54 protein-coding genes (2 of these 54 cut by a window edge) are annotated in these 55,782 nt (G+C 66.7%); 33 read left to right on the top strand and 21 right to left on the bottom strand.

The window, feature by feature from the left end; all coding sequences use genetic code 11:
- The 3 genes from ASC92_RS02510 to ppc all read right to left on the bottom strand — a co-directional run.
- Positions 1-1,987 carry the start of a GH36-type glycosyl hydrolase domain-containing protein gene (locus ASC92_RS02510; RefSeq protein ID WP_056509988.1) on the bottom strand. 6,221 nt of this gene lie to the left of the window's left edge, so the window shows 1,987 of its 8,208 coding nt (coding positions 1-1,987); the start codon lies at positions 1,985-1,987; its stop codon lies off the left edge, out of view.
- Positions 1,984-2,202 carry a hypothetical protein gene (locus ASC92_RS02515; RefSeq protein WP_056509990.1) on the bottom strand — a complete coding sequence of 73 codons (219 nt, stop codon included), beginning with the start codon at positions 2,200-2,202 and terminating at the stop codon, positions 1,984-1,986. Before ASC92_RS02515 ends, ASC92_RS02510 begins: the two co-directional genes overlap by 4 nt.
- A gap of 163 nt (positions 2,203-2,365) precedes the next feature.
- Positions 2,366-5,209, bottom strand: coding sequence for a phosphoenolpyruvate carboxylase (gene ppc, locus ASC92_RS02520; RefSeq protein ID WP_056509992.1), 2,844 nt, complete (start codon positions 5,207-5,209; stop codon positions 2,366-2,368).
- A 104-nt stretch (positions 5,210-5,313) separates the two neighbouring features.
- Here ppc and hemC point away from each other — a divergent pair, with 104 nt between their 5' ends.
- The 4 genes from hemC to ASC92_RS02540 are packed head-to-tail and all read left to right on the top strand — an operon-like array spanning position 5,314 to position 9,396.
- Positions 5,314-6,219 carry a hydroxymethylbilane synthase gene (hemC, locus tag ASC92_RS02525; protein WP_235505647.1) on the top strand — a complete coding sequence of 302 codons (906 nt, stop codon included), beginning with the start codon at positions 5,314-5,316 and terminating at the stop codon, positions 6,217-6,219.
- Positions 6,220-6,235: 16 nt separating this feature from the next.
- Positions 6,236-7,009 carry a uroporphyrinogen-III synthase gene (locus ASC92_RS02530; RefSeq protein WP_056511797.1) on the top strand — a complete coding sequence of 258 codons (774 nt, stop codon included), beginning with the start codon at positions 6,236-6,238 and terminating at the stop codon, positions 7,007-7,009.
- On the top strand, positions 7,006-8,106 hold the full coding sequence (locus ASC92_RS02535; protein WP_056509996.1) for a uroporphyrinogen-III C-methyltransferase: 1,101 nt from the start codon (positions 7,006-7,008) through the stop codon (positions 8,104-8,106). The genes ASC92_RS02530 and ASC92_RS02535 overlap by 4 nt, the downstream gene beginning before the upstream one ends.
- A 6-nt stretch (positions 8,107-8,112) precedes the next feature.
- A complete protein-coding gene (locus ASC92_RS02540) occupies positions 8,113-9,396 on the top strand; it encodes a heme biosynthesis protein HemY (protein WP_056509998.1) in 1,284 nt (427 codons plus the stop codon).
- Positions 9,397-9,604: 208 nt separating this feature from the next.
- Here ASC92_RS02540 and ASC92_RS02545 read toward each other — a convergent pair whose 3' ends face one another.
- On the bottom strand, positions 9,605-12,817 hold the full coding sequence (locus ASC92_RS02545) for an Rne/Rng family ribonuclease (RefSeq protein ID WP_056510000.1): 3,213 nt from the start codon (positions 12,815-12,817) through the stop codon (positions 9,605-9,607).
- A 562-nt stretch (positions 12,818-13,379) separates the two neighbouring features.
- Here ASC92_RS02545 and ASC92_RS02550 point away from each other — a divergent pair.
- From ASC92_RS02550 to ASC92_RS02565, 4 genes are read left to right on the top strand one after another with little or no spacing between them, the layout of a single operon-like run.
- Positions 13,380-14,480, top strand: a complete 1,101-nt coding sequence (locus tag ASC92_RS02550) for an RluA family pseudouridine synthase (protein WP_056511800.1) — start codon at positions 13,380-13,382, stop codon at positions 14,478-14,480.
- On the top strand, positions 14,473-15,144 hold the full coding sequence (locus tag ASC92_RS02555) for an HAD family hydrolase (protein WP_056510002.1): 672 nt from the start codon (positions 14,473-14,475) through the stop codon (positions 15,142-15,144). Before ASC92_RS02550 ends, ASC92_RS02555 begins: the two co-directional genes overlap by 8 nt.
- A 10-nt stretch (positions 15,145-15,154) precedes the next feature.
- The gene (locus ASC92_RS02560; protein ID WP_056510003.1) at positions 15,155-15,526 is read left to right on the top strand and encodes a Rieske (2Fe-2S) protein; all 372 of its coding nucleotides are present in this window, start codon (positions 15,155-15,157) and stop codon (positions 15,524-15,526) included.
- A gap of 1 nt (position 15,527) precedes the next feature.
- Positions 15,528-16,544 (top strand): S49 family peptidase, encoded by a 1,017-nt coding sequence (locus tag ASC92_RS02565; RefSeq protein WP_056510005.1) that lies wholly within the window; start codon positions 15,528-15,530, stop codon positions 16,542-16,544.
- 4 nt (positions 16,545-16,548) lie between these two features.
- Here the strand turns inward: ASC92_RS02565 and ASC92_RS02570 are convergent, their stop codons facing one another.
- From ASC92_RS02570 to ASC92_RS02580, 3 genes are read right to left on the bottom strand one after another with little or no spacing between them, the layout of a single operon-like run.
- Positions 16,549-17,703, bottom strand: coding sequence for an MFS transporter (locus tag ASC92_RS02570; protein ID WP_056510007.1), 1,155 nt, complete (start codon positions 17,701-17,703; stop codon positions 16,549-16,551).
- A 2-nt stretch (positions 17,704-17,705) separates the two neighbouring features.
- On the bottom strand, positions 17,706-18,476 hold the full coding sequence (locus ASC92_RS02575) for an SAM-dependent methyltransferase (protein ID WP_056510009.1): 771 nt from the start codon (positions 18,474-18,476) through the stop codon (positions 17,706-17,708).
- Positions 18,473-19,054: a Maf family nucleotide pyrophosphatase gene (locus ASC92_RS02580; protein ID WP_056510010.1), complete on the bottom strand. Its 582-nt coding sequence runs from the start codon at positions 19,052-19,054 to the stop codon at positions 18,473-18,475. The genes ASC92_RS02575 and ASC92_RS02580 overlap by 4 nt, the downstream gene beginning before the upstream one ends.
- A gap of 81 nt (positions 19,055-19,135) precedes the next feature.
- Between ASC92_RS02580 and ASC92_RS02585 the strand changes: the two genes are divergently transcribed.
- From ASC92_RS02585 to ASC92_RS02700, 24 genes are all read left to right on the top strand, one after another.
- Entirely contained in the window at positions 19,136-19,693 is a 558-nt protein-coding gene (locus tag ASC92_RS02585) for a YceD family protein (protein ID WP_056510012.1), read from the top strand.
- A gap of 164 nt (positions 19,694-19,857) precedes the next feature.
- On the top strand, positions 19,858-20,040 hold the full coding sequence (rpmF, locus tag ASC92_RS02590; RefSeq protein WP_007830466.1) for a 50S ribosomal protein L32: 183 nt from the start codon (positions 19,858-19,860) through the stop codon (positions 20,038-20,040).
- 61 nt (positions 20,041-20,101) lie between these two features.
- Positions 20,102-21,199, top strand: a complete 1,098-nt coding sequence (gene plsX, locus ASC92_RS02595) for a phosphate acyltransferase PlsX (RefSeq protein ID WP_082519450.1) — start codon at positions 20,102-20,104, stop codon at positions 21,197-21,199.
- Positions 21,199-22,179, top strand: a complete 981-nt coding sequence (locus ASC92_RS02600) for a beta-ketoacyl-ACP synthase III (RefSeq protein ID WP_056510013.1) — start codon at positions 21,199-21,201, stop codon at positions 22,177-22,179. The genes plsX and ASC92_RS02600 overlap by 1 nt, the downstream gene beginning before the upstream one ends.
- A 53-nt stretch (positions 22,180-22,232) precedes the next feature.
- Complete coding sequence (fabD, locus tag ASC92_RS02605) at positions 22,233-23,186, top strand: ACP S-malonyltransferase (RefSeq protein WP_056510016.1); 954 nt, start codon at positions 22,233-22,235, stop codon at positions 23,184-23,186.
- 29 nt (positions 23,187-23,215) lie between these two features.
- Positions 23,216-23,959: a 3-oxoacyl-ACP reductase FabG gene (gene fabG, locus ASC92_RS02610; RefSeq protein ID WP_056510018.1), complete on the top strand. Its 744-nt coding sequence runs from the start codon at positions 23,216-23,218 to the stop codon at positions 23,957-23,959.
- Positions 23,960-24,058: 99 nt separating this feature from the next.
- Entirely contained in the window at positions 24,059-24,298 is a 240-nt protein-coding gene (gene acpP / locus ASC92_RS02615; RefSeq protein ID WP_007830471.1) for an acyl carrier protein, read from the top strand.
- Between the two features lie 99 nt (positions 24,299-24,397).
- Positions 24,398-25,642 carry a beta-ketoacyl-ACP synthase II gene (gene fabF / locus ASC92_RS02620; RefSeq protein WP_056510020.1) on the top strand — a complete coding sequence of 415 codons (1,245 nt, stop codon included), beginning with the start codon at positions 24,398-24,400 and terminating at the stop codon, positions 25,640-25,642.
- Between the two features lie 16 nt (positions 25,643-25,658).
- A complete protein-coding gene (locus ASC92_RS02625; RefSeq protein ID WP_056510022.1) occupies positions 25,659-26,141 on the top strand; it encodes a hypothetical protein in 483 nt (160 codons plus the stop codon).
- Between the two features lie 10 nt (positions 26,142-26,151).
- Positions 26,152-26,826, top strand: coding sequence for an RNA polymerase sigma factor RpoE (rpoE, locus tag ASC92_RS02630; protein ID WP_082519451.1), 675 nt, complete (start codon positions 26,152-26,154; stop codon positions 26,824-26,826).
- Positions 26,827-26,843: 17 nt separating this feature from the next.
- Positions 26,844-27,518, top strand: coding sequence for a sigma-E factor negative regulatory protein (locus ASC92_RS02635; protein WP_056510024.1), 675 nt, complete (start codon positions 26,844-26,846; stop codon positions 27,516-27,518).
- A 29-nt stretch (positions 27,519-27,547) separates the two neighbouring features.
- Complete coding sequence (locus tag ASC92_RS02640) at positions 27,548-28,630, top strand: MucB/RseB C-terminal domain-containing protein (RefSeq protein ID WP_056510026.1); 1,083 nt, start codon at positions 27,548-27,550, stop codon at positions 28,628-28,630.
- Between the two features lie 97 nt (positions 28,631-28,727).
- Entirely contained in the window at positions 28,728-30,209 is a 1,482-nt protein-coding gene (locus tag ASC92_RS02645) for a DegQ family serine endoprotease (RefSeq protein ID WP_056510027.1), read from the top strand.
- A gap of 522 nt (positions 30,210-30,731) precedes the next feature.
- Positions 30,732-32,543: a translation elongation factor 4 gene (gene lepA, locus ASC92_RS02650; protein ID WP_056510029.1), complete on the top strand. Its 1,812-nt coding sequence runs from the start codon at positions 30,732-30,734 to the stop codon at positions 32,541-32,543.
- Between the two features lie 9 nt (positions 32,544-32,552).
- Positions 32,553-33,518 (top strand): signal peptidase I, encoded by a 966-nt coding sequence (gene lepB, locus ASC92_RS02655; RefSeq protein ID WP_056510030.1) that lies wholly within the window; start codon positions 32,553-32,555, stop codon positions 33,516-33,518.
- A gap of 34 nt (positions 33,519-33,552) precedes the next feature.
- Positions 33,553-33,921, top strand: coding sequence for a DUF4845 domain-containing protein (locus ASC92_RS02660; protein WP_056510031.1), 369 nt, complete (start codon positions 33,553-33,555; stop codon positions 33,919-33,921).
- 17 nt (positions 33,922-33,938) lie between these two features.
- Complete coding sequence (gene rnc, locus ASC92_RS02665; RefSeq protein ID WP_056510032.1) at positions 33,939-34,625, top strand: ribonuclease III; 687 nt, start codon at positions 33,939-33,941, stop codon at positions 34,623-34,625.
- Positions 34,626-34,632: 7 nt separating this feature from the next.
- On the top strand, positions 34,633-35,598 hold the full coding sequence (gene era / locus ASC92_RS02670) for a GTPase Era (RefSeq protein ID WP_056510033.1): 966 nt from the start codon (positions 34,633-34,635) through the stop codon (positions 35,596-35,598).
- Position 35,599: 1 nt separating this feature from the next.
- Positions 35,600-36,373, top strand: coding sequence for a DNA repair protein RecO (gene recO, locus ASC92_RS02675; RefSeq protein ID WP_056510035.1), 774 nt, complete (start codon positions 35,600-35,602; stop codon positions 36,371-36,373).
- Entirely contained in the window at positions 36,370-37,122 is a 753-nt protein-coding gene (locus tag ASC92_RS02680; protein WP_056510037.1) for a pyridoxine 5'-phosphate synthase, read from the top strand. Before recO ends, ASC92_RS02680 begins: the two co-directional genes overlap by 4 nt.
- A 13-nt stretch (positions 37,123-37,135) precedes the next feature.
- Entirely contained in the window at positions 37,136-37,528 is a 393-nt protein-coding gene (acpS, locus tag ASC92_RS02685; protein ID WP_056510038.1) for a holo-ACP synthase, read from the top strand.
- Positions 37,525-38,604, top strand: a complete 1,080-nt coding sequence (nagZ, locus tag ASC92_RS02690) for a beta-N-acetylhexosaminidase (protein ID WP_056510039.1) — start codon at positions 37,525-37,527, stop codon at positions 38,602-38,604. Before acpS ends, nagZ begins: the two co-directional genes overlap by 4 nt.
- Before the next feature lie 31 nt (positions 38,605-38,635).
- Positions 38,636-39,985: a galactosyl transferase GMA12/MNN10 family protein gene (locus ASC92_RS02695; protein WP_056510041.1), complete on the top strand. Its 1,350-nt coding sequence runs from the start codon at positions 38,636-38,638 to the stop codon at positions 39,983-39,985.
- Between the two features lie 21 nt (positions 39,986-40,006).
- Positions 40,007-40,873, top strand: coding sequence for a hypothetical protein (locus ASC92_RS02700; protein ID WP_056510043.1), 867 nt, complete (start codon positions 40,007-40,009; stop codon positions 40,871-40,873).
- A gap of 15 nt (positions 40,874-40,888) precedes the next feature.
- On the opposite strand, the gene ASC92_RS29550 is transcribed toward ASC92_RS02700, so the two are convergent.
- From ASC92_RS29550 to ASC92_RS02720, 6 genes are all read right to left on the bottom strand, one after another.
- Positions 40,889-41,014, bottom strand: coding sequence for a hypothetical protein (locus ASC92_RS29550; RefSeq protein WP_268810459.1), 126 nt, complete (start codon positions 41,012-41,014; stop codon positions 40,889-40,891).
- 13 nt (positions 41,015-41,027) lie between these two features.
- Positions 41,028-41,204, bottom strand: a complete 177-nt coding sequence (locus ASC92_RS28475; RefSeq protein WP_157608966.1) for a hypothetical protein — start codon at positions 41,202-41,204, stop codon at positions 41,028-41,030.
- A gap of 44 nt (positions 41,205-41,248) precedes the next feature.
- Complete coding sequence (locus ASC92_RS02705) at positions 41,249-41,770, bottom strand: M48 family metallopeptidase (RefSeq protein WP_056510044.1); 522 nt, start codon at positions 41,768-41,770, stop codon at positions 41,249-41,251.
- A complete protein-coding gene (locus tag ASC92_RS02710) occupies positions 41,767-43,038 on the bottom strand; it encodes an Hsp70 family protein (RefSeq protein WP_056510046.1) in 1,272 nt (423 codons plus the stop codon). Before ASC92_RS02710 ends, ASC92_RS02705 begins: the two co-directional genes overlap by 4 nt.
- A 2-nt stretch (positions 43,039-43,040) precedes the next feature.
- On the bottom strand, positions 43,041-44,603 hold the full coding sequence (gene lysS, locus ASC92_RS02715) for a lysine--tRNA ligase (RefSeq protein WP_056510048.1): 1,563 nt from the start codon (positions 44,601-44,603) through the stop codon (positions 43,041-43,043).
- A 123-nt stretch (positions 44,604-44,726) separates the two neighbouring features.
- Positions 44,727-45,371 (bottom strand): LON peptidase substrate-binding domain-containing protein, encoded by a 645-nt coding sequence (locus ASC92_RS02720; RefSeq protein ID WP_056510050.1) that lies wholly within the window; start codon positions 45,369-45,371, stop codon positions 44,727-44,729.
- 51 nt (positions 45,372-45,422) lie between these two features.
- On the opposite strand from ASC92_RS02720, the gene ASC92_RS02725 reads away from it, so the two are divergent.
- Positions 45,423-45,983, top strand: a complete 561-nt coding sequence (locus ASC92_RS02725) for a YggT family protein (RefSeq protein WP_056510052.1) — start codon at positions 45,423-45,425, stop codon at positions 45,981-45,983.
- 73 nt (positions 45,984-46,056) lie between these two features.
- Here the strand turns inward: ASC92_RS02725 and accD are convergent, their stop codons facing one another.
- The 8 genes from accD to leuB form a co-directional block, all read right to left on the bottom strand.
- Positions 46,057-46,929 (bottom strand): acetyl-CoA carboxylase, carboxyltransferase subunit beta, encoded by an 873-nt coding sequence (gene accD / locus ASC92_RS02730; RefSeq protein WP_007830494.1) that lies wholly within the window; start codon positions 46,927-46,929, stop codon positions 46,057-46,059.
- A gap of 66 nt (positions 46,930-46,995) precedes the next feature.
- Positions 46,996-47,841 (bottom strand): tryptophan synthase subunit alpha, encoded by an 846-nt coding sequence (trpA, locus tag ASC92_RS02735; protein ID WP_056510055.1) that lies wholly within the window; start codon positions 47,839-47,841, stop codon positions 46,996-46,998.
- Positions 47,841-49,118, bottom strand: coding sequence for a tryptophan synthase subunit beta (trpB, locus tag ASC92_RS02740; protein ID WP_056510057.1), 1,278 nt, complete (start codon positions 49,116-49,118; stop codon positions 47,841-47,843). Before trpB ends, trpA begins: the two co-directional genes overlap by 1 nt.
- A gap of 48 nt (positions 49,119-49,166) precedes the next feature.
- Complete coding sequence (locus ASC92_RS02745) at positions 49,167-49,862, bottom strand: phosphoribosylanthranilate isomerase (protein WP_056510059.1); 696 nt, start codon at positions 49,860-49,862, stop codon at positions 49,167-49,169.
- Positions 49,859-50,680 carry a tRNA pseudouridine(38-40) synthase TruA gene (truA, locus tag ASC92_RS02750; RefSeq protein WP_056510061.1) on the bottom strand — a complete coding sequence of 274 codons (822 nt, stop codon included), beginning with the start codon at positions 50,678-50,680 and terminating at the stop codon, positions 49,859-49,861. Before truA ends, ASC92_RS02745 begins: the two co-directional genes overlap by 4 nt.
- Before the next feature lie 30 nt (positions 50,681-50,710).
- The gene (locus ASC92_RS02755) at positions 50,711-53,509 is read right to left on the bottom strand and encodes a FimV/HubP family polar landmark protein (protein ID WP_056510065.1); all 2,799 of its coding nucleotides are present in this window, start codon (positions 53,507-53,509) and stop codon (positions 50,711-50,713) included.
- A 169-nt stretch (positions 53,510-53,678) separates the two neighbouring features.
- Positions 53,679-54,824 carry an aspartate-semialdehyde dehydrogenase gene (asd, locus tag ASC92_RS02760; protein WP_056510067.1) on the bottom strand — a complete coding sequence of 382 codons (1,146 nt, stop codon included), beginning with the start codon at positions 54,822-54,824 and terminating at the stop codon, positions 53,679-53,681.
- Positions 54,825-54,913: 89 nt separating this feature from the next.
- Positions 54,914-55,782 carry the 3' portion of a 3-isopropylmalate dehydrogenase gene (gene leuB / locus ASC92_RS02765; protein ID WP_056510068.1) on the bottom strand. The gene runs 220 nt beyond the window's last position, so 869 of the gene's 1,089 nt are visible here — the last part of the coding sequence; the start codon falls outside the window, past its right edge — the gene reads right to left on this strand; it ends in the stop codon at positions 54,914-54,916.

The following is a 55,782-nucleotide window of genomic DNA, read 5'->3' on the forward strand; positions in this document are numbered from 1 at the left end:
GCGCGGCAATCGACACCAGGTCGCGCAATGCGCCCGGCGGCAGGCCGGTGTCGCTGTCGAGGGTCAGCACGTAGGGCGTGCGGCCCGCGGCCAGCCGCTGGCCCGGCGCGAGCGGCAGGAACCCGCTGCCGTCGCCGGTCGCCAGCAGGCGCATCAGCATTTCGAGCTTGCCGCGCTTGCGCTCCCAGCCCATCCAGCGTTCCTCGGTGTCGCTCCAGCTGCGCGGGCGGTGCAGCAGCAGGAAGCGCGGCGCCGCACCGTCGGGCGCGGGGTATTTTGCATTGAGCGCGGCAAGGCGCTGCACGGCGTCGTCCAGCAGCGGTGCGTCTTCGGGCAGCGAGGCCTGCCGGGCATCGGCCCAGTCGGTCAGCAGCGCGAACTGTGCATGCGCTTCGCGGTTGGCGAGCCAGTGCAGTTCGAGCTGGTGGGCGAGCTGCGCATTGCTTGCGGCCGAGGTCAGCAGGGACGGAATGACGACGAGCGCGCGATGCCGCTCGGGAATGCCGTTGGCGAAATCGAGGCGCGGCAGCGCCTGCACGCGTACCGACTCCGCCATGATCCGCTGCGCCAGCGCGACCAGCGCTTCGGAGAGCGGCCACGCCAGCAGCGCCAGCGCGACCGCGCTGGTCCAGTCGCCGCCGTGCGGCAGGCCGCGCGCCACGGCCGCCAGCAGCAAGGCGGTGCCCACGGCGCCGGACAGCAGGTACGCAGGCAGGCGCCAACTGCGTTGGCTGCGCGCGGGCCGAATCGGCGCGGCGCGGCCATTGCGGTCCGCGGGTCCGCCGGATTGCAGCGCGGCGATCAGCGCCGGGCGGCCCTGCCCGAAAAGGTAATAGCCGGCGGTGCCGTCGGCGCGGTCGGTCTCCGCACCGGCGTCGTCGGCCGGTGCGCCCGCGGCCAGGCGCACGACGGCCTGCGCCACTTCGCGCTCGGGCTGTTCGGTGTCGCGCGCCACCCGCTCCATCGCGTGCGTGATCTGCTGGCGCGTGAGTTCGCTCTCGCTCGCGAAGCTCGGCAGCTCGCGCAGCACGCGCAGCGAACGGCTCACGGGCTCGATCAGGTCGCTCCATTCGACCTGGCCGATCATGCGCAGCGTGGTGATGATGTTGCCCACCGTGAGGTTGGCCGCCGCCTGCGCGTTTTGCGCGTCGTTGATCAGCACCGGGCCGTTGGGGCAGTGCTGCTCGGTCCACTGCACCAGCGCGGGCATGCTCTCGCCGTGCTCGACCGGCAGGCGCTGCCAGAGTTGCGTGAGGTAGTTGTCCTGCAGGCCGTGGCTTTGCAGCGCGCGGTACAGCACGTCGAGGTCTTGCGCCGAGAGATGCCGCGCCGCGTCCCAGGCCGCGTGTGCGATCTCTCGCGCGACCTTGTTCTCGGCGATGCTCTCCGCCACGCGGCGCAGGTTCTCGAGCAGCACCACGCGCAGGGTGGTGGGCAGCGCCCAGAGCTCGCCGAGCGTGAGTTCGTCGATGTCCTGGTAAGCGTTGAGGAATGCGGTGAACAGCGTCTTGTTGAGCACGCTGTCGGTGTGGGCCACGTAGGCCCATGCAATGCCGTAGACGCGCGGCAGTCCCGCGAGTGGCGGCGTGGCGAGCTTGGGCAGGCGCGCGTAGTAGCTGCGCGGCACGCCGTCGTGGATCTGCTGCAGCTGCGCCTCGACCAGGTGGAAGTTGTCGAGCAGCCATTCGGCCGCCGGAGACACATAGCGCCCGCTCTGCGAGATCAGCGCGATGTAGTCGAAGGCATTGCGCAGCGACTCGAGGTTCTCGTCCACGCGCGGAAAGAAGGGCGCACCTTCGCGCGCGCGGCGCCGATCGTCTTCCACCACCTGCGCGCGGGCGAGGCTGTGGCCGTGCTGCTCGAAGCGCTGGGCGCCGAAGAGTTCGGCGCGGATCGGAGGTGGTACAGGGTCATGCGGACCCAGCAGAAGGGTCCGGGCGTAATCGCTGAGCCCTTCGAGGCGGTCGACGACGGCTGCGGCGCTCAAGCGATCGCGAAGACGCCGACGCCGAAGACCACGGCCATGCAGGCCATCGTGACGATGCGGCCAGCAGCGAGTGCGCGCACCCGTTCCATGTGGCTTCGCACCGAGAACCATCGCCCATGTGCGCGCGCGCAATGGCGCATGTGGGAAGCCAGGGCTTCGAAATCATCGCCGACGAAATCGACTTGCGAATGGGTAAGAGTCTGCGGGACGGACATTGCAACGAGCTCCTGTAACGACTTCGAGCTGCCGCGCGATTGCGAGAACTGTGACGTACCCGACCGTACTCCTTTAAATGACCTTACTGGGGGCTGATTGGCGATTGCGGATGTAGGAAAGGGCGCACAAGGCGCCCTCCGTCCCAGGTGGCCCAAGCCTGGATCAACCGGTGTTGCGCAGCCCCGCCGCCACCCCGTTGATCGAGATGTGAATGCCGCGCTGCAGCCGCTCGCCGCCGTCGCCCGCGCGGTAGCGCCGCATCAGCTCGACCTGCAGGTGGTGCAGCGGGTCGATGTAGGGGAAACGGTGGCGCACCGAGCGCTGCATCTCGGCGTTGCCTTCGAGCCGCTGCTTCGCGCCGGTGATGAGCGTGAGCGCATCCGAGGTGCGGTGCCATTCGGCGTCGATCATCGAGAACACTTTCTGGCGCAGCTTGCGGTCTGTCACCAGTTCGGCGTAGCGCGAGGCCAGTGCGAGGTCGCTCTTGGCCAGCACCATGTCCATGTTCGACAGCAGCGTGCGGAAGAACGGCCACTGCGCGTACATCCGCTGCAGCAGGGCCACGCGTTCCTTCTTGCCCGCGGCGGTGCCGGCGGCGGCCAGGAACTGCTCCACGCCCGAACCGAAACCGAACCAGCCTGGAATGGTCAGGCGGCACTGGCCCCAGCTGAAGCTCCACGGCACTGCGCGCAGGTCGTCGATCTTGTGGCTTGGGTTGCGCGACGCGGGGCGCGAGCCGATGTTGAGTTCGGCGATCTCGCGGATCGGCGTGGAGTCGAAGAAGTAGTCGCCGAAGCCCGGGGTCTCGTACACCAGCTTGCGGTACGCCGCCATGCTCGCGGTCGAGAGTTCACCGGCCGTCGAGAGGAAGGTGGCGGGCGCCAGCTTGCCCTGCGGCAGCAGCGTGGCTTCGAGCGTGGCGGCCACCAGCGTCTCGAGGTTGCGCCGGCCGATCTCGCGGTTGGCGTACTTCGAACCGATGACTTCGCCCTGCTCGGTCAGGCGGATCTGGCCGCGCACCGTGCCGGGCGGCTGCGCGAGGATGGCTTGGTAGCTCGGGCCGCCGCCGCGTCCCACTGTGCCGCCGCGGCCGTGGAACATGCGCAGACGGATGGGGTTGGCTTTTTTCTTGTTCAGCTCGTCGAACAGCGACACCAGCGCGATGCCCGCGCGGTACAGCTCCCAGTTGCTGGTGAAGATGCCGCCGTCCTTGTTGCTGTCGCTGTAGCCGAGCATCACGTCCTGCTCGGCGCCCGAGCGCTCGATGAGCGCCTGGATGTTCGGCAGCGCGTAGAAGGCGCGCACGATGGGTGCGGCGTTGCGCAGGTCTTCGATGGTCTCGAACAGCGGCACGACGATCAGGTCGCACACCGCATTGGTGGCCATCGCGCCGCGCAGCAGGCCCACTTCCTTCTGCAGCAGCAGCGCCTCGAGCAGGTCGCTCACGGTTTCGGTGTGGCTGATGATGTAGTGGCGGATGGCCGCTGCGCCATAGCGCGCACGCGCGGTGCGGGCGGCGGCGAAGATGGCCAGCTCGCTCTTCGCCAGCGGCGAGTAGTCGGCGTCGGGCACGCGCAGCGGACGCGCGTCGTCGAGCAGCTTGAGCAGCAGCGTCTGCTTGGCCTCTTCGGCGAGCGACGCATACGAAGGCTCGATGCGCGCGGTGGCCAGCAGTTCGGCGATCACGGCCTCGTGCTTGTCAGAGCTCTGGCGCAGGTCGACCGTGGCGAGGTGGAAACCGAATACTTCGACCGCGCGGATCAGTGGCAGCAGGCGCGGCGCGGCGAGCACATTGCCGTGCTTTTCCTCGAGCGACTCGGCCACGGTGCGCAGGTCGGCCAGGAACTCTTCGGCCGTGGCGTACGGGTTCTGCGGCAAGACGGCATGGCGCGCGGCCTCGCCGCCGGTGAGCTCGCGCAGCGTGGCCGCAAGGCGCGCATACACGCCGGTGAGTGCGCGGCGGTAGGGCTCGTCCTTGCGATGCTCGCTGGTGTCGGGCGAGCTCTCGGCCAGCGCCTGCATCTCGACCGACACGTCGACCAGCGTGGCCGACAGCGACAGCTCGCCGCCGAGATAGTGCACTTCGGTGAGGTAGTAGCGCAGCGCCAGTTCGCACTGGCGGCGCAGCGCGTAGTCGAGCGTTTCGGCGGTGACATTGGGGTTGCCGTCGCGGTCGCCGCCGATCCACTGGCCCATGCGCAGGAAGGGCGCGACCGAGGGCGTGTGGCCGCCCTGGGCCAGTGCCTTTTCGAGGTCGGCGTACACGCGCGGGATCTCGCGCAGGAAGGTGGCTTCGTAGTAGCTCAGCGCGTTCTCGATCTCGTCGGCCACGGTGAGCTTGGAGAAGCGCAGCAGGCGCGTCTGCCAGATCTGCGTGACGCGGATGCGCATCTGCGTTTCGTTCTCGGCGAACTCGAGCGGCGTGAGCGCGTCCTTTCCCCCGGCGTAGGCGCTCTGGCGCAGCTTGATCTCGTCGCGCGTGGTGAGCAGCAGGGCGATGGCGCGCTCGGCGTCGAGGATGCTCTTGCGCTGCACTTCGGTCGGGTGTGCGGTGAGCACCGGCGAGACGTAGCTGTGGGCCAGCGAGGCAACGATTTCGTCGGGCTTCACGCCGGCCTTGCGGATGCGGGCGAGTGCGGTCTGCAGGTCGCCATCGACGCTTTCGCCGGCGCGCTCGGTTTCGGTGCGGCGGCGGATCTGGTGGCGGTCCTCAGCGAGGTTGGCCAGGTGGCTGAAGTAGGTGAAGGCGCGGATCACGCGCACCGTCTCGGCCGCGCTCAGGCCCTTTAGCAGGTTCTTCAGCGCGCGGTCGGCAGCGTGATCGGCATCGCGGCGAAAAGCCACGGACAAGGTGCGGATCTTCTCGACCAGCGCGTAGGTCTCGTCGCCCTCCTGCTCCCGGATCACGTCGCCGAGGATGCGGCCCAGAAGCCGGATGTCGTCGATCAACGGCTGGTCTTCGGCCTGTCGGCGCTTGGGGGGAGCAGGGGTCTTGCTGGCTTTCATTCGATGTGGGTCCTGGACTGCTTGAATGGATGCGCCGTCTGCGTTGCTGCGGCGCAACATGCTAGCATTCCAAGGGTTTGAAACACGTACTTTTGGAACAGGTCTTGAGCAATATCGTGATCGCCACGCGCGAAAGCCGCCTGGCACTCTGGCAAGCCGAACACGTGCAGGCGCTTTTGCAAGAAAAGGGCCACACGGTCAGCCTGCTCGGCCTGACCACCACCGGCGACCAGATCCTCGATCGCTCGCTCAGCAAGGTGGGCGGCAAGGGGCTCTTCGTGAAAGAGCTCGAACTCGCGCTCGAAGAAGGGCGCGCCGACATCGCGGTCCATTCGCTGAAAGACGTGCCGATGGACCTGCCCGAAGGCTTCGCGCTCGCCTGCGTGCTGGAGCGCGAAGACCCGCGCGATGCACTCGTTTCCCCCCGCTACGACTCGCTCGACGCACTGCCACAGGGCGCGGTGGTCGGCACCTCGAGCCTGCGCCGCGTGGTACTGCTGCGTGCACTGCGGCCCGACCTGCGCATCGAACCGCTGCGCGGCAACCTCGACACCCGCCTGCGCAAGCTCGACGAAGGACAGTACGACGCCATCGTGCTGGCTGCAGCCGGGCTCAAGCGGCTGGGGCTCGAGAGCCGCATCCGCGTGGCCTTCGATCCCGACACCATGCTGCCGGCCGCGGGGCAGGGTGCATTGGGCATCGAGGTGCGCGCAGACCGCAGCGACCTCGTCGAACTGCTGGGCTCGCTGGCCTGCCAGGGCGACTGGCTGTCCACCACCGCCGAGCGCGCGGTGAGCCGCGCGATGGGCGGCAGCTGCTCGATGCCGCTCGCGGCCTACGCGCGATGGCAGGCCGACGGCGCGCTGCGCATCGATGCCGCGTGGGGCGACCCGGAAGGCAACGCGCCGCTGGTGAAGGTGCATGCGCTGGCGCCCGCCGCCGGCTTCGCCGAGGCCGACGCGCTCGGCCAGCGCGCCGCGGCGCTGCTGCGCGACGCCGGGGCCCACTGACATCCGTGGTCATCGCATGACCGCTCGTCCCGTCATCGTCACGCGGCCGGCGCGCGAAGCAGCGCAATGGGTGAGCGACCTGCGCGCAGCGGGGCTGGACGCAGTTGCGCTGCCGCTGATAGTGATCGAGCCCGCGGTCGATGCCGAGCCCTTGCGCACGGCGTGGCGGCAACTCGCGGACTACTCGGCGCTGATGTTCGTGAGCGCCACGGCCGTCGAGCATTTCTTCCAGCACAGGGATGCTGCCCACGCATTGGCAGGGTGCCGCTTCTGGGCCACGGGGCCGGGCACCACGCGCGCCCTGCTGCGCGCCGGCGTGCCGCCCGGGTCCATCGACGCACCGCTGCCCGAAGTCACGCGCTTCGACTCCGAAGCGCTGTGGGAGCGCGTGCAGGCTCAGGTATCGGCCGGCGTGCGCGTGCTGATCGTGCGTGGCGGCGATGAGGCCGGACAACCGGCGGGGCGCGACTGGCTCGCCAACGAGATCGATGCCGCGGGCGGCCATCGCGACACCGTGGTGGCATACCGCCGGCTGTCGCCATCGCTGGACGTCGTACAACGCCAGTTGGCCATCGATGGTGCCGAGGGCCGCGCGATCTGGCTTTTCAGCAGTTCCGAGGCCATCGGCAATCTCCAGCGGGCGATGCCTGGCGTCGACTGGCATGCGGCGAGCGCGGTCGCCACGCATGCACGCATCGGCGAAGCCGCGCGGGCCGCGGGTTTCGGGGCGTTGCGTGTATGCACGCCGCTGCTGGATGCGCTGATCGCGTCTATAGAATCCCTGGCATGAGTGCCGCGTCCCCGTCAGACGATCTTTCCTCTCCTTCCCCAACCGCTGCCACCGCGCCGGTGCCTGCCACGCTGGCACCACACCAGACGCCGGCCGCGCAGGCCGCGGGCGCGCTGCTCCTCTCCCGCATGGCATTCGGCCTGGTGGCCCTCGTTGCGCTGGCCGCATTGCTGATGGCGATCGCGCTGTGGCAAAAGGTCAGCGGCATGAAGGAGCAACTGGCGCGCCAGAGCGCCGACGCCATCGCGCAATCGATGGAGGCGCGCACGCTGGCGCGTCAGGCGAGCGATACCGTGCGTGACGCTTCGGCCCGTGTAGCCCTGATCGAAACCCGCGTGGCCGAAGTCGCGCTGCAGCGCTCGCAGCTCGAAGAACTGATTCAAAGCCTCTCGCGTTCGCGCGACGAGAACCTCGTGGTCGACATCGACTCGGCCGTGCGCCTTGCCCTGCAGCAGGCACAGGTCACCGGCAGCGTCGAGCCGCTGCTGGCCGCGCTCAAGGCCGGCGACGTGCGCATCGCGCGCGCAGCGCAGCCGCGGCTGACCCCGCTGCAGCGGGCGATGCAGCGCGATGCCGACCGCCTGCGCAGCAGCGCCAGCACCGACAGCGCCGAAGCGCTGCAGAAGCTCGACGAACTGATGCGCGGCGTGGACGACCTGCCCACGCTCAACGCAGTTGCCGTGCGCGGCACCGGCACCAATGCCTGGCAGGCCGAACCGATTCCCGCCGATGCACCGTGGTGGCAGCGCGCGCTGCTCACGGTGCGCGGCGAAGCCCGCTCGCTGGTGCGCGTCGGCCGCATCCAGAGCCCGGAGGCGATCCTGCTGGCGCCCGAGCAGTCCTATTTCCTGCGCGAGAACCTCAAGCTCAAGCTGCTCAACGCGCGCCTGTCGCTGCTGTCGCGGCAGATGGAAGCCACCCGCAGCGAGCTGTCGCAGGTGACGGCGTCGCTCAACCGCTATTTCGATCCCGCATCGCGCCGCACCCAGGCTGCCGCCACGCTGCTGCAGCAGTTGCAGGCCCAGATGAAGACGACCGAGCCGGTCCGCATCGACGACACGCTGGCGGCACTCGCCACCGCGGCCGCAGGACGCTGACCGGGAATGCGCGCTGCAATCTGGCTCCTCGCCCTGTTCGCCGTCGCCGCGGCGGTCGCCCTGTTCGCGGGCAACAACCAGGGCACGATCACCGTGTTCTGGCCGCCCTGGCGCGTCGACCTGTCGCTGAACCTCGTGCTCGCGATCCTGCTGGTTGCCTTCGTGCTGCTGCATGCCGCGCTGCGCGCGCTGGCCGCGTTGTTCTCGCTGCCGACGCAGGCGCGCCAATGGCGGCTGCAGCAGAAGGAGCGCACGCTGCATGCGGCGCTGCTCGATGCGATGGTGCAATTGATCGCAGGCCGTTTCTCGCGCGCACGCAAGGCCGCGCAGGCTGCGCTCACGCAGGAGAAGACGCTGGCGGCACTCGGGGCCAGCCTGCCGCAGGCGCAGCAGGTGCGCGTGCTGTCGCACCTGCTGGCCGCCGAGAGCGCGCAGGCCCTGCAGGACAAGCCGGCGCGCGACGCGCATCTGCAGCAGGCCCTCAACGAAAGCGCGGACCGTGCCGTGCTCGCCAGCCCGGAGACGCGCGAAGGCGTGCAGCTGCGCGCGGCGCGCTGGGCGCTCGAAGACCGCGATGCAGCGGCGGCGCTCGCCCGGCTCGAAGAGCTGCCGCAAGGCGCGCAGCGCCGTACGCTGGCCCTGCGGCTGCGGCTCAAGGCGGCGCGGCAGGATCGCCGCACGCTCGAGGCGCTCGAAACCGCGCGCCTGCTGGCCAAGCATCGGGCGTTCTCGGAAGCCGCGGCGCAGAGCATCGTGCGCGGCCTCGCGACCGAACTGCTGTCGGGCGCGCACGATCCGGCGCAGTTGCTTCGCGCCTGGACCGAACTCGATGCCAACGAACGCGGAATGCCCGAGGTGGCAATCCATGCCGCGCAACGCATGGTTGCGTTGCGCGGCGACCTTGCACTGGCGCGTGGCTGGCTGCTGCCCGCCTGGGAGCGCATGGTGGCCAATCCGCGCGGGTTGGGCGACGCGTTGCGCGTCAAGCTCGCGCGCGCGCTCGAAGCCGGGCTCGATTCGGTGGACGCCGACTGGCTGGCGCGCATCGAAAGTGCACAGCGCAACAACCCGCGCGACCCGAACCTGCAATACCTCGCGGGCATGGCCTGCATGAAGCGCCAGCTGTGGGGCAAGGCCCAGCAGTTGCTGATGCAGGCCGGCCTGGGACTGCAGGACACCGAGCTGTACCGCCGCGCCTGGCTCGCACTGGCCAGGCTGGCCGAAGACCGCAACGACACCGAGCAGGCCGCCGAGGCGTGGAAGCGCGCGGCGCAGGTCGAGAACAGCTGAGCGTCTGCAGCGGCAGGCGGAATGAGCGCGGGTGGGGCGCACACCCGGAGTCCCGAGTGGGCCATGACCGCCTCGTAGCCCCAAGCGCTCTGAAGATATCCCGGCGAGCCAGCGTGGCATTCGCGCGGCGATTCGAGCTACCGGCTCAATACAAGGCATAAAAAAACGGCGCCAATTGGCGCCGTTTTGGGTTGTGGGCGTGTGTCGCTCAGAGCGTGCGTTGCTGCTGCTCGAACGGCAGCGACATCGAACCGAGGTCGCGGCGGGTTTCGACCAGCACCAGCGGACCTTCGTCGAGCACGACCACCGGCGGGCGTTCGCGCGGCACATGCACCGGCTTCGGCTCGGCCTCGATGGCGGCGCGGGCCTGGGCGATGCGCTCGGCATCCGAGTTGACCCACTGCAGGCCCGAGCTCTCGGCGATCTGCGCGAGTTCGCTCAGCGGCAGCTCGAAGGACTGGACCTTAGGCAGTGCGCGGCCGTTGGCGGCTGCGGGCGCCTTGGCGCTTTCGACCACGATCGGTGCGGACACCGGTGCCGGGCGCTCGGTACGGACCTGCTGCGGTGCGGCGGGTTGGCGCGCTTCCGGTGCGGCAGCTTCTTGAGCTGCTTCGGCACGTTCCGACACCAGCGGAAGTTGCTGCTGCGGACGGGACTCCGGGGCTTCCGCCGCGGCGCCTTCGGCGACCGGGGCGCCGGCCGTGCTGCCGGCTTCGGCTTCATCGCGCGGGCCGCGTTCGCGGCGGTCACGGCCGTAGCGGTCGCGCGAACGGCCGCGACGCTCGTCGCCTTCGCGGCGAGGCATCTGCTCGTTGTTGCCGTTGATGGCTTCATTGCCTTGCGCTGCATCGGAAGCCGCGGCTTCGGCGCCGCGTGCATCCGCTTCGGCTTGCGGCGCATCGTTGCGGCGTTCGCGGCGGCCGTCGTTGCGGTCGCCACCACGGTCACCACGCGGAGCGCGCTGTTCGTCGCGGCCGCTGCGGGGCTGGCGCTCGCCTTGGGCGGCTTCGTCGCCAGCGGGTGCTGCGTCGCCGCGCGGCTGGCCGTTGTCGCCGTTGCGCTCGGCGCGTTCGCCGCCACGGTCGTTGCCGCGTTCAGCACGTTCGCCACGCTCATTGCGCTCGCCACGTTCACGGCGTTCGCCGCGGGCGCGGGGTGCGCGTTCAGCTGCGTTGCCTTCGTCGCCTGCGACAGCGCCGGATGCCAGTTGCTGGGCTTCCAGGCTGATGTTGCCGTCGAGAGCCTCAGCCGGCGCGTTGTTGCGGCCTTCACGGCCTTCGCCTTCGCGGCGTTCGCCACGGCCGCTGCGGCGTTGTTCGCCGTCGCGCGGTGCGCGCGCTTCACGCGGCTCGCGGGGCTCGCGGGGCTCACGCTGCTCGCGTTGCTCACGCGGCACGTTGATGCCGTCGTTGCGCTGTTCGCTGCTGCGGCCTTCACGGCCTTCGCGGCGCTCGCCGCCACGGCCACCACGACGTTCACCGTCGCGGCCACCGGAGCGTCCGCCGCTCTCGCCACGGCCTTCACCGCGACCTTCGCCACCACGGCCGCCGCGGCGCTGTTCGCCGTCGCGTGCGCCGCCACGTTGTTCGCCATCGCGGCCCGAACGGCCGTCGCGACGGGGCTTCGGCGCCTCGACCGGAATCGCAGCCGGCGCAGGTGCCGCGGCGGGTGCCGGCGTGCCTCCGAACAGGTTCTTGATCCAGCCGAAGAAGCCGGTCTGTGCCGGGACTGGCGCGCTCACCACGGGCGGAGCGACCGGCGCGGATGCGGCGACAGGCGCGCGCACCGCTTCGGGCTTGGGTGGCACCACCGGCGCAGGCGCGTCGGGCAGCACGCCCTTGATGACGGGCGTCTGCTTGTTGGTGGGCTCCTGCGAACGGCGCGTGACCGAGGTCGGGTCTTCGATCTCGTCGGCCATCTTGTAGCTGGCTTCGATGTGGTCGAGACGCGGATCGTCGTGCTTCAGGCGCTCGAGCTTGTAGTTCGGCGTTTCGAGCGTCTTGTTGGGCACCATCAGCACGGTGACGCGCTGCTTGAGTTCGATCTTGGCGATTTCGGGGCGCTTTTCGTTCAGCAGGAACGAGGCGACTTCCACGGGCACCTGCACGTGCACGGCGGCCGTGTTGTCCTTCAGGCACTCTTCCTGAATGATGCGCAGGATCTGCAGCGCGCTCGACTCGGTGTCGCGGATGTGGCCCGAGCCGCCGCAGCGGGGGCAGGGGATCGACGAGCCTTCGGAGAGCGCGGGCTTCAGGCGCTGGCGGCTCATTTCCATCAGGCCGAACTTGCTGATCGAGCCGAACTGCACGCGGGCGCGGTCCTGGCGCAGCGCGTCGCGCAGGCGGCTTTCGACTTCGCGGCGGTTCTTTGACTCGTCCATGTCGATGAAGTCGATGACGATCAGGCCGCCCAGGTCGCGCAGGCGCATCTGGCGGGCCACTTCGTCTGCGGCTTCGAGGTTGGTGCGGGTGGCGGTTTCTTCGATGTCGCCGCCCTTGATGGCGCGGGCCGAGTTCACGTCGACGGACACCAGTGCTTCGGTGTGGTCGATCACGATGGCGCCGCCCGAGGGCAGCTGCACGGTGCGTGCGTAGGCCGATTCGATCTGGTGCTCGATCTGGAAGCGGCTGAACAGTGCCGCGTCGTCGCGGTAGCGCTTCACGCGGGCGGCATGCTCGGGCATGACGTGCGCCATGAACTGCTGCGCCTGGTCGTAGATGTCGTCGGTGTCGATCAGGATGTCGCCGATGTCGTGATTGAAGTAGTCACGGATGGCGCGGATGACGAGCGACGATTCCTGATAGATCAGGAAGGCGCCCTTGCCGCCCTTGGCCGCGCCGTCGATGGCGCTCCAGAGCTTGAGCAGGTAGTTCAGGTCCCATTGGAGTTCGGACGCGATGCGGCCGATGCCAGCGGTGCGCGCGATGATGCTCATGCCCTTCGGGTACTCGAGCTGGTCCATCGCCTCCTTGAGCTCGGCGCGGTCGTCACCCTCGATGCGGCGCGAAACGCCACCGCCACGCGGGTTGTTGGGCATCAGCACGACGTAGCGGCCGGCCAGCGAGATGAAGGTGGTGAGGGCCGCGCCCTTGTTGCCGCGTTCTTCCTTCTCGACCTGGACGGTGAGTTCCTGGCCTTCGCGGATCGCGTCCTGGATGCGGGCCTGGCTGGCCGACACGCCTTCGGCGAAGTACTGCTTGGAGATTTCCTTGAACGGCAGGAAGCCGTGGCGGTCTTCGCCGTAGTCGACGAAACAGGCTTCGAGCGAGGGCTCGACGCGGGTCACGACCGCCTTGTAGATGTTGCCCTTGCGCTGTTCGCGCCCTTCGATTTCGATTTCGTAGTCGAGCAGTTTCTGCCCGTCGACGATGGCCAGGCGGCGTTCTTCGGCCTGCGTGGCATTGATCAGCATCCGCTTCATGATGCGTTGTCCTTATATGTATCGTTCTACCGGCTCTTGACGAGCCAACGATGCACGGACGACGCCCGCGAAACCAGGGGAATTGCCGCTTGGGCCCCGGATGCTGTAACTGCCGCGCCAGGCGCGAGCAGGCCTCTCGAGCTTTAGCTCAAGAAGACAGCCGGGGTGGGGGCGCGTGGATGGGCGCGAGCCAGATTCGGTGTTGAGTGGCTATCTTTTTGACAGCCGGGTGCGCAAGGATGGCGCGCGCCGCGGACGATTCAATGCCTGAGGCCGCTGGTCGAAACCAGGTCGGCCAGCGCAGGCACATTTGAATCAGCAGCATCAACACAACAAGGGACTCGCTTCGATCCGCCGGCAGCTTGGAAGCTGCAGGCTGGGTATTCCGTATCGGTGTTTCGTGGGTGTCGGCTTGACTTGGGTGCCTGGTCTGCCACTTTGCGCCATTGCGCGGGGTTTGCAGCTCGGCGCCAAAGCGGCATCGACCTCGCAGCGCTGTCCTGGGTATTTGATGGCAGTGGACTAAACTTCTGTCTAATCAAGCACTTACATGACCGCGCTGGTGAAAAACATTATAGGTGCGAAGCAGGGCCCGGCGGCTGCTCCAAATCCCGCAGACCCAAAAGCCCCAACCGAAACCGGGGCGCCGCATTCGGCCATCAAATTCCTCACGGTCGACGCCGAATCTGCCGGGCAGCGGCTCGACAACTTCCTGTTCCGCCACCTGAAAGGCGTCCCGAAGACGCACGTCTACCGGATCATCCGGTCCGGCGAGGTGCGCATCAACAAAGGCCGGGCGCAGGCGGAAACCCGCATCGAGGCGGGCGACGTGCTGCGGCTGCCGCCGATCCGCATCTCGCCCCGCGCGGAAGAGGGTGCGGCCCCGCCTGCGCCCGCGCGCGAGTTCCCGGTGCTGCTGGAAGACGATGCCGTGCTGGCCATCGACAAGCCGGCCGGCGTGGCCGTCCATGGCGGCAGCGGCGTGAGCTTTGGCGTGATCGAGCAATTGCGCACGGCGCGGCCCGCCGCCAAATTCCTGGAACTGGTGCATCGGCTGGACCGCGAAACCTCCGGCATCCTGCTGGTCGCCAAGAAGCGCAGCGCGCTGGTCGCGCTGCAGGACCAGTTCCGCGAACGCGAAACCGGCAAGACCTACCTGGCGCTGGTCGAGGGGGCCTGGCCCGCCAACAAGAAGGTGCTCGATGCGCCGCTCGCCAAATATCTGCTGCCCGACGGCTCCGGTGCGGGCGCGGGCGAGCGCCGTGTGCGCGTGGTCGCCAAGGACCATCCGGACGCCATGCGCGCCGTCACGCTGGTGCGGGTACTGGCACGGTTGTCGCTGCCGGGGGATGCCACGCCGCTGTCACTCCTGGCAGTGACGATCAAGACCGGCCGCACGCACCAGATCCGCGTCCACCTCGCGTCGGCCGGGCATCCGATTGCCGGCGACGACAAGTACGGCGAGTCCGAACGCCAGCGTGCGCTGCAGAAACTCGGCCTCAAGCGCATGTTCCTGCATGCCTGGCGGCTGCAATTCAACCACCCCGCCAGCGGCGACCGCGTGGCGCTGCAGGCCGATCTGCCGCCCGAGCTGCACGTGCTCATGCCGCCCGCCGCCCTCGAGGCGCTGGCCCAACACCCCGTTCCCACGACCCATGACTGATTTCCCCCGCCCCCTTCGCTTCGACTTGATCGCCTTCGACTGGGACGGCACGCTCTACGACTCCACGCGCCTGATCGTGCGCTGCATCCAGGCGGCGGTGATCGACGTCGGTGGTGCCAAGCCGAGCGAGAACGACGCCGCCTGGGTGATCGGCCTGGGCCTGGCCGAGGCGCTCGCCCGCGCGGCGCCCGACGTGCCAAAGGAAAAATACCCCGAGCTCGGCGCGCGCTATCGCTATCACTACCTCCAGCACCAGGACGACCTCGTGCTGTTCGACGGCGTGCTGCAGATGCTCGATGCGCTGCGCGCGCGCGGCCACAAGCTGGCCGTGGCCACGGGCAAGTCGCGCCGCGGCCTCAACGAGGCGCTCAAGTCGGTGGCGCTGCGTGAACGCTTCGATGCCTCGCGCACCGCCGACGAAACCTTCGGCAAGCCGCATCCGCGCATGCTGCTGGAGCTGATGGAAGAACTCGACGTGCCGGCGGAACGCACGCTGATGATCGGCGATACCACGCACGACCTGCAGCTCGCGCAGAACGCGGGCGCCGCCAGCGTGGGCGTGAGCTACGGTGCGCACGAATCCGCCAGCTTCGACGAATTCAAGCCGCTGCACGTCGCGCACTCGGTGGCCGACCTCGAGGCGTGGCTTCTCGGCAACGCCTGAAAATCCCGCCATGAGTGACGAAGAACGCATCCCGCTGTGCAATGCCTCGGAGCTGGTCGAAGGCGGCCTGGCCGTGCCCTTCGACGTGATTCATGGCGGGCAGACCTGCCGCGCCTTCGCGGTGCGTTTCGAGGGGCAGCCGCATGCGTTTCTCAACCGCTGCAGCCATGTCGCGATGGAGATGGACTTCCAGCCCGACCGCTTCTTCGACGACTCCGGCCAATGGCTGCTGTGCGCGACACACGGCGCGGTCTACAAGCCCGACACCGGTGAATGCATGGGCGGTCCGTGCCGCGGCGGCCTCGTGAAGATCGCCCTGAGCGAGCATGACGGCGTGGTGCACTGGCATACTGACTGGAACCTTCACCCCCTGACCTTCTGACATGACCGACCCGAACCGAACGGAACCCGAGGGGTTCGAACCATTTGAGCCGGCACCCTCCAAGAACATGGCCAAAGATCCCACGCAGCGCCCCGGATGGGAGCGCAGCACGCTCGAAAAGCTCGCCTTCGCTTCGCTGAACGAACAGAAGGCCACGCGCCGCTGGAAGACCTTCGTGCGCCTGTCGTGGCTTGCGTTCTTCGTCTTCCTGGCCTGGTTCGCGCTCTCGCGCGGTGCTCCGAGCACGGCCAAGACCACGGCCCACACGGCGGTGGTCGAGATCAAGGGCGAAATCGCCAATGGCGGGGACGCGAGCGCGGAGTTCGTGGTCGCCGCGATGAAGACGGCCTTCGAGGACGAGGGCGCCAAGGGCGTGGTCTTGCTGATCAACTCACCCGGCGGCAGTCCGGTGCAGGCCGGCATCATCAACGACGAGATCAAGCGCCTGAAGGCCAAGTACAAGAAGCCGGTCTATGCCGTGGTCGAGGAAACCTGCGCTTCGGCTGCCTATTACATCGCAGCAGCCACCGACAAGATCTTCGTCGACAAGGCCAGCATCGTCGGCAGCATCGGCGTGCTGATGGACGGCTTCGGCTTCACGGGCGTGATGGAGAAGGTTGGCGTCGAGCGCCGCTTGCTGACCGCCGGCGAGAACAAGGGCTTCCTCGATCCCTTCAGCCCGATGACCGATGCGCAGCGCGCCCATGCACAGACCATGCTGAACCAGATCCACACGCAGTTCATCAACGTGGTCAAGGCTGGCCGCGGCGACCGCCTGAAGCTCGACACCCCGGGCCTGTTCAGCGGCCTGTTCTGGAGCGGCGAGCAGGCGGTCGAATTCGGCCTTGCCGACCAGCTGGGCAACGTCGACTTCGTGGCGCGCGAAGTCATCAAGGCCGAAGAGGTGATCGACTACACGCGGCGCGACAACGTGGCCGAGAAGCTGGCCAAGAAATTCGGCGCCGCGATGGCCGAAACCACGGTGCGCCTGATGCACACCGCTCCGGCCCTGCGCTGATCTCTTATTTGTTGTTCGCGCCGCCGGCGGTGTAGCGCGCCGACGCCGCCAGCGCCGCGGCGAAGGCCACGACCACATAGAGCGCGGCGGTCAGCGAGGTCGCCCGCGCCAGCAGCCCGATCACCGCCGGGCCTGCCATGAATCCCAGGTACGCCAGGGCCGAGACCGATGCAATGCCACGCGCGGGCTCGATGCCCGGCACCTTCGCCGAGGCCGAGAACAGGATCGGCACCACGTTCGCAAAGCCGACGCCCACGCCCGCGAAGCCGATCAGCGCCAGCCACGGCAGGTCGGTGACCAGCACCAGCGTCATCGCTAGCGCTGCCAGGAGGCCGCTGCCGAGCAGCAGCGTGGTCGGGGCGAAGCGGGCGCGCATCGCGTCGCCGCCGAAACGCGCCGCCGCCATTGCGGCCGAGAAGCTCGCATAGGCGAGCGCGGCCTGTTGCTGCGGGCTGCCGATTTCCTGCTGCATGTAGAGCACGCTCCAGTCGTAGATGGCGCCCTCGGCGATCAGTCCCAGCGCGGCCAGCACGCCCAGTACCGCGAGCGCGCCACGGGGCAGCAGGAAACCATGGTCAGCCTCGGTGGCGCCGCTGGTGGCGGCTCTGGGCAGCATGCGCGTCGAGGCCGCCGCGACGAGCAGCGCCATTGCTGCGGCGACCAGCAGCAGGTGCGCCTGCGCGCCGAGTCCGGCTGCCAGCGCGGCGCTGCCGCTCGCGGCGCCGGCCATGCCGCCCAGGCTGAACATGCCATGCATGCCGCTCATCAAGGGCGTGTCGCCATGCAGTTCGAGCTGCGCCGCCTCGGTGTTGATCGACACGTCGAACACGCTGGTCACGAGGCCGAAGGCGGCCAGCAGGCCCAGCAGGGCAGCATAGCCAGGCATTGCGATCAGGCCGGCCAGCAGCAGCGCGTAGATACAGCCGCAGATGCCGGCCACGCGGCGCGGGCCGTGGCGTCCGATCCAGCGGCCCGCGCTGGTCAGGCCGAACATCGCGCCGGCACCGGCCGCGAGCATCGCCAGGCCGAGCTGCGCTTCGTCGATGCCGTAGTGCGCCTTCACCGTCGGCACGTGCACGCCCCAGGTCGCGAAGATGAAGCCGGCGCAAAAGAACTGCGCGCGCGATGCCCAGCGCGTGGCTGCGGTAACGCCGCCCATCGTCAGCGGCCGATGGCGAACACGGCGGGCAGGCGTTCGTCTGTCGTGGCTTGCGGCTTGGCGGCGCGCCAGGACTTGATCGTTTCGCTGCGCACATGGGCCGTGGCGAGCGTCAGGCCGCGCGCCACGGCGAGCCGGGTGTTGTGCTGCAGGGTCTGCACGAGCGCCTGCAACAGCGCGGCGTTGCGGTAGGGCGTTTCGATGAACAGCTGCGTCTGGCCGGACTTGAGCGCGAGCGCTTCGAGCTCGCGGATGCGGGTCTGGCGTTCAACGGCGTCCTGCGGCAGGTAGCCGACGAAGGCGAAGTTCTGGCCATTGAGCCCGCTTGCTGCAAGCGCCAGCAGCAGTGAAACGGGGCCGGTCAGCGGCACCACCGTGATGCCCAGGTCGTGCGCGGCGCGCGCCACCGAGGAGCCCGGATCGGCCACCGCCGGCATGCCGGCTTCGCTTAGCAGGCCGATGTCGTGGCCTTCGAGCGCGGCGGCCAGCAGGGGGCGAGCATCGAACTGGCCGGCATGATCGCCTTTCTTGTGCACTTCGCGCGGCAGTTCCTGGATGGCCTGAGCCTGCAGTGGTGCAGCCAGCGGCGCGACCGCGTCGATGCGCTTGAGATAGGCGCGGGCGGATTTCGCGTTCTCGCAGATCCAGTGGGTGATGCCGGCGGCCGTTTGCAGCGTGCCCAGCGGCAAGGCGTCCTGCAGCGGGGCTTGCACGTCGCAGCCGAAGTCGAGCGGCGCGGGCACGAGGTAGAGCTTGCCTTTTTGTTGTGTCACAGCAGATCGACCCCCGCGGCGCGCAGCATCTGGCAGGTGCGGATCAGCGGCAGGCCGACCAGTGCGGTCGGGTCGTCGCTGTCGATGGCGCTCAGCAATGCGATGCCCAGGCCTTCGCTCTTGGCACTGCCGGCGCAGTCATAGGGCTGCTCGGCTTGCAGATAGTGTTCGATGGCGGTGTCGGTGAGGTTGCGAAACACCACGCGCACGGGCGCGATGTCGCGCTGGGCGAAGCCGGTGGCGTGACAGACGACGGCCACGGCTGTCTGAAAGATCAGCGTCTGGCCGCGCATGCGGCGCAGCTGGGCGGTGGCGCGGGCATGGTCGCCGGGCTTGCCGAGCGCTTCGCCCGCCAGGTCGGCCACCTGGTCGGAACCGATCACCACGGCGTCGGGAAAGCGGGCGGCCACTGCGTTGGCCTTTTCCAGCGCGAGGCGAACGGCGAGGTCATGTGGTGTTTCGCCGGCAAGAGGTGTTTCATCGACTTCCGGTGAGTGCACATCGAAGGGCAGGCGCAGTCGGGTGAGCAATTCGCGGCGGTAGCGCGAGGTCGAGGCGAGGATCACGGTGCGTTGCATGGGACGATTGTGCGTGAGCCGCTCAAGACCCTGCGCTACGTCCCGCGCCGGGGGAACGTCCGGCGCGCTAGACTGCCGCGGATGAAGAGAGAATTTGCCCCCGAACGGCTCAATGTGCCGGGCTTCACCGCCGCTGCCGCCACCCTGGAAGCCGCCGACCCGGTTCCTGACTATGAGCGCCTGGTCGCCGAACTGGCCATTCCGGCCCCCGATGCGTTGGTCCGGTGGACGGCCCATGGGGAAGAACGCCCCGGCGCGGACGGCAAGGCAACGCCCTGGCTCCATTTGGAGGCCGAAGCGGTCGTCCCGCTGGTTTGCCAGCGCTGCCTCTCGCCCGTCGATTCCCTGCTGTCGGTGGATCGCTGGTTCCGCTTCGTGGCCGATGAGGCCACGGCCGAGGCGCAAGACGAAGAATCCGAGGAAGACCTGCTCGTCGTGAGCCGGGATTTCGACCTGCACGCCCTGATTGAGGACGAACTGCTGATGGAAATCCCCGTCATGCCCGCCCACGATGTCTGCCCGACGCCGGTGCAGCTTTCGTCCAGCGACGAAGACTTCAAGGCAGCCGAAGAAGCCAAGCCGAACCCTTTTGCGGTGCTGGGTGCGTTGCGTTCGCGCAAGCCGGAAGAGGGGGAGTAGCCCTTTTCCGCCGTCTGGGCTATAATCATGGGCTTCGCGCGCGCCGCCGTGAGCAGCGATACAGTTAGCAACGAGAGGGGCATTCCATACATGCCGCTGAAGTTTCTGTATTGCCACCGCAAGAGAGCGCATCCAATCACTCACCTAACAGTCCAGGAGCCATCATGGCCGTCCAGCAAAACAAGAAGTCGCCTTCCAAGCGCGGCATGCACCGTTCCCACAATGCGCTGGTCGTGCCCGGCATCGCCGTGGAGCCGACCACCGGCGAAACGCACCTGCGCCACCACATCAGCCCCAACGGTTTCTACCGTGGCCGCCAGGTGCTCAAGAACAAGTCTGAAGCCTGATCTCGCACCCCAAGGCCAAGGCCCGAAGCTACTTCTGTCGTAGCGTCGGGCCTTTGTTTTGATGGCTACGCCTTTTTCTCCCGAAATCACTGCTGCGCCTTCCGCAATCACGCTCGCCGTGGATTGCATGGGGGGCGACCATGGGCCGCGCGTCACGCTCGCGGCCTGCCGCGCGTTTCTCGAGCGGCACAGCGAAGCCTCGTTGTTGTTGGTCGGCGCGCCGGCTGCACTGGCGGGGTTTGCCGCGCATCCGCGGGCCCGCATCGTCGCTGCCAGCGAAGTTGTGGGCATGGACGATCCGATTGAAATAGCCCTGCGCAAGAAGAAAGACTCTTCAATGCGCGTGGCGATCCAGCAGGTCAAGGACGGCGCTGCCCAAGCAGCCGTCTCAGCTGGCAACACGGGTGCCCTGATGGCAATTGCGCGCTACCTGCTCAAGACGCTGGAGGGCATCGATCGCCCGGCCATCGCCCCGCAGTTGCCGAACGCGAAGGGCGGGGCGACGACGGTGCTCGACCTGGGCGCAAACGTCGACTGCGATGCCGAAGACCTGCTTCAGTTCGCGGTGCTCGGCTCGGCCCTGGTTTCGGCATTGACCGGCAACGAGGCACCTTCGGTCGGCTTGCTCAATATTGGCGAAGAAGCCATCAAAGGCAGTGAAACGATTAAAAAAGCAAGCCAACTGCTACGTACGGCCGCCAATTCCAAAGATCTGAATTTCTACGGCAACGTGGAAGGCAACGATATCTTCAAGGGCACCACCGACATCGTCGTCTGTGACGGGTTTGTCGGAAACGTCGCTTTGAAAGCCAGCGAAGGCGTGGCTTCGATGATCGGCGAGTTCATTCGAGTCGAGTTCTCGCGAAGCGTTTTCACGAAACTCGCCGCTATTGTTGCTTACCCGGTTCTAAAAGCATTTAAAACTCGCCTGGATCACCGGCGGTACAACGGTGCGGCGCTCCTGGGCCTGCGTGGCCTGGTTTTCAAGAGCCATGGCTCGGCTGACGAAGTGGCTTTCGGCCATGCGCTGGATCGCGCTTATGATGCCGCTCGCAACAACCTGCTCGATCGCGTGCGGGCCCGCATCGCCCACGCCGCGCCTTTGCTCGCACGGCAGGATCCGGCGGCGCCGGTCGACGCGACGGCCCTTCACGTTTGATGACCCCTCCTTACTCACGCATTACCGGCACCGGCAGCTACCTGCCTCCACGCCGCGTGACCAATGACGATCTCGCCAAGGATCTGGCGACGCGCGGCATCGAAACTTCCGACCAGTGGATCGTCGAACGCACCGGCATCCATGCGCGGCACTTCGCCGCGCCGGACGTCACGAGCAGTGACCTTGGTTTCGAAGCAGCCCGGCACGCTCTGGAAGCCGCCGGCCGCAAGGCCAGCGACGTCGACCTGATCATCGTCGCGACCTCGACGCCCGACATGGTGTTCCCGTCGTCGGCCGCCATCCTGCAGAACAAGCTCGGCATCGCCGGCTGCCCGGCATTCGACGTCCAGGCGGTCTGCAGCGGCTTCGTCTATGCGCTCACCGTCGCCGACGCGATGATCCGCACCGGCTCCGCGCGCTGCGCACTGGTGGTGGGCGCCGAAGTGTTCTCCCGCATCCTCGACTTCAACGACCGCACCACCTGCGTGCTGTTCGGCGATGGCGCGGGCGCGGTGGTGCTCGAGGCCAGTGAAGCGCCCGGCATCCTGGCCAGCGATCTGCATGCGGACGGAAAGCACGTCGGCATTCTTTGCGTGCCGGGCCATGTATCCGGCGGCAACGTGCTGGGCACGCCGCTGCTGCACATGGATGGCCAGGCCGTCTTCAAGCTCGCAGTGCGCGTGCTCGAGGAAGCGGCGCGCACCACGCTGGCCAAGGCCGGCAAGACTGAAGCCGATATCGACTGGCTCATTCCGCACCAGGCCAACATCCGCATCATGGAAGGCACGGCGAAGAAGCTGAGGCTGCCGCGCGATAGATTGATCGTCACGGTGAACGAGCACGGCAACACCTCCGCTGCATCGATTCCGCTGGCGCTCGATGAGGGCGTGCGCTCCGGCAAGGTGAAGAAGGGTCAGACACTCATGCTCGAAGGCGTGGGCGGCGGCTTCACCTGGGGTGCGGTGCTATTGAACCTGTAGTGCATTGCAGCGCCCGGAAGAGGGTGGCTGCGTGCGAGATGGCGCATGAAACAATGAAATCCTTTGCTTTTGTCTTTCCGGGTCAGGGCTCGCAGGCGGTCGGCATGCTCGATGCCTGGGGCGATCATCCGGCCGTGGCCGAAACGCTTCGCGAAGCTTCCGAAGCGCTCGGCGAAGACATCGGTGCGCTCATCAAGAATGGTCCCAAGGAAGAGTTGGCGCTCACCACCAACACCCAGCCCGTGATGCTGGTTGCCGGCGTGGCCGCGTGGCGTGCCTGGCTGGCAGAGGGAGGCGCGGCGCCTTCCGTCGTGGCCGGCCATTCGCTTGGCGAGTATTCCGCGCTGGTGGCTTCGGGCGTGCTCACGCTCGCGCAGGCCGCGCCGCTGGTGCGCTTCCGTGCGCAGGCGATGCAGCAGGCGGTGCCTGTCGGCGTTGGCGCAATGGCTGCGGTGCTTGGCATGGAGTCGGGCAAGGTGGTGGCAGGGTGTGCGGAAGCCACGGCGAGCTTTGGCGCCGGCAGTGCGGAAATCGTCGAGGCGGTGAATTTCAACGACCCGATGCAGACCGTGATCGCCGGTAGCAAGGCCGCGGTCGACAAGGCCTGCGAACTGCTCAAGGCCAACGGCGCCAAGCGCGCGCTGTTGCTGCCGGTTTCGGCTCCGTTCCATTCGAGCCTCATGAAGCCCGCGGCCGAAGCATTGCGCGAGAAGCTGGCTTCCATCGAACTGGCCGCGCCACAGATTCCCGTGCTGAACAACGTCGACGTTGCCGTTGAAACCGATGCCAACCGCATTCGCGACGCCCTGGTGCGGCAGGCTGCCGGCCCGGTGCGCTGGGTCGAGAGCGTGCAGGCCTTGAAACTGCGCGGTGTAGCCGCCATCATCGAATGCGGGCCCGGCAAGGTGCTGGCCGGCATGGTGAAGCGCATCGCCCCCGATCTGGAAGCCGCGTCGGTGTACGACCCGGCCACGCTCGCGGACACCCGACAATCGCTCGCCGGCTGAGCCGGCGCAAGGCCCCGACACTTTTTCTTATGAGCATTCCCAAATTCGAAGGGCAAGTCGCCCTCGTCACCGGCGCAACGCGCGGCATCGGCGCGGCGATCGCGCTGGAACTGGCGCAGCGCGGCCTCAAGGTCGTGGGCACCGGCACCACCGACGACGGCGCGGCCAAGATCACCTCGGCACTCAGCGCCTTCGACGGCCGCGGCCGTGCACTCGACGTGAATGACGGCGCCGCCGTCGAGGCCCTGATCGATGAGATCGTGCAGGCCTACGGCGCGATCCACGTGCTGGTGAACAACGCTGGCATCACGCGCGACACGCTCGCCATGCGCATGAAGGACAGCGACTGGGATGCGGTACTCGACACCAACCTCAAGGCCGTCTTCTCGCTTTCGCGCGCAGTGATCCGCCCGATGATGAAACAGCGCTATGGCCGCATCATCAGCATCACCAGCGTGGTCGGCGCTTCCGGCAACGCTGGCCAGGCCAATTACGCGGCAGCCAAGGCCGGCGTTGCGGGCATGACCCGCGCGCTGGCCCGCGAACTCGGCAGCCGCAACATCACCGTCAACTGCGTCGCACCCGGTTTCATCGAAACCGACATGACGGCCAGTCTTCCCGAGGCCCAGCAGCAGGCGCTGCTCCAGCAGATCCCGCTGGGCCACCTGGGCAAACCGGCCGACATCGCGCACGCGGTGGCTTACCTCGCATCCCCCCAGGCGTCCTACGTCACGGGGCAGGAGCTGCACGTCAACGGCGGCATGCACATGTAGCCGCAAGGCGCAAATTTCCCCGTACCGGTCGCACGGCAAATGCCACAATGCGCCCCGGCTAAAATCCACCGATTACCTACAACCCTCAGAGGGAACCAAATGAGCGATATCGAAGCACGTGTCAAGAAAATCATCGCCGAGCAGCTCGGCGTGGAAGAGTCCCAAGTGACGAATGAAAAGGCCTTCGTGGCCGACCTCGGCGCGGACTCGCTCGACACGGTCGAACTCGTGATGGCACTCGAAGATGAGTTCGGCATCGAAATTCCCGACGAAGATGCCGAGAAGATCACCACGGTGCAAAACGCCGTCGACTACGCCACCAAGAATCAAAAGGCCTGATAGGCCAGCTGACAAGATTGCAACTGCGGCCGGCGGCTTTCACTTGAACCGCTCGCGCCGACAGGCAACTGTTCAGCGCTTCCAGAAAGGTTTGCCGGCATGACCAAACGCCGCGTCGTCGTGACCGGACTCGGTTGCATCGCTCCTGTCGGAAACACCGCAACCGAATCCTGGGCCAACCTGTTGGCCGGGAAGTCGGGTATTGCGAACATCACCGCGTTCGATGCAAGCGCCTTTGCCTGCAAGTTCGCCGGTGAGGTCAAAGGTTTCGACATCACCCAATACATCTCGGAGAAAGAAGCGCGCCACATGGACCGCTTCATTCATCTGGGACTCGCCGCCGCCATCCAGGCGGTGCAGGACAGCGGACTGCCGACCGGCGAAGCGCTGCCCTATGAAAAAGCCGTGCGCATCGGCTGCAACATCGGCTCGGGCATTGGCGGACTGCCGATGATCGAACAGACGCACGGCGAATACGCGAGTCGCGGCCCGCGCCGCATTTCGCCGTTCTTCGTGCCGGCGTCGATCATCAACATGATCTCGGGCCATGTGTCGATCAAGTACGGCTTCAAGGGCCCGAACATCGCCGTCGTGACCGCTTGCACCACCGGCCTGCATGCCATCGGCACGTCGGCACGCATGATCGAATACGGCGACGCCGACGTGATGATCGCAGGCGGTGCGGAATCGACCATTTCCCCGCTCGGCATCGGCGGCTTCACCGCGCCTCGCGCGTTGAGCACGCGCAACGACGATCCCGCCACGGCCTCGCGCCCGTGGGACAAGGACCGCGACGGTTTCGTGCTGGGCGAGGGCGCCGGCGTGCTGGTGCTCGAGGAGTACGAACACGCCAAGGCGCGCGGCGCCAAGATCTACGCCGAGGTCGCGGGCTTCGGCCTGACGGGCGACGCGTACCACATGACCGCGCCCGACGTCGACGGCCCCCGCCGTTCGATGGCCATGGCACTGGCCAACGCCGGGGTCAATGCCGACCAGGTGCAGTACCTCAACGCGCACGGCACCTCGACGCAGATCGGCGACCTCAACGAGACCAATGCGGTCAAGCTGGCGTTCGGCGATCACGCGAAGAAGCTCGTCGTGAATTCGACCAAGTCCATGACCGGCCACTTGCTGGGCGGTGCGGGTGGCATCGAATCGGTGTTCACGGTGATGGCGCTGCACGAGCAGAAGAGCCCGCCGACCATCAACATCTTCAACCAGGATCCGGAGTGCGATCTCGACTACTGCGCCAACGAGGCGCGCGATCTGAAGATCGATGTCGCGGTCAAGAACAACTTCGGATTCGGCGGCACCAACGGCACGCTGGTGTTCAAGCGCGCTTGAGCAGCATTGCTCTTTCATGCACAGCGCGCCGTCGGTGACCTATCCGGTGGGGCGCTCGCGTGGCGCAACCCGGATTCTCGTTGTTCTCTGGGCCCTGGGCGCTTGCTGTGCGGGCGCGTCCTGCTATCTCTTCGATAGCGCCGGATGGCGCCAGCTGCTGCTGGTTTTCAGTGTCGTGTTTGCGGGCGTCGCCGCAGGCTTCGGTTTGCGGCGCGATGGCGCGGGCGTGCTGCATTTCGACGGCCACCAGTGGTCGCTGACGCAAGCGCATGCCTCCCACGCCGTGCATGTCGCCCGGGCGTTTGTGGCGCTCGACTTCCAGTCGCTGATGCTGGTGCGGCTCAGCGAGCCGGGCCGCGCCCGGCGCTGGATATGGATCGAGCAACGGGCCATGCCGGAGCGCTGGCGCGACGTGCGCCGCGCCCTATATTCGCGCGCCCCGTCCGCGGAACCTGCTGGCGATCCCTGGCGCGCGACGGCGGCGGCCGACGCGCCCTGAACCCCCGTCGATGACCACTTCCGTGCCTCCCGTGCCGCCGGAATCCGGCCTGACCGATGTGCCCGCCGCGGCGCCGCGTCCGGGCGAGGTCGATTTCCAGCTGGTCCAGCGTACCGTCGCGGGCGACCAGAAGGCGTTCGAACTGCTGGTCATCAAGTACCAGCGCCGCATCGAGCGGCTGATCGGGCGGATGGTGCGCGACGTCGACCTGGTCGAGGACATCGCGCAGGAAACCTTCATTCGCGCCTACCGCGCGTTGCACCAGTTCCGCGGCGAAGCGCAGTTCTACACCTGGCTCTACCGGATCGCCGTCAACACCGCCAAAAAGGCGCTGGTGGACATGAAGCGCGATCCAACCATTTCCGAGGCCGCCCTGAGGCCTTCTTCTGAGGACGACGATGAAACTTACCGTCCCGGAAACGAACCAACCACCGACGAAACCCCCGAATCGGTCATGGCGGCGAACGAAATCGCCAGTGCCGTCGAGGCAGCCATGGAGGCGCTCCCTGCCGAGCTGCGCCAGGCGGTCACGCTGCGTGAGATCGAGGGCATGAGTTACGAAGAGATTGCCGAGGTCATGGATTGCCCCATCGGTACGGTGCGTTCGCGTATTTTCCGGGCGCGCGAGGCCATTTCGGCCAGGGTCAAGCCACTGCTGGACAACCAGTCCGGCAAGCGTTGGTAAGTAAGCAGGTGAATGAAATGAATCAGACGATGACGGTTCGGGAACAGGTGTCCGCACTTGCGGATGGTCATTTGCAGGGCGAGGCGTTCGCGCAGGCGATCGAAGCAATCTGCGCCGATGGCGAGGCGCGGGCGGCATGGCAGGCCTTCCACGTCACAGGCGACGTGCTGCGTTCGGGTTCGCATTCGCCGTGCAGCGACACCTCCGCATTTCTGGCGCGCTTCCAGCAGCGGTTGGCGGCGGAGCCCGTGATGGTCGCCCCTGCGTCGACGCCGGTCGCCGCATCGGTGGCGCAGCCTGTGCAGCGCAGGGCGGAAGCGGCCAACGAGCCGGTGTTCCGCTGGAAGCTGGTGGCCGGCGCCGCGTCGCTGATGGCCGTGGCCGCCATCAGTTGGACCCTGGTCGGCAACGGCACTGCGGTTCCGCAGGGAGGCGCGCAGCTGGCGTCGGTCCCGCAGCAACAGCAGCCGGCGGTGAATTCGGTGCTGGCGGCAGCAGCGGTCAACAGCCCGCAGCCCGCCGGCAGCGTGCTGACCCCGACCCGCGTGCTCGTGGGCAATGGCAATCCTCAAGTCATGTTGCGCGATCCGCGGCTCGACCAACTGCTCGAGGCGCACCAGCAGGCCGGTGGCGCATCGCAAATGCCTTCGGGTTTCCTGCGCAATGCCACTTTCGAGGGACCGACGCGCTGAGCGCGCGCAACTCCTACCCGCCGCCCGCAATGACCGTTCAGATGCCGATCTCCGCACGCGCCTGCGTGCTTGTGTTTGCCGCTTTCTGCCTTGCGCAGGCTGCCACCGCGCAGACCCGCTCGGGCGCTGCAAATGCGAAGAGTGCGGCCACCGCACAGACGGACGAGCCGCCGGCCATGGGCGTGACCGAGTGGCTGCAGCGCATGCACGCGGGCGCCCGGCAGCGCAACTATGTGGGCACCTTCGTGGTGTCAGCGCCGGGCGGCGATCTGTCGAGCGCACGCATCTGGCATGTGCGCGACGGCGAGCACCAGATCGAACGCATCGAAGCCCTGTCGGGGCCGCCGCGCTCGACCTTCCGGCGCAACCGCAATGTCATGACCTTCCTGCCGGAGGCAAAGGTAGTGAAGGTCGAGAAGCGCGAGAACCTCGATCTCTTCCCGAACCTGCCGGACCAGCCCGATTCGTCGATCGGCGATTTCTACGACGTGCGCGCGATCGGCAAGGACCGCGTGGCCGGTTTCGACGCCGACGTGGTGCAGTTGGTGCCGCACGATGGACTGCGCTTCGGCTACCGCATCTGGAGCGAGCGCCGCTCGGGCCTGGTGGTGAAGCTGCAGACCGTCGACAGCGAGTCCCGCGTGGTGGAGCAATCGGCCTTCTCCGAACTGCAGCTCGATGCCCCGGTGAAGGCGCAGGCGCTCTCGCAGATGATGTCCAACACCTCGGGCTACCGCGTCGAGAAGCTGGAGCTCGAGCGCAGCAACGCGCAGGACGAAGGCTGGATGCTGCGAACACCTGTGGCCGGATTCAAGCCCCGAAGCTTCTTCCGCCGTCCGACAGCAGGCAGCGAAGGCAGCGGCGGCAAGCCGAAGCAGGACGCGGCCACGGTCCAGTGGACCTTCTCCGATGGCCTGGCCTCGGTGTCGCTCTTCATCGAGCGCTACGACGCGGCGCGCGCGCCGCGCGACGGCGTGCTGACCATCGGCGCGACCAATGCCATCCGCCGGCGTCTGCCCGAACCGGCCGGCGACTGGTGGCTGACCGCGGTCGGCGAGGTGCCGCAGCAGACGCTCAATGCATTCGCCCAAAGTCTCGCGCGTACGCGCTGACGGGCCGCACAACCGCCGATTGCGCTGAACCAAGCGCGCGGTGCAGACTCACAGCACTTGTTTGATTCAGCCGCTCTGTTCTTTTGAAAGAAAACCGATGATCTTCAAAGTCGAGGGACACAAGTTTCGTTCCGGCCTGCTGGCTCTAATGCTCGCACTGACAGCTGGCGCCACATTCCTGCCGGTCGAGCCGGCCCATGCGCAGACGCGCACACTGCCCGATTTCACCGACCTGGTCGACCAGGTCGGCCCCTCCGTGGTCAACATCCGCACTGTCGAAAAGGTCGCGCAGCGCGGCGGCAACGGCGAGATGGACGAGGAAATGCAGGAGTTCTTTCGCCGCTTCTTCGGCCAGCCGCTGCCCGGTACGCCGCGCTCGACCCCGCGGCCGAACCGGCCGCAGCAGCCGCAGGAAGAGGAGCGTCCGCGCGGCGTGGGCTCCGGTTTCATCCTCACGGCCGACGGCTACGTGATGACCAACGCGCACGTGGTCGAGGACGCCTCCGAAGTGCTGGTCACGCTGACCGACAAGCGCGAGTTCAAGGCCAAGATCATCGGCGCCGACAAGCGCACCGACGTCGCGGTCGTCAAGATCGAGGCCACGGGCCTGCCCGCGGTGAAGGTCGGCGACATCTCCAAGCTGCGCGTCGGCGAATGGGTGATGGCCATCGGCTCGCCCTTCGGCCTCGAGAACACCGTCACCGCCGGCATCGTGAGCGCAAAGCAGCGCGACACCGGCGAATACCTGCCGTTCATCCAGACCGACGTGGCCATCAACCCCGGCAACTCGGGCGGCCCGCTGATCAACATGCGCGGCGAAGTGGTCGGCATCAACAGCCAGATCTACTCGCGCTCGGGCGGTTTCATGGGCATCTCGTTCTCGATCCCGATCGATGAGGCGATCCGCGTGAGCGAGCAACTGCGCACCTCGGGGCGCGTTTCGCGCGGCCGCATCGGCGTGCAGATCGACCAGGTGACCAAGGACGTGGCCGAAGCCATCGGCCTCAGCAAGGCGCAGGGCGCGCTGGTGCGCGGCGTCGAAGCCGGCTCGCCGGGCGAGAAGGCCGGCGTGGAGCCGGGCGACGTCATCACAAAGTTCGACGGCAAGGCCATCGACAAGCCAAGCGACCTGCCGCGCCTGGTGGGCAACACCAAGCCGGGCACCAAGAGCACGCTCACGGTGTTTCGCCGCGGTGCTTCGCGCGACCTCAGCGTGACCATTGCCGAGATCGAGCCCGACAAGCCTGGCAAACGCGCGAGCGACCGCGACGAGCCGGCGCCGAAGCCGCCGGCATCCGCTGCCCTCAAGTCGCTTGGCCTGGCCGTGAGCGATCTCACCGACGCGCAGAAGAAAGAGCTCAAGCTGAAGGGCGGCGTGAAGGTCGATGCGGCCAGTGACGCCGCGGCCCGTGCGGGCCTGCGCGAGGGCGACATCATCCTGGCGGTGGCGAATGTCGAGGTCTCGAACGCCCGCGAATTCGAGTCGGCCGTCGGCAAAGCCGACAAGAGCAAGGCGCTCAGCGTGCTGTTCCGGCGTGGCGATTGGGCGCAGTACGCGCTGATTCGTCCTGCACGCTGATCCGGCGTTGGCGTCAAGTGGCCCCACCCGGCAGTCGGGTTTGGGGCCGTTTTTTTGAGGGGTTTGCGACGTTCTGGCGCCAGCCTGGAAAAAAATCTGACGGTCTGAAAATGCCAATTTTTGTTTGCGACCACTAACTTATCAGAAGGCTTAGGACGGATTTCGGTAGAATAGGGCATCCGCGGCGGGCGGTCAGTGCATAAGGAGTGTCCTGACCTTCACGATGCGAGATGTCAGACAGCAGTCCACCGGTGCTCCACAGATCGCCCACAAGTTGTTCAGCAAGTGCTCCACCGATTCTGTTGATAACCTGTTCATATCTTTGATGTTGTGGACCTGCAACGACCCCTTTGGACCCTGTTCCCGGATGTACGTGCTTCCCTTTTTGCCTACAATGAAGTTCCAACTACTGCAGTTGCCATTGCTTGTTGGTTCAGGGCGCGTCTCCAGAAGACGCGCCCTTTTTTCTTGCCTGTCGCACTCTGCGCACGAGCCAATTCAAGTACTTAAGCGTTCCCGTTGATGAATCACATCAGAAATTTTTCGATCATTGCGCACATCGACCACGGCAAGTCGACGCTCGCAGACCGTTTGATCCAGCGTTGCGGCGGCCTCGCAGAACGCGAGATGGAAGCTCAGGTGCTCGACTCGATGGACATCGAAAAAGAGCGTGGGATAACCATCAAGGCACAGACCGCTGCGTTGCACTACAAGGCACGCGACGGGCAGGTCTACAACCTCAATCTGATCGACACGCCGGGCCACGTCGACTTCTCGTATGAAGTGAGCCGCTCGCTGTCTGCATGCGAAGGTGCGCTGCTCGTGGTCGATGCATCGCAAGGCGTCGAAGCGCAGACGGTGGCCAACTGCTACACCGCTCTCGACCTCGGCGTCGAAGTGGTGCCCGTGCTCAACAAGATGGATTTGCCCAACGCGGATCCCGACAACGCGCGCACCGAAATCGAAGACGTGATCGGCATCGACGCGACCGATGCGATTCCGTGCTCCGCCAAGACCGGCATGGGCATCGACGAGATCCTCGAAGCCGTCGTCGCCCGGATGCCCGCGCCGCGCGGCAATCCCGACGGCCCGCTGCGCGCGATGATCGTCGACAGCTGGTTCGATGCCTACGTCGGCGTCGTCATGCTGGTGCGCGTGGTCGATGGCCGACTGGTGAAGGGCGAGCGCATCAAGATGATGGCGTCCGGCGCCATGTACAACGCCGACAACATCGGCGTCTTCACGCCCGCCAACGAACCGCGTCCTTCGCTCGAAGCCGGCGAAGTGGGCTACATCATCGCGGGCATCAAGGAACTGCAGGCTGCCAAGGTCGGCGACACGGTGACGCTGATCAGGCCGGGCACCGGCGGCGCGGCCGCCACCGCGACCGAGGCGCTGCCGGGCTTCAAGGAAATCCAGCCGCAGGTGTTCGCCGGCCTCTACCCGACCGAGGCCAGCGAGTACGACTCGCTGCGCGACGCGCTCGAAAAGCTCAAGCTCAACGATTCGTCGCTGCGCTACGAGCCCGAGGTGAGCCAGGCGCTCGGCTTCGGCTTCCGCTGCGGCTTCCTCGGCCTGCTGCACATGGAGATCGTGCAAGAGCGCCTGGAGCGCGAGTTCGACCAGGACCTGATCACGACCGCGCCGAGCGTGGTCTACCAGGTGGTGCGCAACGACGGCGAAGTCATCATGGTCGAGAACCCGTCCAAGATGCCCGACGTCGGCAAGATGAGCGAGATCCGCGAGCCGATCGTGACCGTGCACCTTTACATGCCGCAGGAATACGTCGGCGCGGTCATGACGCTGGCCAACCAGAAGCGCGGCGTGCAGATGAACATGGCCTACCACGGCCGCCAGGTCATGCTGACCTACGAGATGCCGCTCGGCGAGATCGTGCTCGACTTCTTCGACAAGCTGAAGTCGGTGAGCCGCGGCTACGCCTCGATGGACTACGAGTTCAAGGAATATCGCGCGTCCGACGTGGTCAAGGTCGACATCCTGCTCAACGGCGAGAAGGTCGATGCGCTGTCGATCATCGTGCACCGCAGCCAGTCGCAGTACCGCGGCCGGGCGGTGGTCTCGAAGATGCGCGAGATCATTTCGCGCCAGATGTTCGACGTGGCGATCCAGGCCGCCATCGGGGTCAACATCATTGCGCGTGAGACAATCAAGGCGCTTCGCAAGAACGTGCTGGCCAAGTGCTATGGCGGCGACATCACCCGCAAGAAGAAGCTGCTCGAGAAGCAGAAGGCGGGCAAGAAAAGAATGAAGCAGATCGGCTCCGTCGAGGTCCCGCAAGAGGCCTTTCTCGCGATTCTGCAAGTCGAAGACTGATCAAAAAAAATGGCATTCCTCACCTCCCTGGTCCTCGCGGCATTTGCCGCCTATGTCGGCGCCTGGTATTTCAACGCGATCGAAGGCAACTTCGCCTTGCTGCTGTTCCTGGCCACGGTGGTCACCGGCCTCTACTGGCTGGCCGAGCGCTTCTATTTCCTGCCCCGGCGCGAACGGGCCGCCGCAAGGCTCGAAGAGTCGCTGACCGAGCGCAATGCGCGCCTGGCCGGGCAGGGCATCAGGCAGGTCGACACGGCCGACGCGAAGGCGAGCGAGCGGCTGCTGATGCAGCCCTGGTGGCTCGACTGGACCGCGGGCCTGTTCCCCGTGATCCTGGTGGTGTTCCTGCTGCGCTCGTTTCTCTACGAGCCCTTCAAGATTCCCTCGGGCTCGATGATGCCCACGCTGCTGACCGGCGACCTGATCCTGGTCAACAAGTTCACCTACGGCTTGCGCCTGCCGGTGATCAACACCAAGATCACCGACGGCACGCCGCTGGCGCGCGGCGACGTGGTGGTGTTCCGCTACCCGCCCAAGCCGAGCATGGACTACATCAAGCGCGTGGTCGGCATTCCCGGCGACGAAGTGGCCTACCTGAACAAGAAGCTCACGATCAACGGCCAGCCGGTGTCCAAGGTGGCGGAAGCCGACTACCTCGACAACGAATCGATGCGCCTGCTCAAGCAATACGGGGAGGATCTGGGTGGCAAGCAGCACAAGCTGCTCAACGACGAAGCCGCGCCGTCCTTCGTTCCGGGCGCCAGCGACTTTCCGTTTCGCGAAAACTGCCGCTACTCGGTCGAAGGCGTGGTCTGCAAGGTGCCGGCCGGCAACTATTTCATGATGGGCGACAACCGCGATAATTCGGCGGACTCGCGTTTCTGGGGCTTCGTGCCGGACAAGAACATCGTGGGCAGGGCGTTCTTCGTCTGGATGAACTTCGGCGATCTGGGTCGCATCGGTCCGTTTCAATAAGCATTCATCAGCATAGTTCGAGGGGTATGAGGGCATGAGAACACATCGGTTCGTTCGCAGCAGGGCTGCGCAGCAACGCGGCATTTCGTTCATCGGCTTGGTGTTCGTCGCGGTGGTGCTCGGGTGCCTTGGCGTGGTTGTCGCGCAGGTCATTCCGACGCTGATCGAATGGCAGGCTATCGACAAGGCCGCCAACAAGGCCAAGGAAGGGGCGACCGTGCCCGAAGTGCGTGCGATCTTCGATCGCGCCCAGGCCATCGACGACTTCAAGTCGGTCAGCGGCAGGGACCTCGAGATCAAGAAGGTCGGCGACAAGGTGGTCGTGTCGTACTCGTACGAACGCGAGATCCCCCTGTTCGGCCCCGCCTTCCTGACGCTCAAGTACAAGGGCGAAACCCACTGAACACGGCGCCAAAAAAGGTGGACGGCAGCCTCGCCGCGCTGCAGGCGCGCCTCCAGCACACCTTCTCCGATCCGCGGCTGCTCCAGCTCGCGCTCACGCACCGCAGCTTTTCGGCCGACCACAACGAGCGCCTCGAGTTTCTCGGCGACTCGGTGCTGAACCTGGCGGTCTCGCACCTGCTCTATATGCGCCTGTCGGCTTTGCCCGAAGGCGACCTGTCACGTGTGCGTGCCAACCTCGTCAAGCAGGACACGCTGCATCGCCTGGCGCTAGGGCTGGCGTTGTCGCCGCTGCTGCGGCTCGGCGAGGGCGAGGCGCGCTCGGGCGGGCCCAACCGGCCGTCGATCCTGGCCGATGCGCTCGAGGCGCTGATCGGCGCGGTCTATCTGGACGCCGGCTTTGCCGCCGCCGAGGCGCTGGTGCACCGGCTCTACGAGGCGGTCGAGATCAACCCGCGCATGGAAGCCGCGGCCAAGGACCCGAAGACCGAATTGCAGGAATGGCTGCAGGGTCACAAAATGAAGCTGCCGGTGTATCGCGTGGCTGCCACACTGGGTGCGGCGCACAAGCAGACTTTCGATGTCGAGTGCGAGGTGCCCGAGTTGGGGCTTCGCGAACGCGGCATCGGCGGCTCGCGCCGCGCAGGCGAGCAGGCGGCCGCGGCTGCCATGTTGATCCGGCTCAAGGCACGCGGTGTCGCGTGAAATCACTATGAACGATGCTATCAATCCCGTAGCCGGACCCGAAGACGCAGAAGGCGACGCGGGTGCCGGCGGTCCCCAGCACTGCGGACTCATCGCCATCGTCGGCAAGCCCAACGTGGGCAAGTCGACGCTGCTCAATGCGCTGGTCGGCCAGAAGATCAGCATCACCTCGCGCAAAGCGCAGACCACGCGCCACCGCATCACGGGCATGCGCACGCTGGGCGCGACGCAGTTCGTGTTCGTCGACACGCCGGGCTTCCAGACCCTGCACGCCAATGCGCTGAACAAGTCGCTCAACAAGACCGTGCAGGGCGCGGTCGGCGACGTGGACCTGATCCTGTTCGTGGTCGAGGCCGGCAGCTTCACGCCGGCCGACGAGCGCGTGCTCAAGCTGCTCGGCAAGGGCATCCCGACGGTGCTGCTGGCCAACAAGCTCGACAACGTGCACCGCCGCGGCGACATCGCGCCCTGGCTGCAGACTATGCAGGCCAAGCACAGCTTCGCCGAGTTCGTGCCGATGTCGGCGAAGAACGCCAAGGATGTCGAGCGCCTGTTCGGCATCTGCGAGAAATACCTGCCCGAACAGCCCTGGTTCTACGACGAAGACGAGCTGACCGACCGCAGCGAGAAATTCCTCGCCGGCGAGCTGGTGCGCGAGAAGCTGTTCCGCCTGACCGGCGACGAGCTGCCCTACACCTCGACCGTCATCATCGACAAGTTCGAAGAAGAGCCGCCCCAGAAAAAAGGCCAGAAGCGCCTGCTTCGCATCGCGGCCACCATCGTGGTCGAGCGCGATGGCCACAAGGCCATGGTGATTGGCGACAAGGGCGAGCGCATCAAGCGCATCGGCATGGAAACGCGCGTCGAGCTCGAGAAGCTGGCGGACGCCAAGGTGTTCCTCGAACTGTGGGTGAAGGTGCGCTCGGGTTGGGCCGACGACGAAGCCCGCGTGCGCTCGTTCGGCTACGAATGAAGTGGCCGCTGCCCACCGCGTTTCGCATGAGCCGGCTTACGTCCTCCATCGCTACGATTGGAGCGAGTCGAGCCTGATCCTCGAGGTCTTCACCCGCCACCACGGGCGCATCGCGCTCGTGGCCAAGGGGGCGAAGCGGCCGAGTTCCAACTTCCGTCCCGTGCTGCTGCCGCTGCAGCCGCTGCAGCTCAACTATGGTGGCGACGCCGAGATCCGCACGCTGAAGGGTGCCGAGTGGATGGGCGGCCACGTCATGCCGACCGGCGAGGCGCTGCTGTCGGGCTACTACGTCAACGAACTGCTGCTGCGCCTGCTGGCGCGCGACGACGCCCACGAAGCGCTGTTCGACGCCTACGCCGGGGTCGTGCAGGTGCTGGCGGGCGACCATGCCGGTGCCCAGGCGGCCACCCAGGCCGCGGCGCTGCGCGCTTTCGAACTGCTGCTGCTGCGCGGGGTCGGCCTGCTGCCATCGCTCGACACGCAGACCCTCACGCTCGAACCGCTCGCCGCCCGCGAGCGCTACAGCCTCGTGCCCGAAGCCGGATTGCGCCAGGCCGCCGCCGACGAGGCCGCGCTGACCGGTGCCGAATGGCAGGCCCTGCAGGCCGTTCTCGACGACCGGGCTCCTTTTACCGCCACGTTGCGTGAAATTGCCACCATGAACGCCGGTAGCAACAGTGCCCTGCGCAACCAGTTGCGCGCCTTGCTCAACTACCATTGCGGCGTGTCCACGCTGCGCACGCGGCAAATGATGAGAGATCTGCAAGCACTATGAGCACTGTCACCTCGCTGTCCGTCAACCTCAACAAGGTCGCCCTGGTCCGCAACACGCGCCACCTGGGCATCCCGAGCGTGGTGAAGGCCGCCGAGGCCTGCCTGGCCGCCGGTGCGCATGGCATCACCGTGCACCCGCGGCCCGATGCCCGCCACATCCGCGCGCACGACGTCAGTGACCTGTCGGCGCTGCTCGCCAAAGAGTGGCCGGCCGTCGAGTTCAACGTCGAAGGCAACCCGTTCCAGAATCTCATGGATTTCGTGCGCGCGCTGAAGCCGCACCAGGCCACCTTCGTGCCCGACAGCGAAACCCAGTCGACCAGCGACCACGGCTGGACCTTCCCCGACGACGCCGAGCGCCTGCGCCCGCTGATCGCCGAAGCCAAGGCGCTGGGCGTGCGCGTCAGCCTGTTCATGGACCCGATTCCCGAGATGATGGCTGCGGTCAAGGCCGTGGGCGCCGACCGCGTCGAGCTCTACACCGAAGGCTACGCGGCCTCACGCGGCACGCCCGACGAGCAGGCCGTGCTGGCGCGCTATGCCGATTCGGCGCGCGCGGCGCTGGCCGCGGGCTTGGGCGTCAACGCCGGGCACGACCTGAGCCGCGACAACCTCACCACCTTCCTGCGTGCGGTGCCCGGCGTGCAGGAGGTCTCGATCGGCCATGCCTTCGTGGCGGACGCCCTCGAACTCGGCTATGCGGCCGCCACGCGCGACTACCTGCGCTGCATCAGCGAGGCGCAGCAATGAACGCTAGCGCCGCATGATCTACGGCATTGGCACCGACATTTGCGACCTGCGTCGCATCGCCGCGACCTTCGAGCGCCAGGGCGAACGCTTTGCGCGCAAAGTGCTGAGCGATGCCGAATTCAAGGTCTGGCAGGCCCGCAGCGCGCGTTGGCCCAAGCGCGGCCTGAGCTACCTCGCGACCCGCTTCTCCGCCAAGGAGGCCTTCAGCAAGGCCATCGGCCTGGGCATGCGCACGCCCATGAGCTGGCGGCTGTGCGAGATTGCGAACCTGCGCAGCGGCAAGCCCGTCATCGTGCTGCATGGCGGCCTGAAAGACTGGTTCGAGGCGCAGGGCCTGACGGCCCACGTGACCGTGACCGACGAAACCGAATACGCCGCGAGCTTCGTGGTGGTGGAGAAAACATGACCGCCGGGCTTGCCGACCGCCCCCACGCGCCGCTGATCATCGATGTGGCGGCCACCGAACTCAACGACGCCGACCGCCGGCGCCTGGCCAATCCGCTGGTCGGCGGCGTGATCCATTTCGCCCGCAACTGGCGGGATCGCGCGCAGATGACCGCGCTCAATGCCGAGATCAAGGCGATCCGTCCCGACCTGCTGATCTGCGTCGACCACGAGGGCGGCCGCGTGCAGCGCTTTCGCACCGACGGCTTCACGCGACTGCCGTCGATGCGCGCACTGGGCGAGCTGTGGATGCGCGACGCCATGCGCGCCACCCAGGCCGCGACCGCCGCCGGACAGGTGCTGGCGGGCGAACTGCGCGCCTGCGGCGTCGACTTCAGCTTCGCACCGGTGCTCGACCTGGACTACGGCGGCAGCAGCGTCATCGGCGACCGCAGCTTTCATCGCGACCCGCGCGTGGTCGCGCTGCTGGCCAAGAGCGTGATGCACGGCATGCTGCAGATGGGCATGCGCAACTGCGGCAAGCACTTCCCGGGGCACGGGTTCGTCAAGGCCGACTCGCATGTGGAGATTCCGGTCGACAAACGCGGCCTGAAGGCCATTCTTGAAGACGACGCGCGGCCTTACGAGTGGTTGTCGAGCACGCTCGGCGCGGTGATGCCGGCGCACGTGATCTACCCGAAGGTCGACAAGCGGCCGGCGGGGTTCTCGTCGAAGTGGCTCAAGGCGATCCTGCGGCAGCGCTTTGCGTTCGACGGGGCGGTGTTCAGCGACGACCTGAGCATGGAGGCGGGGCGCTACATCGACGGCCGGTTGCTCAGCTATGCCGATGCGGCGCTGGCTGCGCTCGAAGCGGGGTGCGATCTGGCGATGCTGTGCAACCAGAGCGTGGGCGAGGGGCGGTTGCTCGACGACTTCCTCGAAGGCTTCGAGGAAGTCGCGCGCGCGGGCCGATGGCAGCCGGATGCGCACAGCGAAGCGCGTCGCCATGCGCTGCTGCCGCAGGGCGCCGCACCCGATTGGCCGACGCTCGTCGCTTCGCGCGGGTACCGCGATGCAAGACGAATGACGGACATCTGAAAGCCGCCGTTCAGCCGATCCGGAGCCAGCAATGCCCCTGTGCCTCAGTCTTTTTCAGCGCATGGATGAGGCCGTGCTGCGCAACCACGCGCACTACTGCCGCCTGTTTGGCTACGCCCACCAATGGATGGAGAGCGACAGGCTGATTCATCCGGCGCTGCGCGCCAGCGCCAAGTACAGCCAGATCCTTCGCCACTTGCGCATGCTGGCCGAGGGTGACTGGTTGCTCTTTCTCGATGGCGACTCCGTGGTTTTTCATCCCGTGGCCGTCGAAACGCTGATACAGGGCCGCGACCTGCTCGCGGCGGAAGGACCGCCGACCGATGGCCAGCCGGGCCCGGCGATGACCAACACCCTGGTGGTGCGCAACGTGGCGGCCAATCGCGCGTTGCTGCACCAGCTGATCGTGGATTCGGGCCATGTCGTCGCACTGGAATCCGACCGGCTCGACGAGGCCGTGCGGCTTCGTCCGGCAGGCCTGCTGGCGTGCAATGGCGTGCTGGCCGATGTCTACTTCAACGTGTCGTGGCGCATTGCGCAGTGGCATGACGCGCGGGTCTTCGTGGTCAATCTGGCGTCATTGCCTGTTCCGTTGCCAGGCGGTGGATGGCGCGACGAGATCCTGCACGATGTGAACCTGCAAGCCTTGCTGGTGCGGGAAGTCAACGGCGCCTTGATGCATGGGCGGCCCGCGTTGCAGCCACCCCGGTACCCAGCACTGGGTGATGAGTCGGTGAGCAGCCTCAACCCCAGCGCGCGCATCGCATTCCTGACGCTCTACACCCACCACGTGCAGACCTATGCCAGGGTGTCGGAGCACAACGTGCGCCGCTATTGCGAAAGGCATGGCTATGCGTACCACGTGTACCGGGCGATTCCCGCGGAGATCGGGCCGGGAATCAACGGCTCCTGGGTTCGGAGCTGGTTGCTGCAACAGCATCTGGCGAACCACGACTGGGTGATCTGGGTCGATGCCGACGTCCTCTTCTTCAACCAGACTCGCCCAATCGATCCCTTGCTGCAGGGGCGCGATCTGCTGCTGGCCAAGGACGTCGGCGCGTGGCTGTTCAATTCCGGCGTGATGGGGTTCCGCAACACGCCGCGCAACCTCGAATTGCTGGCGCAGATCTGGTCGCGGATCGGCGAGGTGGCCGACAAGTCGGGCGTCTACACCAGCATGGGCGACCAGTACTACACCAACGAGGTGCTGAACCAGGAAAGGCTGCTGGACGAACGCAGCGTACTCGACAACCTGACCATCAACACGCCGCCCCTGCTCGCAAGCGAGGACACGCTGCTCGTGCATTTCGTGAGCCTCGTCGAGCCCTATCGCTCCGTGTACATGGCAGCGATGGATACCCGCTCACAACGGATCCGATAGCAGCTAACGAAAGGAAACGACATGACGATGGGAGTGCTGGTCTACATCGACAACAAGCAGGAAATCATCGACGAGTTTTCATGGCTCTACAAAAGCATGATCTTCTCGAACCTCTTCTCGCGCGCAAAGATCATTGCAGTCTGCCATCCGGACGTCATCGGCGCGCTGCCGCAGGACGAAAGGATTGTCGTGATTCCGAGCGAGCCCTACGCGCAACGCAATGCCGATTGGAACGGCTACGGCTACATCAATTCGGTCGCCAACCTCTGCGAGCCGGCCGTGATCGAGGAGTGCAGGAAGTACGACACCCTGCTGAAGACCGATTGCGACACCTTCGTCACGCCGGCGCTCACGAACTTCACGCCGACTGGCCTGTGCTTCGGCTTCGGCGCATACGCCTATGAAGAAGAGGTGCGCCGCAAGCTGTCCGAGTGCAGCCGGCGCTGGGGCTTTCCGCATTCCGGCCTGCACAACGTCGGCGCTTCGGTGCTCGGACCGTCCGAGTTCGTCTGCAATTTCGTGGAGTCCCAGCTCGACTACTGCAACAAGCTGCTCGACGAAGAGTTTCGCCACTTCCAGGGTACGTGGCCGGGGTGGTGCAAGAACGTCGTCACGATGTATGCGGGCGAACTGGCCTTGCGTCGTACCTACCCTCAGCAGTGTTCGCTGGGGCTGCTTGACCATCTACCCTATGCGAGCCGCTCGTTGGGCAGCGACGTGCTGCACATCCACGCGTGGCACACCGATCAGTATTGGTCGAAGCACCAGTACCGCGCCGGCAAGTACGCCGGCATGGCACTCGACGAGATCGACCGGCGCACCTTGGGCGGCTACTGCCACTGGCTGGCAGTCGCCAATATCGAGCAGGTCAGGGCCGCGGTGGCCTGAGGAAGACGCGGGACGTCACCAGCGCCCGATGCGCGCCAGCGTCTCGCGCACGTCGTCCAGCAGCCACAGGCCCAGACTGCGGTCGGTCTGCGGAAACCGCGGAGAGCCTTCCAGCGAGGGATAGATGATCGCCTCGGTCACGTTGCTTCGACGATCAGTCTGCGCGGCGGCGGCAAGTGATAGGCACCATCTCTAGGTTGGCTGGCAGCTCGCGGAAGATCTGCGCAGTGTTGCTGAGTTCGGAGCCCGCGCCCGACACGCTTTCCATCGAACCCCACGTGTTGGTGTTGAAGATGTTCGAGAAAATGGCCTCGGTCGGCGGGGTGGACATGGGCGCGGTCGATCCTTGGAAAAGGGAATATGAAAGACGGGTGGTCAAGGCGCCTTCGAGGCCATCGTCCAGAGCGATTCACCTCCGGCGTCCATGTGGGTCAGGTAGAGCCGCAGGTCGAATTCGAGCTGGTGGTAGTCGGGCTCCATGTGCGCGCATAGCGCGTAGAAGGCCTTGTCGTGACTCTTTTCCTTGGTATGTGCGAGTTCGTGCACAACGATCATCCGCAACCACGCCAATGGCACGCCCTTGAACAAGCTCGCCACCCGGATTTCACGCTTTGCCTTGAGCTTTCCGCCTTGCACGCGCGAAACCGTGGTGTGCGTCCCCAGCGCGTTGCGGATCACGTGCAGCTTGTTGTCGAACATCACCTTCGACAGCGGCTCGGCCTTGCGCATGAACTCGCTCTTGAGTTCGTTCACATAGTCATAGAGCGCGCGGTCGGTCTGTACGCTGTGCACTCCGTCGGGATAGCGCTTGCCGAGCATCGTGCCCAGCTTGTCCTCGGCCATCAACTGGCGGACCTGGTCCAGCAAGGGCGCCGGATAGCCCGCCAGGTATTTCATGGCCGGCGCTCCGTGCGCGCTGCGCAGGCCAGTCCCGTAGCCACGCCGCCGAACAGGTCGCCCTCGACCAGGTTCACGCCCGCGAAGCTCCTGCGCAGGGCGTGCTGGAACGGCCGAAGCGCGGAAGATCCGCCGGTGAGGTAGATCGCGTCGAGGTCGCCGCTGCGCAGGCCCGCGCGCTTGACACAAGCGTGCGCGCAGGCGATCACGTTCTCGAGTGAACCGGCCAATTGTTGAGCCATGTCGGCTGGCGTGAGCGAGGCCACCAGCCCGCGCTCGGCACAACCGAGGTCGATGGCGGTTTCGGCGTCGGTGATCGAAGCATCGATCTTGGCCGCTTCCACTGCACTCGCGATGCGATGCCCGTGCCGTTCCTCGAGCACGGTCATCAGCCGGTCGTGCAGCCGCGTGTCGCTGTAGCTCGTGCGCAGGTCTTTCGCCTGGCGCACCGCCTTGGCGGCGTAGAGCCAGTTGATCAGGTGCCAGGACGAGAGTTCGAAGAACACCTTGCTCGGCACTTCGCGCCCCTGCGGGCCGTGGTGCCGGAAGCCGAACTGCGGCATCACCCGCTCCAGGTTCAGGCGCTGGTCGAAATCGGTGCCGCCGATGTGCACGCCGCTGGTGGCCAGCACGTCGTCGCTGCGGTCCTCGCGCGTCGCGCGCTCGGGTCCGACGCGTACCACGGTGAAGTCGGATGTGCCTCCGCCGATGTCGACGATGAGCACGATCGACTCCCTGGCGATGCGCTGCTCGTAGTCGAACGCGGCTGCGATCGGCTCGAGCTGGAAGGCGATCTCGCGGAACCCCGCTGCGCGTGCCGCGTGGCGCAGGCTCTCTTCGGCGCGTTCGTCGCGCTTCGGATCATCGTCCACGAAGTGCACGGGCCGCCCGATCACCACGCGCTCGGGCATCTGGCCGAGTTCACGGCTGGCGCGCACGGCCAGTTCGCGCAGGAAGCGCGCAATGATGTCCTCGAAGCTCACGAGGCCGTCGTAGATGGCGGTCTTCTCCTGCATCAGCGCGCTGCCGAGCAGGCTCTTCAGCGAGCGCATCAGCCGGCCTTCGGTGCCCGAGAGGTACTGGCCGATGGCGTCGCGGCCGAAATGCGTGGTGCGGTCTTCGGCGTTGAAGAAGATGGCGGTGGGCAGGGTGGTGGCCGCACCTTCGATGGGCAGCAAGCGGGCCTCGCCGTCGACCCGGCAGGCCACGGCGGAGTTGGAGGTGCCGAAGTCGATGCCGATCGTCGGCAGCGACGACGGTAACTGCACGCTCAAGATTCCCTGCGCAGCGCCGGGAACAGGATCACGTCGCGAATGCTCGGCGAATCCGTCAGCAGCATCATCAGCCGGTCGATGCCGATGCCGCAGCCGCCGGTGGGCGGCATGCCGTATTCGAGCGCACGCACGAAGTCGTGGTCGTAGTACATGGCTTCGTCGTCACCGCTGTCCTTGGCGGCCACCTGTGCGTTGAAGCGCGCGGCCTGGTCTTCCGCATCGTTCAACTCGCTGAAGCCATTGCCGAACTCGCGGCCCGTGATGTAGAGCTCGAAGCGCTCGGTGACCTCGGGGCGCTCGTCGTTGGCGCGCGCCAGCGGCGAGATCTCGGTCGGGTGCTCCATGATGAAGGTCGGCTGCCAGAGCTTCTCTTCGACGGTTTCCTCGAAGTACATCACCTGCAGGCTCGCGAGGCTGCGCTGCGAGAGCTTGTCCTTCTCTTCGCTGAGGCCGATCTTGCGCAATGCATTGATCAGCCACGCGCTGTCGTCCACGCCGTCCCCGGCTTCGGTGTGCTTGAGGATCGCTTCGCGGATCGTCAGGCGCTCGAAGGGCTCGGTCAGGTCGACGGGCTTGCCCTGGTAGGTGAGCCGCTGCGCGCCCACGGCCTTGTCGGCGATGGTGCGGATCAGCGTCTCGGTGAAGTCCATCAGGTCGCGGTAGTTCCAGTAGGCCGCGTAGAACTCCATCATCGTGAACTCGGGGTTGTGCCGCACCGAGATGCCCTCGTTGCGGTAGCTCCGGTTGATTTCGAACACGCGCTCGAAGCCGCCGACGATCAGGCGCTTCAGGTAGAGCTCGGGCGCGATGCGCAGGAACATCTCCTGGTCAAGCGCGTTGTGGTGCGTCTTGAAGGGCTTGGCGTTGGCGCCGCCCGGAATCGGGTGGAGCATGGGCGTCTCGACTTCGAGGAAGTCGTTGGCCACCATGAATTCGCGCAACGCGCTCACTGCCTTGCTGCGCGCGGTGAAGCGCACGCGTGCGGCTTCGTCGGTGATCAGGTCGACATAACGCTGGCGGTACTTCTGCTCCTGGTCGGCCATGCCATGGAACTTGTCGGGCAGCGGGCGCAGGCTCTTCGTGAGTAGGCGCAGCTTCGTGACCTTGACCGACAGCTCGCCGGTCTTGGTCTTCATCAGCGTGCCTTCGGCGCCCACGATGTCGCCGAGGTCCCAGCGCTTGAAATCGGCGTAGACCTCTTCGCCGACCGCGTCGCGCGTCACATAGAGCTGGATGCGGCTCGTGGCATCCTGCAGCGTCGCGAAGCTGGCCTTGCCCATCACGCGCTTGAGCATCATGCGGCCGGCCACGCTCACGGAAACGGCTTGCGCTTCGAGGGCTTCGGCCTCGGTGGCGCCATGTGCCTCGACGAGCGCCGCGGCGCGATGGCCCGGCTTGAAGTCATTCGGGAATGCAACACCCTTGCCCTCGGTCTGCGCTGTGCGCAGCAGCTTGAGCTTCTCGCGGCGTTCGGCGATGAGCTGGTTGTCGTCGACGGCTGGCGCGGAGGCGGGCGCTGCAGCGGGCGTGGGAATGGGAGGGGTCAGGTGATCGGACATGGGGAGCGGGTGAGGCGCAACGGGAGCGTGCGCGAGCCCGGCATTTTAGCCGATCGGATTCAGGCGAAGCCGCTGTCCAATGCCCGTCGATCCTGTGCAATGCGCTACGAAAAATATAGCAATCTATTGAGCAATGCCCGTACGCGCGAGCAGATCGCTGACCAGTTCGAGGCGCATCAGCGGGCTGTCGAGCTCCATCAGGCGCTGCTTCAGTTCGAGCTGCATCGGCACCAGTTCGCACCAGCGGTTGGCCACCCAGCCGCAATCATCGAGCAGGTAGGGCATGTCGATGGGCAAGCGTACAGATTCGCCCTGTGCGCGGCGCCGCTCCTCGAGCGTGTCGATCAGGCGTTGCAGCGCCGTGGCGGTGTGCTTCAGGTCGTCGGGAATTTCGAGCGCGACGTCGTCGGCCACGGCCTCGACTTCGGCCACCCACAGGCCGTGCTTCTGCAACTCGGTGCCGCGCACCCGGAAGCGCTGGGTGCCCACGCATTCGATCTGCAACAGCCCGCTTTGCGGCGATTCGAACTCGCGGATCATGGCCAGCGTGCCGATGGCGGCGAAGCTCTCTGCATCGGCGCCGGCCTTGCGCACTTCGCTGCCGCTGGTGAGGCTCACCACGCCGAAGGGCGCGTCGGCCTTTCGGCATTTACCGATCATGTCGAGATAGCGGACCTCGAAGATGCGCAGCGGAAGAAGGCCGCCCGGAAACAGGACCGTACCGAGCGGGAACAATGGCAGTGAATGCAAAAGGGGTAGTGTCGTCATCGAAGAGAGCCTTGCGTGGCTATCATCGCATTCCGCTCACGGCTGCGCCCCATGCTCTATCAGATTCCCTCATTCCTCCTCGACGTGATCGTCGGCCTGCTCGGCGGCGCCTGCCTGCTGCGCCTCTACATGCAGTACCACCGGGTGCCGTTCGGCAACCCGCTCGGGCGCTTCGTGTTTGCCATCACCGATTGGATCGTGCTGCCGCTGCGGCGCATTGTGCCGTCGGTGAAGCGTTGGGATCTTGCCAGCCTGATCGCGGCCTGGCTGCTGGTGTTGCTGAAGTTCCTGCTGCTGTGGCTGCTTGCAGGCAACCTCGGACGGATCGCAACCTTGCCGTTGGTGTCGCTGGTGGGGCTGATGCAGCTGGCGGTCTCGGGCCTGACGGCGCTGCTGGTGGTCTATGCGGTGCTGTCGTGGATCCCGGGCGCATCGCCGATGTTGCTCGACCTGATCTCGCGTCTGGCCGAGCCAATGGTTCGGCCCTTCAGGCGCTTCATTCCGCTGATCGGCGGCATCGACCTGTCGCCGCTGGCGGCCATCGTGGTGCTACAGGTGGTCGCGATCGTGTTGAGCAACCTGCTGGTGTTCGCCTATCAACTGACGTTCTGAACCTCACAAGCAAAAGAAAAAGAGCCCGGGTGCATCGCACCCGGGCTCTCTTGCATTGGCTTGCTGTGATCGTTCAGCTGACCGCGTCGGCCGGCTGGCGCAGCAGCATGGCCAGCGAGCTGGCGATCGTCTTGCGCAACTCGCGCCGGTCGCTGATGAAGTCGATGGCGCCCTTGGTCTGCAGGAACTCGGCACGCTGGAAGCCTTCGGGCAGCGTCACGCGCACGGTCGATTCGATCACGCGCGGGCCGGCAAAGCCGATCAGCGCCTTGGGCTCCGCAATGACCACGTCGCCCACGAAGGCGAAGCCGGCTGACACGCCGCCCATGGTGGGGTCGGTCAGCACGCTGATATAGGGCAGGCCCTTCTTCGCGAGGCGCGTGAGCGCGGCGTTGGTCTTGGCCATCTGCATCAGCGAGAGCAGGCCTTCCTGCATGCGTGCGCCGCCGGTGGCGGTGAAGCAGATGAAGGGCACCTTCTGCTCGATGGCGGTTTCGACGCCGCGCACGAAGCGTTCGCCGACCACGCTGCCCATGGAGCCGCCCATGAACTCGAACTCGAAGCAGGCGACGACCACGCTGATGCTGTGCACCGAGCCGCCCATGACGACCAGCGCGTCGGTCTCGCCGGTGTTCTCCAGCGCCTCCTTGAGCCGCTCGGGGTATTTGCGGCTGTCCTTGAACTTGAGCGCGTCGACAGGCAGCACTTCCTGTCCCACCTCGTAGCGGCCTTCGGCATCGAGGAAGGCGTCGAGTCGCGCACGGGCGCCGATGCGGTGGTGATGGCTGCAGCTCGGGCAGACGTTCTGGTTGTGCTCGAGGTCGGTCTTGTAGAGAACGGTCTCGCAGGCGGGGCACTTGATCCACAGGCCCTCGGGCACCTGGCGGCGCTCCGATGGGTCGGTTTGTGCGATCTTGGCGGGTAGCAGTTTTTCAAGCCAGCTCATAGGACTCCGAATTAGCTCCCCTCTCCCGCATGCGGAAGAGGGGCTGGGGGTGAGGGGCAGCAGTGATTATCGGCCAGCCGCATTCTTCGGGATAGCCGCCGGCAGCGCGTCGAGCGCCTCGCGGATGCCGGCCAGGAATTCGCGCACCGCCGGCACGACCTTCTCGCGCGGCTGGTCTTCGATCAACTGGATGATCTTCGTACCGATCACGACCGCATCGGCGGCCGAGCCGACCGCCTGCGCGGTGCGCGCATCGCGAATGCCGAAGCCCACGCCGACCGGGATGCTCACGTGCTGGCGGATGCGCGGAATCATCTGCCCGACCGCCTCGGTGTCGAGGTGGCCCGCGCCGGTCACGCCCTTGAGCGACACGTAGTAGACGTAGCCGCTGGCGATGCGCGCGACCTGCGCCATGCGCTCGTCGGTGCTTGTAGGCGCGAGCAGGAAGATCAGGTCGATGCCGGCTGCCTTCAGGTCCGCAGCGAAGGCTTCGCATTCCTCGGGCGGGTAGTCGACCACCAGCAGGCCATCGACGCCGGCCGCGGCCGCATCGTGGATGAAGGCCTTCTTGCCGTGTACGAGGTCGTAGCGCTCGACGGGGTTGGCATAGCCCATCAGCACCACGGGCGTGGTCGCGTCCTTCTGGCGGAAGGCGGCGACGATGGCCAGCACCTGCTTCATGCCGATGCCCAATGCCAGCGCGGCCTCGCCGGCCTTCTGGATCACGGGGCCATCGGCCATGGGGTCGGAGAAAGGCACGCCCAGCTCGATCACGTCGGCGCCGGCCTCGACCATGCCGTGCATCAGCTCGGGCGTGATGTCCGCGAACGGGAAACCGGCGGTGACGTAGGGAATGAGGGCGCGGCGGCCGTCTTTTTTCAGCGCATCGAAGGTGGTTGCAATGCGGCTCATCACTTGCCTCCCTTCACGCTCAGACCGCGCATCGAGGGGCGGTCATAGAAGTCGACGCCCGACAGGTCGGCCACGGTGCCGATGTCCTTGTCGCCGCGGCCCGAGAGGTTCACCAGGATCGACTGGTCGGGGCGCATGGTCTTCGCGAGCTTCATCGCGTGGGCCACGGCATGGCTGGATTCGAGCGCTGGAATGATGCCCTCCGTTCGGCACAAATAATGGAAGGCTTCGAGCGCCTCGGTGTCGGTGATGCCGACGTATTCGGCCCGGCCGATGTCGGCCAGGTACGCGTGCTCGGGGCCCACGCCCGGGTAGTCGAGGCCCGCACTGATGCTGTGGGTCTCGGTGATCTGACCGTCCTCGTTCTGCAGCAGGTAGGTGCGGTTGCCGTGCAGCACGCCCGGGCTGCCGCGCAGGATCGAGGCCGAGTGCTTGCCGCTGTCCAGCCCTTCGCCCGCGGCTTCGACGCCGATCAGGCGCGTGCTGGCGAACGGAATGTACGGATGGAAGATGCCCATCGCATTGCTGCCGCCGCCCACGCAGGCGACCACCACGTCGGGCTGCCTACCCTCGGCCTCGCCGGTGATGCCGTCGGCCGCGAGCATGGCCGGCATCTGCGCGATGCACTCGGTGCCGATCACGCTTTGGAAGTCGCGCACCATGGTCGGGTAGGGGTGCGGGCCGGCCACGGTGCCGATGATGTAGAAGGTGTTTTCGACGTTCGTGACCCAGTCGCGCATCGCCTCGTTGAGCGCGTCCTTCAGCGTCTTGCTGCCCGACTCGACGGGCACGACGGTCGCGCCGAGCAGGTTCATGCGGTAGACGTTCGGGCTCTGGCGCTTCACGTCCTGGCTGCCCATGTAGACCACGCATTCGAGGCCGTAGCGCGCGCAGATGGTGGCGGTGGCCACGCCGTGCTGGCCGGCGCCGGTTTCGGCGATCACGCGGGGCTTGCCCATGCGGCGCGCGAGCATCGCCTGCCCGATCACGTTGTTGATCTTGTGCGCGCCGGTGTGATTCAGGTCTTCGCGCTTCAGGTAGATCTGCGCGCCGCCCATCTCGCGGCTGGTGCGCGCGGCGTGGTAGATCGGCGAGGGACGGCCGACGAAGTGCTTCAGCTCGTAGTGGAATTCGGCAAGGAACGCCGGATCGTCCTTGAACCTGGCGTACGCGTCGCGCAGTTCGTTGATTGCGTGCGTGAGCGTTTCGCTCGCGAAAGTGCCGCCGTAGTTGCCGAAATGGCCGGTGGCATCGGGTTGCTGGTAGTTGCTTTGCATGATTTCCGATCGGTGGGCCGCAGCCCGACAAACGATCGGCTGCGGCGGCTAACTGGAGAAGGATGCGTCGGCCGCCCTGACGGCTGCGACGAATTGCCGGATCTTTCCGGCGTCCTTGAGGCCCTTGTTCCCGGGACCGTCGATTTCGACGCCCGAGCTCACATCAACGGACAGCGTCTTGCAGCGCGTCCGCAGGATGCGAATGCCATCGCTCACGTTTGCAGGTGTGAGCCCACCACTCAAGACGAGGTGAGCGTCGACGGCGGGTGGAAGAAGTGACCAATCGAATGCCTTGCCGCCACCGCCATAACCTTCGACATGGGCGTCGAGCAGGATGGCCTGGGCGTGGGAGTAATCGGACGCGTATTTTACGAGGTCGAAGGCCGCGCCGGCAGCCCCCATCGGAATGCGGGCGGCGCGCATGTAGCGGAAGCGGCCGGGGCCGCTGGCTTCTTCGCACTGCCCGGGCGTCTCTTCGCCATGGAATTGCGCGATAGCGCCCTTCACATGGGCGAGTGATGCTATGACTTTGGGAGCATCCTCATTCACGAACAACAGCACGGGCGTGATGAAGGGCGGCAGGCGCGAAGCCAGTTCGGCGGCGCGATCGAGCGTGACGGCGCGAGGGCTTTTCGCGTAGAGCACGAAGCCGATGGCATCGGCGCCCGCTTCGACCGCGGCAACCACGTCGGCCTCACGCGTGAGGCCGCAGATCTTGATGCGGGTGCGGGAAAGAGCGGTCATGGCGGGCCATCATACGGAGCCCCGCCGGCCTGCAGCGTCGCTTCGGCCGGCAGACCCCACTTGGCGTCGTACAACGGGCCCAGGAAGTACAGGCCGTCCGCGGAGAAGGTGGGCGCCGCCACCTTGCGGCTGCGCGCCTCGAGCACCTCGGCGATCCATTCGGGCCGTTCGTCGCCGCGGCCGATGCGCACGAGGCAGCCCATCAGGTTGCGGATCATGTGGTGCAGGAACGCGTCGGCCTCGAACTCGAAATGCCAGCGGCAGCGTTCGCCTTCGCCGACCCGCGTGATTCGGATGCGGCGCAGGTTCTTCACGGGCGACCTGGCCTGGCAGGCCGAGGCGCGGAACGAACTGAAGTCATGCGTGCCGATGAGCACGGCGGCGGCTTTGCGCATCGCATCGCCGTCGAGCGCATGCATCGACCAGCCGACCCGGCCTGAATCCAGGCTGGGCCGCACCGGCGACTGCGAGAGCACGTAGAGGTAGCGGCGTGCCAGCGCGCTCGCGCGGCAATGGAATTCGTCGGGCACAGGGTGCGCCCATTGCACCGCGATGTCGTCAGGCAGGAAGCGGTTGGTGCCGCGCATCCAGGAGAAGGGTTCGCGCTCGACATCGGTGTCGAAGTGCACCACCTGCATCAGCGCGTGTACGCCGGCATCGGTGCGGCCGGCGCACAGCGTGCCGATCTTGCCGGATGGCTGCGCGGCGAACTTCGCGAGGGCCGCTTCGAGCTTGTCCTGCACCGTGCGGCCCGAGCGCTGGCTTTGCCAGCCCTCGTACGCCTGGCCGTTGTACCGGATGCCGAGCGCCAGCCTCACGAATTCAGGGGACGGAACAACAACAACCGCTCAGCGCAGTTCCGCGAGCAGCTGACGGGCTTGCGACTTGAGATCGCCAGCGCTTTCGGCTTCGACTTCCTCGACCAGCGAACGGGCGCCTTCGACGTCGCCGATCGCTTGCAGTTCGCGAGCCAACGACAGTTTGACGGCGTGCGGGCTGTCGTCGCCTTCATCGTCATCGTGCGTGGCGGCTGCGGGCTTGGCGGTTTCGACCGGTCGGGCGGCCGGCAGGCCCGCCAGCGCGCTCATGTCGAACTCGATGAAGCCCGAGTCGGCCGGCAGCGCATTGCGCAGCATGGCGGGGCGGGTGTTGTCTGCATCGCTCAGCGAACCCGGGAGCGTGTCGGCCGTCAGCGCGCCGGGGGCGGTGTCGAAATCGTTTTCGAGATCGACAGGCGTTGCAGCGTGGCCGTTCGACAGGGGTGCTGGGGGGCGCGCGGTCGTCGGGGCGGACGCGTAGATCGACTTCGGCAGGCTGGCGCTGACCGGTGCATGTTGCTGGGCCGGTGCGGGGGCGGGGGCCGGCGGCGTGGTCAGGTCGAGGTCGAAGTCCAGCGGTGCCACAGAAGGCACGAAGGCGGGCGGTGCAACGGCAACCGGCGGCGCAACGGGAGCGGGTGCTGCCGGCTTGGCGGCCGCGGCGAGAGCGCCCGCGAAGGCGGCCGTCTCGGCCGCGCTGGCGCCGCCGCTGCGGGGAGCGCCCGATTCGTACAGCGGGTTGCCCGGATCGAGATCCTTGCCCATGTCGACCACACGGTTCCAGTCGGAGCCGAGGCCGCCCGTCAGCTTGTGCACTTCGGTGGCGAGGCCTTCGTAGGCACGCACGTCGCGGCGCTTGGCGTGGATTTCGAGCAGCTTGAGGTGGATGGCGGTGCGGTCCGGATTCAGGCGCAGCGCTTCGCGCAGGATTTCCTCGGCCTGCAGGTCGCGGCCATAGGCCAGGTAGACGTCGGCTTCGGCCACGGGATCGACATCGCCCGCGTCGAGCTGGCTCGGCGAGTACGACAGCGACGAGACGGTGGAGTCGCCGCGATGCTTCGTGTCGACCGACTCGCCGCCGCTGGCGCCGAAGAACGAGTCCTTCGGGATGCGGCTTTCGAGGAACACGCTCTCGCTCATTTCCTCGCGCCGGCGGCCCAGCACGCGGTACAGCAGGAAGCCGATCAGCAGCGCGATCAGCGCCGCGCCGGCCAGCATCAGCGGGTTGTCCAGCAGCTCTTCGAGGAAGGTGGGCTCCGGCGGGGGAGGCGGTGCCGACTTCTTCACGGCCGGCTTGGGCGCCGTGGCAGCCACGGCGGCGCTCGCAGCCGGGGTTGCGGGGGCAGCGGCTGCATCGGTTGCGGCTGCTGCCGGTGCGGCAGTGGCCGCCTCTGCCGCCGGGGCAGGAGCGGGGGCGGCAGCCGTCGCCTCGGGCGTGGGTGCGGCAGGGCTTGGTGCGGCTGTTGCTGCTGCGGGAGCTGCAGGTGCGGCCGCGGCGACAGGAGCGGGGACTGGCGCCGGCGCGGCAACAGGGGTCGGGCTTGCTGCGACCGGAGGCGCGATCGTCGCACTGGTGGCCGGTGTCGGAACCGGGATGCCCGGCTTCGCCGGTGCCGGTGCGGCGGCAGCAGGTGCCGACGAACCGGTGCCCGTTGCGGCCTTGAGCTTGTTCAGCTCGCTGATGTTCTTCGACAGTTCAGCGACGCGGTTGCTGCTGTCCTGCGCCTGGCGGCTCTGGGCGACCTTTTCGTCGGCGGCGCGGGTGGCCGCATTGCCTTGCGAGATCGTGAGCTTGTCGGGCGTGCTGGCCGCGGCATTGCGGTCTTCGACGTTGGCCTGCAGCTTGCCCGAGGCCTTGCGGCTCGCGGCGGCCACATTCGAGGTCGGCGCGTTGTCGGCCAGTCGCTGGCGATAGGCGCCGAAGTCGCGGCTCTGTGCCGTGACTGTGCGGCGAGCCTCGTCCGGCAGGATGGCGGCCGCCTCGGCGCCGCTCGGCAGATCGAGCACGGCGCCGGCGCGCATGCGGTTGATGTTGCCGCCCGAGAACGCATCCGGATTGGCGAGCAGCAGCGCCACCAGCATCTGGTCCAGGGACACGTCGGCGGGCTTGTGCGCGGCCGCGATCTTGCTGGCGGTGTCGCCGCGCTGCACCGTGACCTGTTCGCCGCCACTGCTGCGAGCAGGGGCGGCTGCAGTGACGGGCGCGGGCGCTGCGGCGGCCGGTGCCGGCGCCGCGGGTGCTGCCGATGGCGCCGCCACAGGGGCGCGTTCGCGGCGCGCACGGGCTGCCGGGGCAGCGCGTTCCGTCGGCGTGGCGATCTGGGGTGCGATGGACGTGGCCGGCGCGCTGGTCGCTGGCTGGCGCGTGGCCGGCGGATCGAGCAGCACGGTGTAGTCCCGCACGATCCGGCCCGAGGCACCGTTGGCTTCGAGCAGCAGGTCGATGAACGGATCGTTCAACGGGCGGTTGCCGCTCAGGCGCACCACGTACTGGCCGCCGGCGCGCCGCTGCAGCGTCGCCTTGACGTCGCTCAGTGCCGCGTTGTACGGAACGCCCGCGTTCTTGAAGGCTTCGGCCGTGGCGATGTTGATTTTCAGACCGTCCGCCTCGTTGGCGGCGATTTCGGTCACGTCGATCTCGGCGCGCAACGGTTCGCCCAGGGCCGATTGCACCTTCAGCTGACCCAGCGCGAAGGCGCTGGCATCGGGGCTGGCGATGCCCAGGGCCACGGCTGCCGCCGCACCAAGGATGGAAAGGCGCCAGCCATTCGATGGCAGAAGCGGGCGAGCGGCCGATGGGCTGGCCGCAGGCAACAGATGTCTTGTCATGCTGATAGGGGGCGGCTCAGGCCCAGAATTTGTAAGAGGACGTTAGCATCATCACCGGGTACTGACAAGGCAGTGCGCGTGTTCTACCCAGTGCGCGCATACTTACGATCACATCTTCCGTTGCCATAAGGCAACAGTTTGTGTTTCAAAAGGCCCTGAGCTGCCCGCATCAGGTTTCGAGCAGGATGCGCAGCATGCGGCGCAGCGGTTCCGCGGCACCCCACAGCAGCTGGTCGCCGATGGTGAAGGCGCCGACGTACTCTGGGCCCATCGCCAGCTTGCGGATGCGGCCGACCGGGATGTTCATGGTGCCCGTCACGGCCACCGGAGTGAGGTCCTTCACGGTGGCTTCACGCGTGTTCGGCACGACCTTCGCCCAGGGGTTGTCGGCGGCGATCATCGCTTCGATGTCGGCCAGGGGCACGTCCTTCTTGAGCTTGAAGGTCAGCGCCTGGCTGTGGCAGCGCATCGCGCCGACGCGCACGCAGAAGCCATCGACCGGCACGGCGGCGGTGCCGAAGCCCGCGCCCTGGCCCAGGATCTTGTTGGTTTCAGCGCCGGCCTTCCACTCCTCCTTGGACATGCCGTCGCCCAGGTCCTTGTCGATCCAGGGGATCAGCGAGCCGCCCAGCGGCGCGCCGAAATTGGCCGTCTCAGCGGCGCTCAGGTTCTGCTGCTTGTGCAGCACCTTGCGGTCGATTTCGAGGATGGCCGACTTCGGATCGTCCAGCAGCGCGCGCACTTCGGCGTTCAGGGTGCCGAACTGGGTCAGCAGCTCGCGCATGTGCTGCGCGCCGCCGCCAGAGGCTGCCTGGTAGGTCATGCTGGTCATCCACTCGACCAGGCCGGCCTTGTAGAGGGCGCCCACGCCCATGAGCATGCAGCTCACGGTGCAGTTGCCGCCAATCCAGTTCTTGCCGCCGTTGGCGAGCGCGTTCTGGATCACCGGCAGGTTGACGGGGTCGAGCACGATGATCGCGTCGTCCTGCATGCGCAGGGTGGAGGCGGCGTCGATCCAGTGCCCCGCCCAGCCAGCGGCGCGCAGCTTGGGGAACACCTCGCTGGTGTAGTCGCCGCCCTGGCAGGTGATGACGATGTCGCACTTCTTCAGTGCCTCGATGTCGTTCGCATCCTTCAGCGCGGTTTCGTTCCTGGCCATGGCCGGAGCCTTGCCGCCAGCGTTGGAGGTCGAGAAGAAGACCGGCTCGATGAGGCCGAAGTCGCCTTCGGCCTGCATGCGGTCCATCAGGACCGAGCCGACCATGCCGCGCCAGCCAACGAGGCCGACCAGAGGTTGATTGGATGCGTTCGCCATTTCAGTTTGCCCTTGTGAAAAAGAAAGAAGTTGTCTTTTTTGCCCCCGACTCGTCGAGCCGGGGAGGGGCGTGACGAAGCGGGCTGCGGTTAGCCGGTAATCGTCTTTTTGGTGATTGCTGCAATGACCGCGTCGCCCATTTCGCGGGTGCCGACGCGCTTCGTACCTTCTGACCAGATGTCGCCCGTGCGCAGCCCTGAAGCGAGCACGTCCTTGACCGCCGACTCGATACGGTCGGCAGCTTCGGGCTGGTTGAGTGAAAAGCGAAGCATCATGGCAGCAGACAGGATTGTAGCCAAAGGATTGGCAACCCCTTTGCCGGCAATGTCCGGCGCGCTGCCGTGGCTGGGCTCGTACAGGCCCTGGTTGCTCGAATTGAGCGATGCCGAGGGCAGCATGCCAATGGAGCCGGTGAGCATCGCGGCCTCGTCCGAGAGGATGTCGCCGAACATGTTGCCGGTGACGACCACGTCGAATTTCTTGGGCGCCTTCACGAGCTGCATGGCCGCGTTGTCGACGTACATGTGGTCGAGCTCGACGTCCGGATAGTCCTTGTGCACCTCCGTGACGACGTCTTTCCAGAACTGGAAGGTCTCGAGCACATTGGCCTTGTCCACGCTGGTCACGCGCTTGCTGCGCTTGCGGGCGGCCTCGAAGGCGACGCGGGCGATCCGCTCGATCTCGGGGCGCGAGTAGCGCATCGTGTCGAAGGCCTCTTCGGCACCCGGGAAATGACCGTCAACGGCGGTGCGGCGGCCGCGCGGCTGGCCGAAGTAGATGTCGCCGGTCAGCTCGCGAATGATCAGGATGTCCAGGCCCGCGATCAGCTCGGGCTTCAGGCTCGAGGCGCCCACCAGCTGCTCGTAGCAGATGGCCGGGCGGAAGTTCGCGAACAGCCCCAGGTTCTTGCGCAGCCCCAGGATGGCCTGCTCGGGGCGCAGCGGGCGGTCGAGCTTGT

Origin of the sequence: Variovorax sp. Root411, from assembly GCF_001425205.1 — a bacterium.
Lineage (GTDB): Bacteria > Pseudomonadota > Gammaproteobacteria > Burkholderiales > Burkholderiaceae_C > Variovorax.

Excerpts from the sequence above, each read along its gene's own strand:
- ASC92_RS02515 (WP_056509990.1), bottom strand. The coding sequence starts at position 2,202 with ATGTCCGTCCCGCAGACTCTTACCCATTCGCAAGTCGATTTCGTCGGC.
- ppc (WP_056509992.1), bottom strand. The coding sequence starts at position 5,209 with ATGAAAGCCAGCAAGACCCCTGCTCCCCCCAAGCGCCGACAGGCCGAA.
- ASC92_RS02530 (WP_056511797.1), top strand. The coding sequence starts at position 6,236 with ATGACCGCTCGTCCCGTCATCGTCACGCGGCCGGCGCGCGAAGCAGCG.
- ASC92_RS02535 (WP_056509996.1), top strand. The coding sequence starts at position 7,006 with ATGAGTGCCGCGTCCCCGTCAGACGATCTTTCCTCTCCTTCCCCAACC.
- ASC92_RS02540 (WP_056509998.1), top strand. The coding sequence starts at position 8,113 with ATGCGCGCTGCAATCTGGCTCCTCGCCCTGTTCGCCGTCGCCGCGGCG.
- ASC92_RS02545 (WP_056510000.1), bottom strand. The coding sequence starts at position 12,817 with ATGAAGCGGATGCTGATCAATGCCACGCAGGCCGAAGAACGCCGCCTG.
- ASC92_RS02555 (WP_056510002.1), top strand. The coding sequence starts at position 14,473 with ATGACTGATTTCCCCCGCCCCCTTCGCTTCGACTTGATCGCCTTCGAC.
- ASC92_RS02560 (WP_056510003.1), top strand. The coding sequence starts at position 15,155 with ATGAGTGACGAAGAACGCATCCCGCTGTGCAATGCCTCGGAGCTGGTC.
- ASC92_RS02565 (WP_056510005.1), top strand. The coding sequence starts at position 15,528 with ATGACCGACCCGAACCGAACGGAACCCGAGGGGTTCGAACCATTTGAG.
- ASC92_RS02570 (WP_056510007.1), bottom strand. The coding sequence starts at position 17,703 with ATGGGCGGCGTTACCGCAGCCACGCGCTGGGCATCGCGCGCGCAGTTC.
- ASC92_RS02580 (WP_056510010.1), bottom strand. The coding sequence starts at position 19,054 with ATGCAACGCACCGTGATCCTCGCCTCGACCTCGCGCTACCGCCGCGAA.
- ASC92_RS02585 (WP_056510012.1), top strand. The coding sequence starts at position 19,136 with ATGAAGAGAGAATTTGCCCCCGAACGGCTCAATGTGCCGGGCTTCACC.
- rpmF (WP_007830466.1), top strand. The coding sequence starts at position 19,858 with ATGGCCGTCCAGCAAAACAAGAAGTCGCCTTCCAAGCGCGGCATGCAC.
- plsX (WP_082519450.1), top strand. The coding sequence starts at position 20,102 with ATGGCTACGCCTTTTTCTCCCGAAATCACTGCTGCGCCTTCCGCAATC.
- ASC92_RS02600 (WP_056510013.1), top strand. The coding sequence starts at position 21,199 with ATGACCCCTCCTTACTCACGCATTACCGGCACCGGCAGCTACCTGCCT.
- fabD (WP_056510016.1), top strand. The coding sequence starts at position 22,233 with ATGAAATCCTTTGCTTTTGTCTTTCCGGGTCAGGGCTCGCAGGCGGTC.
- fabG (WP_056510018.1), top strand. The coding sequence starts at position 23,216 with ATGAGCATTCCCAAATTCGAAGGGCAAGTCGCCCTCGTCACCGGCGCA.
- acpP (WP_007830471.1), top strand. The coding sequence starts at position 24,059 with ATGAGCGATATCGAAGCACGTGTCAAGAAAATCATCGCCGAGCAGCTC.
- fabF (WP_056510020.1), top strand. The coding sequence starts at position 24,398 with ATGACCAAACGCCGCGTCGTCGTGACCGGACTCGGTTGCATCGCTCCT.
- ASC92_RS02625 (WP_056510022.1), top strand. The coding sequence starts at position 25,659 with ATGCACAGCGCGCCGTCGGTGACCTATCCGGTGGGGCGCTCGCGTGGC.
- rpoE (WP_082519451.1), top strand. The coding sequence starts at position 26,152 with ATGACCACTTCCGTGCCTCCCGTGCCGCCGGAATCCGGCCTGACCGAT.
- ASC92_RS02635 (WP_056510024.1), top strand. The coding sequence starts at position 26,844 with ATGAATCAGACGATGACGGTTCGGGAACAGGTGTCCGCACTTGCGGAT.
- ASC92_RS02640 (WP_056510026.1), top strand. The coding sequence starts at position 27,548 with ATGACCGTTCAGATGCCGATCTCCGCACGCGCCTGCGTGCTTGTGTTT.
- ASC92_RS02645 (WP_056510027.1), top strand. The coding sequence starts at position 28,728 with ATGATCTTCAAAGTCGAGGGACACAAGTTTCGTTCCGGCCTGCTGGCT.
- lepA (WP_056510029.1), top strand. The coding sequence starts at position 30,732 with ATGAATCACATCAGAAATTTTTCGATCATTGCGCACATCGACCACGGC.
- lepB (WP_056510030.1), top strand. The coding sequence starts at position 32,553 with ATGGCATTCCTCACCTCCCTGGTCCTCGCGGCATTTGCCGCCTATGTC.
- ASC92_RS02660 (WP_056510031.1), top strand. The coding sequence starts at position 33,553 with ATGAGAACACATCGGTTCGTTCGCAGCAGGGCTGCGCAGCAACGCGGC.
- era (WP_056510033.1), top strand. The coding sequence starts at position 34,633 with ATGAACGATGCTATCAATCCCGTAGCCGGACCCGAAGACGCAGAAGGC.
- ASC92_RS02680 (WP_056510037.1), top strand. The coding sequence starts at position 36,370 with ATGAGCACTGTCACCTCGCTGTCCGTCAACCTCAACAAGGTCGCCCTG.
- acpS (WP_056510038.1), top strand. The coding sequence starts at position 37,136 with ATGATCTACGGCATTGGCACCGACATTTGCGACCTGCGTCGCATCGCC.
- nagZ (WP_056510039.1), top strand. The coding sequence starts at position 37,525 with ATGACCGCCGGGCTTGCCGACCGCCCCCACGCGCCGCTGATCATCGAT.
- ASC92_RS02695 (WP_056510041.1), top strand. The coding sequence starts at position 38,636 with ATGCCCCTGTGCCTCAGTCTTTTTCAGCGCATGGATGAGGCCGTGCTG.
- ASC92_RS02700 (WP_056510043.1), top strand. The coding sequence starts at position 40,007 with ATGACGATGGGAGTGCTGGTCTACATCGACAACAAGCAGGAAATCATC.
- ASC92_RS28475 (WP_157608966.1), bottom strand. The coding sequence starts at position 41,204 with ATGTCCACCCCGCCGACCGAGGCCATTTTCTCGAACATCTTCAACACC.
- ASC92_RS02705 (WP_056510044.1), bottom strand. The coding sequence starts at position 41,770 with ATGAAATACCTGGCGGGCTATCCGGCGCCCTTGCTGGACCAGGTCCGC.
- lysS (WP_056510048.1), bottom strand. The coding sequence starts at position 44,603 with ATGTCCGATCACCTGACCCCTCCCATTCCCACGCCCGCTGCAGCGCCC.
- ASC92_RS02720 (WP_056510050.1), bottom strand. The coding sequence starts at position 45,371 with ATGACGACACTACCCCTTTTGCATTCACTGCCATTGTTCCCGCTCGGT.
- ASC92_RS02725 (WP_056510052.1), top strand. The coding sequence starts at position 45,423 with ATGCTCTATCAGATTCCCTCATTCCTCCTCGACGTGATCGTCGGCCTG.
- accD (WP_007830494.1), bottom strand. The coding sequence starts at position 46,929 with ATGAGCTGGCTTGAAAAACTGCTACCCGCCAAGATCGCACAAACCGAC.
- trpA (WP_056510055.1), bottom strand. The coding sequence starts at position 47,841 with ATGAGCCGCATTGCAACCACCTTCGATGCGCTGAAAAAAGACGGCCGC.
- trpB (WP_056510057.1), bottom strand. The coding sequence starts at position 49,118 with ATGCAAAGCAACTACCAGCAACCCGATGCCACCGGCCATTTCGGCAAC.
- ASC92_RS02745 (WP_056510059.1), bottom strand. The coding sequence starts at position 49,862 with ATGACCGCTCTTTCCCGCACCCGCATCAAGATCTGCGGCCTCACGCGT.
- ASC92_RS02755 (WP_056510065.1), bottom strand. The coding sequence starts at position 53,509 with ATGACAAGACATCTGTTGCCTGCGGCCAGCCCATCGGCCGCTCGCCCG.
- asd (WP_056510067.1), bottom strand. The coding sequence starts at position 54,824 with ATGGCGAACGCATCCAATCAACCTCTGGTCGGCCTCGTTGGCTGGCGC.